Below are 55,221 nucleotides of genomic sequence, written 5' to 3' on the forward strand. Positions count from 1 at the left end.
TGACGGCGGCGCAATATCAAGCACTGACTCAGGCTGGCGAGGAGCGACGCCTGCCCGGCGTTGCTCCGGCAACCTTGTCGGCATGCACAAGCTGCCATGGCGTCGATGGTCGGGGGAGGGAGCAATCCGATATTCCGGTCCTGGCTGGGCAGAGCGCGTCCTATCTGTTCGCCAGCATGCGCCAGTATGTCTCGGGGAAGCGCAGCAGTGCGGTCATGCAGACGGCGCTGGCAACGACCGGGCGCGAGGACATGACGAGGCTCGCGAGCTATTTTTCCGCGATGCCCGGGCTCAAGAATAACGCGACCTCGCCCAGTTCTCCGCGACTGGATCGTTTTGGCCAGCCCCTCCCGGCCTGCAGCAATTGTCATGCGGCTGGCAAGGCGGCGCCCATTCTTGCCGGGCAGAAGCCAGGCTATCTCGCTGCGCGCCTGCGGCTTTGGCAGCAAGATGACAATGTCATCGACGCGCGCCTGCCGCCCGATACCATGGCGATGATAGCAAGACGTATCCCGGTCGATCAGATCGATGAACTGGCGCGGACGGTGGCGCAACCTGGGTCGGACTAAGGGGGCTATCGTCCGGTCAGGCGTGCATGTTGACCCAGATGAAAGCCAGGATGGCTGCAACGATGAATGCGAAGACGAGGTAGAGAGCAAGACGACTGGTGGCCTTGCGGGCAGGACGTTCCTTGTGATGGGGCATTTTGATCCTTTCGTGCTGATCTTGTCCCATCAACGCATAGCGGGCTCCATGGTGCCTGAAGCGGCTCATAGGTCCGGTAGGGCCTGCGCAGCGAAGCCCCAGCCTTTAAGCTTGCTTGCGCGCTCCCACAACATTTCGAAATCTCCAATGTCGAAGGGATGGGCGTCCTGCAAATCGTTCAATTCGTTCCAGTCGACCGGTATGGCTACGGGCGCGCCGGCGCGCGCGCGCGCTGAGTAGGGCAGGATGGCGGTGCTGCCGCGCTGATTGCGCAGCCAGTCGATGAATATGCGATCCTTGCGCTTGGCCTTGCTCATCGTGGCAACGAAGCGATCGGGTTCTGCCGCGCTCAAGGCCTGGGCGAACCGGGCGGCGAAATCCTTATGTGCGTCCCAGTCGTGGGTGGGGCTGAGGGGGACGACGACATGGACCCCCTTCCCCCCCGACAGCATGGCGAAGGAGATCAGACCGATTTCGCGTAGATGATCGCGAATATCCTTTGCTGCTTGACTAACCTGGGCAAAATCCATGCCCTCGTCGGGATCGAGATCGAAGATCATGCGATCAGGCTTCTCGACTGCATCGGCACGGCTCGCCCAGCCGTGAAATTCAATCGTGCCCATCTGTACGCAGGCGATCAGGCCATCGGTATCGTCGACATAGAGATAGTCTTCTGAGCCGCCGTTTTTCTCGCGGATCGCGACATGGCGGACATGGTCGCCAAAGGCGCCGCTGTCATGTTTCTGGAAAAAACACTTCTTCGCGCGGCCCTGTGGGCATCGAACAAGACTGATCGGCCGGTTGGCAGCAAAAGATAGCATCAGCGGGGCGATCCGGGCGTAATAATCGGCCAACTCCCCTTTGGTCTGCCCGCTCTCCGGGAAAATCACGCGCGCGCGATTGCTGATCTTGATGACCGTGGCCGAAGGAGGCGTCGGGGCCGCTTTTTCGGGCTTGACCGTCTTTGCTAACTTGTCGCTTCGTAGCCCCAGAAAGCTGCCATGTCGCACGCGCCCTTCACCGGTGAACTCGGCAAAACTGACTTCCGCAACGAGCCGGGGTTCGACCCATTGGACGTCGCGCGCTTCACGGGCGGAAATGATGACCTGCGGCGTGCCGGTCGAAATCGGACCCATCGCCTCGGCTAGGTCGGTCATTGTGGCAGCGTCGAACCCAGTGCCGACCTTTCCCTTATAGACCAGTTCACTGCCTTCATGCTGGCCCAGTAGCAGGGACGAGAAGGCACGCCCCTTCGCCTTGCTACGGGTCCAGCCGACGATCACGAATTCCTGGCGACGGGTGCATTTGACCTTCACCCAGGCGCGTGTCCGTCCGCTGCGATAGGGCGCATCGACGCGCTTTGCGATAATGCCTTCCTGCCCGGCCTGACAAAGCGATCGGTAGAGCTTCTCGCCCGAGCCGATCAGGTGATCGGCAACGTGGATCGGTTGTTCTGCATCCGCCAATAAGGCCTCGAGCCGCTCTTTTCGCTCGATTGCGGGGAGAGACTTCAAATCCATGCCATCAAGGGAAAGAAGATCAAAAGCGAAGAAATGGAACGGCGTGTCGGCTCGCTCCGCGCCATGGCCCCGTTTCAACACCGCCTGCAGCGCCGAAAAACTCGGATTGCCGTCAGCGTCAAAGGCGATGATCTCGCCGTCGATCAACGCAGGCGGGAGGTCGAGCGCTTTTATGGCACCGGCCAGAGGACTAAATTTGTCCGTCCAGTCCAAGCCGCTACGCGTATATATTTTTATCGCTTCGCCACTGACTGCAACGAGCGCGCGATATCCGTCATATTTGATCTCGTGCATCCATTCATTGCCAACCGGTACATTGTCGACCAATGTTGCAAGCTGCGGCTTGATGAAGCGCGGCATAGCCTCCGTTCTGGCTTTCGCCCTCCCCTTCGTCTTGCCGATCCTAGCATTATGCGCGTTGGCTGCCTGCATCCTGTCCGCGAATGTCTTGCCATTTGCACCTTTCAACGATTGCGTGCCGGCGATGTCCCCGGCGATTTGCGCCATGGAGCTGTCAGTCAGAACACTTGTCAGCGCGCGCTCGACCAGATCGCCATTCCGGCGGGCCTCGCCATCATCGATCTTGCGGAGCAACCAATTCTCGCGCTTTTCGCCCGCGCGCCCCTTCATCCGCACCAACAGCCATTCCCCCTTCATCCGTTCGCCATGCAGTATGAAATGGAGATGACCATCCTCTATATTTTTCGCGCTCTTTCCCGCGATCGGTTCCCACCAACCTCGGTCCCAGAGCATCACAGTGCCGCCCCCATATTCGCCCTTGGGGATATTACCTTCGAAACTACCATAGCTCAGAGGATGATCCTCGGTGCGGACAGCAAGCCGCTTGTCATCGGGATCCAGGCTCGGCCCCTTGGTGACGGCCCAGCTCTTGAGCACGCCATCGACTTCCAGCCTGAAGTCCCAGTGCAGTCTTGTGGCGGCATGTTTCTGGACAATGAAACTGTTGCCGCCTTTCTTTGCTATCTTGCCTGCAGGTTCGCTGGTGCGATTGAAATCCCGTTTGGCATTATAGGAGGCAAGGGGATTGTTCCGGCTCATTTGCCCTGTCGCTCCTCGGACGCGAACCAGCGCCGTTCCACGAATCCGAGCAGGCTGAGCATGAGGATCGCGACGAGAGTGGCACTGGCCACCAATGGCCAGAGAGCAGCGCCGCAAGCGATTCCGATCATCGACGCCAGCCATATATGGGCTGCCGTGGTCAGATTCTTGATTTCACCTTTGCTGAATATGATGAGACCAGTCGCTATGATGCCCGAAAATGCGGCCGAAGCTTCGAATACCCGCAAGGGATCGATATTCCCCTCGCCTTGCAACTGATTGTGCAGCGCAATTGCGCAGACAGTCATGAGAGCGCTGGTGAAGCAGATGAGCCCATGGGTGCGTAGCCCCGCTGCATGGCCGCGTATCTGTCGGTCGAGCCCCAAGAGCAGGCCGAGTAGAGCAGCAATGCTCAGGCGCAGCATGACCGGCCCGTCGATAAGGTGGAGGGGGGTATCCGGATTCAGCGTCATCATGCGCTTTTGCGCTTGGTTGCAGTCGCACGTCGGTTGCCAGCGTCCGTCGCCGAACCGCTTTTCGGGCTCTTCTTCTTCGCTGTGGTACGAGCCGTTTCCCCTGCTGATTTCTTGAGCGCCGCCATCAGATCGATGACATTGCCGCCCTTGCGTGCTGGCTCCTCGTCCACCTCTTCGATTATCCGCTTCCCCTTGGCCTTTTTCTTCTTTTCGATCAGGCGATGGAGCGCATCGACGTAGCGATCGTGAAACTCTTCCGGTTTGAAGGGCGCTGTTCGTTTGTCGATAATGCTGGTAGCAAGGTCGAGCATATCGTCATCCGCCGTATCGGCAGGCAAACCTCGGAAATATGTCTGGGCCTTAGTGACTTCGTCTGCATAGCGCAGAACTTCCATGACCAGCCCCCGCCCACAGGGTTTGATCGATACCAGCTGTTCCCGACCGCGGACCGACAATTGGCCAAGCCCGACCTTCTTTGCCTTTCGCAGCGCATCCCGCAGCACGGCATAGGCCTCTTCTGCGAGGTCATCGGCGGGTATGACGAAATAGGGTTTTTCATAATACAGTACGTCGATCGCATCTGCCTCGACGAACTGGACAAGGTCGAGGGTCTTGCGGCTCTCAATCTTGACCGCTTCGATTTCCTCCTGTTCGAGCAGCACGTAATTGCCTTTAGAAAGCTCGAACCCCTTGAGGATCTCATCTCGATCGACGGGCCCCACGCCGTTCACGACCTTTTCATAGCGGATGGGTTTGCCGGTGGGCTCGTGAATCTGACGAAAGCTGACCGCCGCGCCGGATTTGGTTGCGGGGTAGACTTCGACCGGGATGGACACCAATGCCAGCTTTAACTGGCCCTGCCAATATGCGCGTGCAGCCATGTGCGACCTCCGCGATGAGAGCGTGCAATCTGCGAGTTGGTTCCGTGATCGCCCCTCCATATGAAAGCCGACTGCCCAGCTTTGCCATTTCAATGGGTTGGCATGGCAGATCGCTCATCTCCATGGCGCTACCATCTGGTCCCCGCCCCTACCAGACTTGTCGCTGGCCTCCGCGCAGACGGAAGTATCACAAAACCGGCATCGCTCAGCCAATTCTCCTTTGAGCAAAAGAACCCATTACGCGTACAGGTGTTCTTTCCGCGAAGGACGGATGGGCGCGTTCTACAATTTCCAGAGCTGACCCTAGCCCCTTAAGGAGATAGAACTATGTCGCTCAAGGCCTTGGCGCTCAACTGCACGCTTAAGGCGGACGGTAGCGAGGAGAGCTCGACCGACGCGATGATCGCCGTGCTGGCGGAAGCCTTCAGTCAATATGATGTGACAGTCAGCAAGACGGTCCGGGTTGCAGCTCTCGACATTAAGCCAGGCGTCACCTCCAACGTAGGGGATGGCGATGCCTGGCCGGGTCTGCGCGAGAAGATCCTCGCGCACGACATTCTGATCTTTGGCGGACCGATCTGGATGGGGCAGATCAGCAGCATCGCCAAACGGGTGCTGGAGCGGATGGATGCCTTTCTCTCCGAGACCGATGATGAGGGCCGGATGCCAAGCTATGGCAAGGTTGTCGTCGCGGCGATCGTGGGCAATGAGGATGGCGCTCATTTTGCCAGCGCCCAATTGTTCCAGGCATTGAACGATGTGGGCTGGACCATCCCCGCTGTTGCCGCCTGCTATTGGGTCGGCGAAGCGATGGGGGCGGTCGATTTCAAGGATCTCGACGAGACGCCGGAGAAGGTAACGAAGACGGCGAAGATGGTCGCCGGCAATGCAGCGCATCTGGCCGGCCTGCTGCGCTCCAGCCCTTATCCCGGTTGAGCCCGATGGCCGATCTGCCGCGCAGGTTCCGCGAGAATATCGTCCTCTATGGCGCCCTCTTGGCCAATGTCGGGATCGCCATCGCCAAATTCGTGGCGGCGGCGATCAGCGGCTCTTCGTCCATGCTGACCGAGGGGGTCCACTCGCTGGTCGACAGCGGCAACCAGATCCTGCTGCTCTATGGCCAGGCAAAGGCCAGGCGCCCGGCCGACGCCACCCACCCCTTCGGCTATGGCCGCGAACTCTATTTCTGGGCTTTCGTCGTCGCCATCCTGATCTTTGCCGTCTGCGCCGGCGTCTCGATCTACGAGGGCTGGCTGCACATTGCCGAGCCTGAACCGCTGCGCGATCCCACGATCAATTATGTGGTGCTGGCGGTCGCGATACTGCTTGAAGGAACGAGCTGGGCCATTGCGGTGCGCGAGTTCAACGGTAAGAGGGGATCAAGCAGCTGGTGGCAATCGATCCGCCGATCCAAGGATCCGGCCGGTTTCATTGTCCTGTTCGAGGATAGCGCAGCACTGATCGGCCTTGGCATTGCGGGCATCGGAGTCTGGGCCAGCCATCATTATGCCGACCCACGGATCGACGGTTTCGCATCGATCGCCATCGGTCTCATCCTGGCCGGGGTTGCGATTTTGCTCGCGCGCGAAGCCAAGGGGCTGCTGATCGGCGAAAGCGCCGATCCGGCGATCATTTCGGCATTATGGGCCATTTTGAACAAGCGACCACAGATCAGCGCGGTCAATCATGCCCGCACGATCCACACCGCGCCCGATGCCGTGTTCGTGGCGATCAGTGCCGATTTCGTCGATGATCTGCCGATGGGAGACGCAGAGCGCCTGATCGAGGAGATTGAGCGCGAGATGAAGGCCTGCGTGCCCGATCTGACCTCCATCTACATCCGACCGGAAAAGCAGGCTGATGCCGTGCAGCAGAAGCCACCGGTCTAGTTCCGGTCCTCGCGTTCTATGGGCGGGATGAAGCTCACCTGAGCCAGCCGCCATGCTCTGTCCTCGCCCTCTGGCCAGTAATATCGCGGATGACGGCATTGCGCGGGGGGATGCGTGTCATGGACTTCGGCCCGGATGAGGCGACCGGTCTCACGCAGGCGGATCGTACCACCGGGAAACTCCGCCTTGAGCCGATCACAGAGATTTTGCGCATCGTCCGAAAGATCCGTGCTGGAAAGCGCCCTTGGCGCACCATCGACCAGTTCGGCCGTGGACGATCGCAGCGCCTTGATCCCGTCATTGAGGACGTCGAGCGAAATGATGGCGGCCGCCACAGAGTCGGCCCACCACCAGCCAAGCCCGAGACCGATGATGCCCGCGAGCCCGGCCGCCCCGGTCAACCAGTTCGCCTTGTTCATGAGCGCATCGGTATGCAGCAGCTTGTCGTTGAGCGCCTGCGCCAGCGGCAGTTCCTTCCGGCCGATAAAGAGTGGCGGGATCAGCGAATAGATCTGGGCGGCGATCATTAGCCAGCCTAGCCAGATATCCTGGCCCAGAATGGCGATCGAGCCGACGCTTGCATGTTCCGCTGCGCCAAGCGCCATCAGCGCATTGTAGAGCAGAAGCGCGCCAACTGCCGTCAGCGCAACCGCTGCGACGAAAAATCCTAGACCGTTGACGCGCTCGAACCCGAAGGGAAAACGGCGCGAGCGATGGGCGTGGCGTTCCATATGCGCGGCGATCAGGAACATGACAGGCGGGACGAGCCCCAGCGTGTCCTCGATCCATGCGGTCTTCATCGTCTGGCTTTGACCAAGCACCAGCCCCATCGTCACGATGATCGTGAGCGTCCAGAAGATGTTCCAATATTCCAGGCGCACAGCCCGGGCCATGGGCTCACGCAGTTCGTCGGGAAGGCTCGTGTCGCTCATTCTTCGCGCGCCTCCTGCGAAATGGCGCGGCTGGCGCGCTCGACTGTCATAATCCACCGGTTCTCGCCATTGCGCATCGCCGCCTTGAGCTCGAGTGGAGCCTCTTTCGTGCCTGTCGTCGAGAGAGGAGGACCGAACGCCACTTCCATTGCCCAGGGGCTCTCTGCCGTGAAACGCCCGATCACTAGGTCAAGCTTACCGTCGTCAAGTTGCTGGAATAGTGCCTCGCCCGCCCCTGGCCGCCATTGCGCCTTCGCGCTGGTCCGCCGCTCGATTTCATGAATCAGGGTCTGGACTTGTGAAGCTTCGTGAACAGTGGGATCAGCCAGCGCAACCGTGAAAGTTCGTTCCTCTGTAATCCGCTTCGATGTGCCGGCCGGATCGCGAGGCAACATATCGCAGGCGGCGAGGAGAGCAATGACAGCAATTATCGCGCGCTTCACGGTTCGCACCTACAATCAATGCTTATTTTGAGCCTGCAGTAATAAAATGCGGCACTAAAATGAAGATTGATTACAGATGGTTTCCGGCCTGTCGCTAACTGCGTTTCGCTATGTGGGACCGGAGCCTCGCGCATGTTCGTACCAGCCTCTCCAAATGGTTTTGCCGCTTGGAATGATCCATTCGGCCTGCTCGGCAAGAAGAATCCGACATCACATTGTTCGGAATAATTAAAGGCCGATAACGTCTGACAGTGGAAAAGAACCATCTCTCGAATGAGGCTTCGCGGATTGAGAGGTTCGGCACTAGGCGCCCCATTCAAGACGCATAGAGCCAGAGTACAACTGCTCAGGCGCAGACCTTTCATTTTTCGGCAGCTCGCGAGCAAATCGCGCCGTTCTAGCGCAACGTTGGCAATTCCGGACCAGCTCAGCAGGTCTCGCCCTGATCCAGCAGGTCGTCGTGCAGCTTGCGGTAGCCATAGACTTTGCCGCTGTCGTTCCAGGCTTGCCGGATCAACTCTGTCTGCCGAGCATCTTCCTGGGCCCGCGTGCTCAGTGGGCTCTTCTGCCAAGCATAGAAACCGCTGGGCTGGATGCGCAGACACCGACACATCGATCGAACCCCGAACTGGTCACGATGCTCGGCGACAAATGCGTATCTCACTTTGCATCCCTGGCGGAACGAAGTGACCGCAGGTCAAATACGCGGTGGCTTTCCTAAGAAACAGCTGTCTCGGGCTCCGACGGCAGTTCCTGGAGCGAGAAGCCGAAGGCCTTGGCGCGCTGTTGCAAATTGCCGATGACCCGGCTGCGATACCGCTCTTCGTACTGCGATGCGCCTGGATCGTGATAGGCCATGCCATACCGTAGACTATTGTAGAACAGCACAGCTATCTTGCGGGCCGTCGCCGTCTTCACCCGCTATCTGGGCGACGTGACGCCGCTCCGCCGCAGCGTCGAGATTGCGCGGGCCTGCCGCTTCGACCTTGGTCAGCTGACCTATACCTATCCCGACGAGATCGGGGAAAGCGGCCTTACCCCGCAGCAGGAGCTCGAGCGTCTGCGCTCCTAAACGCCCAGCCCATGGGCTTTTATGCGCCCGCCCAGATCGTGCGGGATGCGCGCCAGCATGGGGTCGAGGTCCGCCCGATCGACGTCAATCACAGCCGCTGGGAATGCACGCTCGAGCGAACCTGGGGCCGCTATCATGCGGTGCGGATCGGACTGCGCTATGTGCGCGAGCTCAAAAATGCAGATGGCGCCGCGATTGTCTTGGCACGGGGCAATGAACCCTATGCCAGTGTCGAGGAAATCCAGCGCCGCGCCGGCGTCAGCGGCCGCGCGCTCGACCGGATCGGCCATGCCGGTGGCTTTGGATCGCTGGCGCTCTCGCGCCGCGCCGGCCTCTGGGAAGTGAAGGGTCTTGGCGAAGAAGCCTTGCCGCTCTTTGCCGCTGCGGACGCGCGGGCCGGCAAGCTGCAGCCTGAAGCCATCGAGCCGGAGGTGGCGCTACCGCAAATGGGCGAAGGCGAGGAAGTGGTGGAGGATTATCGCGCGATCGGGCTCTCGCTGCGCGCCCATCCGCTCGCCTTCCTGCGCGACGAACTGGCGCGCCGGAAGATGGTGACCTGCGCCGCGCTCAAGGATATTCGCGACGGGCGATGGGTCAATCTCGCCGGCCTCGTTCTCCTGCGGCAGAAGCCCGGCTCCGCCAAGGGCACCATGTTCATCACGCTTGAGGATGAGACCGATGTCGCCAATCTCGTCGTCTGGCCCAATCTCTTCGAGAAGCATCGGCGCGTGGTGCTGGGCGCCTCGATGATGGGTGTGCGCGGTCAGGTCCAGAAGGAGGGCGATGTGATCCATCTCATCGCCCAGCGGCTCGACGACCTCTCGCCCCTCCTTGCCAGCGTAGGGCAGCGGGCGGATGTCGCCAGCATCTATCAGGTCAGCCGCGCCGATATCGTCAGAAGCGCCATGGCCCCCGATCCGCGCGATGCGGCGAACAGGCCGCTCGGGCGCGGCCCCCGCGATCTTTACGATCCCGACCTGCGCCTGGGCTCGGGCATCATTCCGGGCCAGCCGACAGAGGGCATCAAGGTCAAGACACGAGATTTTCGCTGAGAGGCGGCGCCTCCCCGATAATGCTCAGGTGGGTTCGATCCGCTCGACATCGAGCATGTCGAAATCAGACCTTGTCCCTACGACCCGGACTCGTCGACCAAGAAGATGGCGGCAGGATCTGGTGCAATCGAGCCGCCATTCCCCGCCATCGGCGACACGCAGCACGGGGTAAGGACCATCGCCAAGCAGCATGCCGACAAGTTCGTGCCGCGTGCCGCGTGGCATGTCATTTGCGCCTTGCAGGCTTGCGCGGGGATCGGGCCTCGACCCCGTTCTGGTCCTGAGAATTTTCGAACACCCAGTTGAGATAGACGGCGATACGGATGCCGCCGCGCTTCAGCCGATCATCAAGCTCGAGACGGTGCTGATAGGCATAGTCCCAGGACAGATTCGTGTCGGTGGGATAGATGGTCTTGCGCAGCGCGATGCTTTCGCGGATCCAGGTGCCCGGATCGCGATTATTCCAGGCTATGACCTGCTCGGGCGTGATCGCGCGCGCCAGCCAGTCGGCAAGTTCGGAATAGGATAAGGATCGCTGCTCGATCATAGCGCTGTCCCAGACCGAATGGAGATTGGTCGAGCGGCCGAACCAGCTCACCTTCATGTCGTTGCCGCCCCGGTCATTGCCGCCACCGGCATGAAGCGGCTGGTGAAGATCGCCGATGATATGGACGACGAAGCGCAGGGCAAGGCGCTTGTCGTCGATCGACGCCGCGGGATTGCGAAGGGTCACGAGGTACGCGAGCGGATGAGCGGCAATCTGTGCCGCTGCGGCGCGCATAATGGCATTGTTGACGCAATCCTGGAGACTTTTGCGGAGGTCGCCCAATGACCCCCTTTACCTATCATCGCGCCACCACGGCCGACGAGGCGCTTCGACAGGCCGGCGGCGGGGTCGCCAGTAATGTTGGGATTGCCAATGTCCGAACGGCAGACTTCGGCTCGTCGCCTAGGATGTTCTCAGTATTTCCAGCTTAGCGTTGTCTGGCGAACAAATCTTGAGGTGAGGCCTCGTAGGCTTCTGCCAGGATCGAGCGATCGGCGGCCGTCAGAGAGATGATCGACTGAACCGCCGACCAGGCAAAGCCCACATTGGTGCGATGGCTGGCGCGGTGGATCGGGTCGCTCGCATAGAGGCGTCTCGCCTGGAAGCGCTCCACCCAGTCTTGCGGATAGTCGACGATGTGGACCGAGCGAACCGCAGGCTTCAGGTCGACATGATGGACCAGGGCATAGTGCCGAAAGCCCATGGCCTTCGTGATTTCGGCCATCAGGTCAGACAAGGCCGTAGCGTCCTTGATCGCGCCAGCGACAGCGCAGAAATCCTGAACTTGCCCAAGCCCGATCATCATATGGCCGGCGAGATCAGAGCAGCGCTTCCATGTTGAGATGACCATCGCGAACCGCGCGCAGCACCAGCTGCGTGCGTCGTCGCACGCCATAACGCCTGCGGGCCGATTCAACATATTCGTGCACGGTGTCGCGGCTGAGGCCGAGGATCTGGCCGATCTCCCAGTCGCTTTTGCCTTGCGCGACGAGCGCGATGCATTCGACCTGGCGAGGGCTGAGAGGGACGCAGGCCAATGGCCCTGCCCTTTCGCCAAGCAGCTCGCGCGCCCGATCATAAGCGACCGAGCCGAGCAGACGGGCGGTCAGAACCTCCTCTGCGCTGAGCGGCTCGTCGCGCGATCGGGCGGCGGTAAAGATCGCCTCGGGTTCCCCCGGGGTCCGGATTGGCAAACTGTAGCCGGACGCAAGGTCATGGTCCCTGGCGCGGTCGAGGATGCTTCGCTGGCGCGGCGTGAGCTCCAGTACGTCGCCGATCCGGTCCCAGGCGAGCCCTGACGGGGTGCGAGCGCAGGCCGCATGGATCGGATCTTCGAGATAATGGCGTTCTTCGAGAACTTCCTCGAGCCAGGCCGATGGATAGGTTGTGAGGAACAGGCTTTGCTCGCCTCCGCGCCGAAGGTCGATATTGTGAAGCAGCGTGAACCAGCGGAAGCCAAGATCGCGCACGGCGGCATCGATCGTGCCATGTAAATCGCCAAGGGTTTCAGCACGCTGACAGTCCTCCGCAAAGCGCGTGAGATCATCAAGGCGGCCGCAGTCTTTTATCCTGTTCGCCATAGGCGACGGAAGCTCGTCCGCGAGGAGACGGCTCGTCCAGACCTAAGCGGCGAGCGCCATGATTATCAAAATGAGTTGAGAACGATTCGCAACAATCTACGATTAGAATGGATCGCCTATGACACTTTATCCGCCGGCAAAGTGTCATAGCTGACAACCCGTCTGCGGCCGCCGATTTGGGATTCACATTGATCCTGCTTTGTGCTTGATTCCATCATGTTATGTTTCATGCAGGCAAGCCTCTTGAACCCTCCATTGGCTGTGATGTCGCGGCCGTGCTCGAGACGCTGGCGACCGTATCGAGCCGGCCCCGTTATGCCTTCATGCTGCTCAACCTGATCGCCCAGGTGGCGGGGCCAGATGGAAGCGCCGGTCCCTGGGTCAGGCGGAACGATGGGCTCGTTTCCCTGCGCGATTGGCTATGCGACGCATTGACCCCGATGGCCCAGCGTGGTCCGCGCAGCATTACGCTGGCCGAGCGGGTCGAGAGCGACCTCGCTAGAAACGGACTGCTCCCCGGCGATCTGGAGAAAAGGCGCGGCGTGATCGCGGAGGAAATGCGGGCACGCATTCGCACAGCCGGCAAGAGTAATCTCAGTCGCGCCGTTTCCGAACTGGTGAATGCAGGCCTGCTCCGCCGACATTATCAGGGCTATCGCGTCGACCATCGGAACCGTGGCGGCCAGCGCCACGCCGTCTATACCTTGATCGGCGATGCTCTGCGTCTAGTGCCGGGCATCAGCTCCACACCGAATCTGCCCGTGCAAGGCGAACTTGCCCTCCCAAGATGATTGCGCAGTCGAACCGGGGTTGCTGCAGTAGTGTGCTGTGAGGTCGGGTAACGATGTCCGAATAATAAGGCCAGTCAGAACGTCAGCATTGACCTTGCCGGCAATTACATCAGCCATTCCCGTCAAAGGATCGCCATGGCCTTCTTCGACGCGAATGGATTGTCAGATTCGGAATGAAGCCGGGCACGCGAGCCATATAATCGCGGTAAACCTCGCCGAAGCTGGCTAGCGCCTCCTTTTCCTCATGCCGAGCCAGCCGAATATACATCACGACGAGCACCGGAAACATAGCAAGGGTCAAAAGGGTCGGCCATTGTAGCAAAAAGCCGAGCATGACGAGAATGAAGCCGACATATTGCGGGTGCCGGATCCGGGCATAAATCCCAGTAAGGGCCAATTGGTGTTTGCGCTGACTCAAGTGAAGGGCCGTCCATGCAACCGAGATCAGCCAGTAACCCACGCCGATCAGCACAAAGCTGGCGATGTGGAATGGACCGTAATGGGGATTAACTCGCCAGCCGAACATCATCTCCAGGAGATGTCCAGCATCGTGGCTCCACCAGTCGACAGCGGGGAAATACGACTGGAGCCACCCCGAAAGCACGAAGATCGTGAGCGGGAAGCCATACATTTCCGCGAAGAGCGCTATGATGAAAGCGCTGAACGCCCCCAAACTGCGCCAGTCTCGTTTAGTTGCCGGCTTGAAGAAGCTGAACGCAAAGAGGATGAAAACGGCGGCGTTAACCAGCGCGAGCCCCCACAGACCATAGCCATAGTCGGCGTGCGTCATCGCGACTCTCCTTCGATGCGGCCGTTGGGATTGGCCGGTAAGCCGGCGGGTGCCTGACCGGGCTCATGGCCATGCTGATGCCCACCATGGCCGCGGTGCATGAACAGGTGCATGAGCGGGCAGGCGAGCAGGATGAGATAGGGCAGCACACCCAGGAAGTGCGCGGTATACTCGGTGAGGAGGAAGAAGCTAGCGACGAGCAGGAAGCCGATCAGAACGATCTTGCCGCGCTTGCGCATGCGATGGTCATGTTCGCCCATATGCCGTCCTCTTCTGGTCAACGTCCGGGCAGCATAGGCTCGAGTCCAAGGAGCAAGGTATAAGTAGAGACCGAAGTCCCCCGGGCATCGCGCAGGCATGGGTAAGGCGATCGATGGGATCGGCCATCGGCGTTCGGGCGACGCAGCTGTCGGGGAGCAGCAGTCGTGCTGCGGATTTTGCGTATAGGCGTGCGGCGTCCGCGAACCAATGCTGCGCTCACGAACATAATCGTGAGAGGCAGGCCCGCGTCCATGCAAAAGAGAAAGAAACGGCACCATTCCCGCGTGACCATCTTCGAGCGTGAAGCAAGGATCGATCTGGCCAAGCGCCCGGCCGATGGTCTCGGCGTTGCCTTTCTCGGCGCATCGGGAACGGTCACAGGGTCGCGTTATCTGGTGGACGATGGTGAAACTCAGATCGTGGTCGATTCCGGCCTGTTTCAGGGACCCAGGGATCTGCGCCGCCTTAATTGGGTATCGATCCCACCCGAAGTCGCGGATGTCGGCCAGGTGCTGCTGACCCACGCCCATCTCGATCACTCGGGCGCACTACCGCGCATGGCGCGCCTGGGCTGGGACGGGACCGTCCTTGCCACGCGGGCGACCGCGGCCCTGTGCGAGCTCCTTCTTCCCGACAGCGGCCATCTGCAGGAAAAGGATGCGGAGTTCGCCAACCAGCACGGCTTCTCCAGGCACCAGCCGGCGCTGCCCCTCTACACCCAGGCCGACGCGCGTCTGGCATTGCAGCTCTTCCGCCCGATCGAGTTCGGAGCGTGGCATGCAGTCACGGACGGCATCAGGGTGCGCTACCATCGCGCCGGCCACATCCTCGGCGCGGCGTCGATCGAGATCGACTGGAAGGGGCGGACAATCCTCTTCTCAGGCGACATCGGCCGTTACGGCGATGCGGTTATGAAGGATCCCGAGCCGCCCGCGCGCGCCGACTATATCCTAGTGGAATCGACCTATGGCGATCGGCGCCACGAGCAGGTCGATCCGACAAAGACGCTTGGAGATCATGTCGAACGATGCGTCGAGAGAGGCGGGACGGTGGTGATTCCGGCCTTCGCCGTGGGACGGGTTCAGTCGCTTCTCTATCATTTCTCGCGTCTGCGCGCGCAGGGACGCCTCCGCGACATCCCGATCTTCCTCGACAGCCCGATGGCGATCAACGCGAGCGGGCTGATGTGCGATTTCATGGACGAGCATCGCCTGGCCCGCGCCGAGTGCGAAGCGGCGTGCAGCGTCGCGCACTATGTGCGCGAAGTGGAGGAATCCAAGGAACTCACCGCCAACCCCGCTCCCAAGGTCATCATCTCGGCCAGTGGAATGGCAACGGGCGGCCGCGTGCTCCACCATCTCAAGCGCTTCGCGCCGGATGGGAAGAACCTCATCCTCTTCTCAGGCTTCCAGGCGGCGGGCACCCGCGGCGCCGCCATGATCGGGGGCGCCCGGACGATCAAGATCCACGGCGAGTATATCCCGGTCGAAGCCGATGTCGCCAACCTGACGATGCTTTCGGCGCATGCCGACAGCGACGAGCTCATGCGCTGGCTCGGGTCGCTGCAAGAGCCCCCGCGCCATGTCTATGTCACGCATGGCGAGCCGACCGGCGCCCAGGTCCTGGCGAAGCGTGTCTCGGAGGATCTGGGCTGGGCATGCAGCGTACCGGCGCTGGGTAGCTGGGGCATGCTCGCGTGAAGCCCGGGATCATCGAGGACGCCGAAGTAGAGCCTGTCGCGACGACGCTGCGGGCACACCGCCTCGGCCTGTCGGCTGCCGGAGGTGATCTGATCGCGGTCATGCGCCAAGACTGTCCCGTCTGCCGCTCGGAAGGTCTCGCGTCGCGCGCGCAGGTCGCGCTGCACGCCGGCGGGCGGGAAATCGTCGTCTCGCTGCTGCACAGTTCCGCGGAGGCTCCAGCGCCCGGCGAGATCGGCCTGTCCGAATCCGCATGGCGGCGGCTCGGCGTCAGCGAGGGCGATCCGGTCGAGATCGCGCACGCCCAGCCTCTCGCCTCGCTCGCCGAAGTGCGTCGGCGCATCTATGGCAATCGTCTCAGTGAAGGGGCTTTTTCAGCGATCATGACCGACATCGCCGAGCGACGCTATAGCGATGTCCATCTCTCGGCGTTCATCACGGCATGCTCAGCGGTCCCGCTCGATACGGACGAAACGATCAGCCTGACCAGGGCGATGGTCGATGTCGGCGAGCGATTGCAGTGGTCCGGAGCGGTCATCGTCGACAAGCATAGCGTCGGTGGATTGCCGGGCAATCGCACCACGCCGATCATCGTCTCGATCATGGCCGCGGAGGGCCTGATCATGCCCAAGACATCGTCGCGGGCGATCACCTCGCCGGCCGGCACGGCGGACACGATGGAGGTGCTTGCACCTGTCGACCTCGACGTTTCCGCCATCCGCAAGGTGGTCGAGCGCGAAGGCGGCTGCATCGCCTGGGGCGGCGCCGTCAATCTCAGCCCGGCCGACGATGTGATCATCGGCGTTGAACGAGTGCTCGATATCGATGCCGTAGGGCAGATGGTCGCCTCGGTGCTGTCCAAGAAAATCGCGGCCGGTGCGACCCATCTGGTCATCGATATCCCGGTCGGGCCGACCGCCAAGGTACGCGGAACCGATGCCGCCGATACGCTGGAGCGCGCGCTGAGCTCGGTCGCCCAAGCCTTCGGGCTTCGCACGCGCGTGATGCGCGGCCCCGGCGCGGAGCCGATCGGACGGGGCATCGGCCCGGCGCTCGAGGCGCAGGATATCCTTGCCGTCCTCCAGGGGCAGCCGGGCGCCGAGGATCTCGCCCACCGGGCCTGCGAGCTGGCGGGAGGACTGCTTGAGCTCGCTGACGCGGCCCCGGCCGGCGAAGGCTATGCGCGTGCGCGGGCGTGTCTCGAAAGCGGCGGGGCCTGGGCCAAGTTCCAACGTATCTGCGAAGCGCAGGGCGGCATGCGGGCTCCACCGGTCGCCCGGTTGCAGCAGGATATGATCGCTCCCTATAGCGGCCGCCTGGTGAGTATCGACAATCGCAAGCTCGCGACGGTCGCGAAGCTCGCCGGCGCGCCGGTGGCCAAGGCCGCTGGCGTCGCACTGCAGTGTCGGCTGAACCAGATGGTGGATGCCGGGGCTCCCTTGTGTAGCATTCATGCCGAGAGCCCGGGCGAGCTCGACTATGCGGCGGCCTATGCCGTGAGCGACGGGCCGATCTTCGGGATTGAAGCGCTATGAACCGTCCCGTCCTGTTCGCGCTGCCTGGCAGCGAGGCCCTGGCACAGCCGCTATCCGCCGCGCTCGATGCAGAGGTCGGCACGATCGAGCATCGTCAATTTCCTGACGGGGAAACCTATCTCAGGGTCGGAAACGACGTCAGCGACCGCGAGGTCATCCTGCTGTCCAGTCTCGATCATCCGGACGCCAAGCTGTTGCCGCTGCTGTTCGCAGCCGACACCGCGCGCGATCTTGGCGCTCGCAGGATCGGGCTCGTCGCCCCTTACCTCGCTTACATGCGCCAGGACATACGCTTCCATGCCGGCGAGGCGGTGACGTCGCGAACCTTTGCTGCGATCCTGTCTCGCCATCTCGACTGGCTGGTGACGGTCGATCCGCATCTCCATCGCTACCATGAATTGTCGGAAATCTACCGCATCCCAACCCAGGTTGTTCATGCCGCGCCGTTTTTGGCCTCGTGGATCAAGCGCAATGTCGCTCGCCCGCTGATCATCGGTCCGGACCTGGAAAGCGAACAGTGGGTCTCGCAGGTGGCGGCCGATGCCGATGCTCCGTTTCTCGTGTGCGAGAAAATCCGATCCGGCGACCGTCACGTCACCATCTCGATTCCGAATGCCCCAGCGTTTCTCGATCGCCAGCCGGTGCTGGTCGACGATATCGCCTCATCCGGTCGGACCCTCACCGAGGCGGCGCGCCAACTGGTCGGCATGGGGTTCGCGCGACCGGATTGCGTGGTCGTGCATCCGCTTTTTGCCGGCGATGCAGCGCAGGTTCTGGGTGGGCTTGTCGAAAGGATCGTCAGCACGAACGCGGTTGCACATGCGTCGAATGATATAGACGTCATGCCAGCGATCGCGGAGGCCGTTCGCCACCGGATTGAATGGCGTGCTGCGCGTCAGTTCTAAGACGGAAATGAACGCCCGGCAAACGCTGTGCGCGTCCTCATCCATTGACCCTAAACGAGTCCGAACCAATCTCCTGAGATCTCCCTTTCGGAGAAAATCGCGGCAGGGAAGGAGGATATGTCGTGTCGCACACACGCTCGTTCATCGATCCCCTCGACGTTGCTGGGCACCTGAAGCTTGAGCCCGAAGTAAAGCGCGCCACCCTGCTATCCTGGGCGTCCGATCGCGCAGCCGTCAAGGGCCAACCCGCCCCCCTCGCCCGCCGGGCGCCAGTAACCCGCTGCCGGTCGACGATGTGATGGAAGCGTAGCGATGGCTCGATCGCGCCGAGGGCGGCGCGGGCAACTCGCATGCATCGTCCGGAGCAGAGACCCGGCAATGAGCCGCAGCGACCGCGGCATTGGTGTGAGCGGAGTAGCCGAACCCTCACAGTTTCGCTGTCCTTCGCCGTTTTGCCTCGCCAAATTTTTACTCTTGACCTGGGACCATAGTCCAACGTGCAGAGAAGTATCCCTTGAAGCGCTGCCCTCGCGGCACTGCGTATTGATCGATCTCGGGGGCTATGGGGAACAAGCGCGTCGTGCATATCGTCGATGACGAAGAGACAATACGAAAAGCACTAAGTTTCACGTTGCGGACCGCAGGGTTTGCCGTAGAAGCCTACGCTTCGGGGCCGGAGTTTCTGTTGAGCGCAGAGGACGCCGAGAAAGGCTGCGTGGTTCTCGACATGCACATGCCCGACATGGACGGCCTGCAGGTTCAGGCGGAGCTGACGCGACGCGGTATCGACATGCCCGTCGTGGTGCTGACGGGCAATGGCGATCCTACGCTCGCCGTACAGGCGATGAAGGCGGGCGCTGCCGACTTTCTCGCCAAACCGGTCGAGAAGGCCGCATTGCTCGGCGCGATCTACCGCGGCTTCAGCTGGCTTGAGAGTATAGCCCGTCGTGCCTCCGAACAGGCCGACGCTCTTTCGAAAGCCGCGAGACTGACGCAGCGCGAACGGGCCGTTCTGAGAGGAATTTCGCGAGGCTATCCAAATAGCCTTATCGCAGATGAACTCGGCGTCACGTCGCACACGGTCGAGCTGCATCGGGCCAGTCTGATGATCAAACTCAACGCGCAAAGCCTGCCCGACCTGTTGCGGATCGCTTTCGCCGTCGACCTGCACGAATCGACCGAAAACGGGCACCCCTAAAATTCTCGGCCGTGCGATGCCGGATGCTACGCGGATCGGGCCGCGGCCAGTTCGGCGATGATCGGACAATCCGGCCGCTCGTCGCCTTGGCAGCGCTCGGCCAGGTCGATTAGCGTGTCGCGCAGCGCCGTCAACGCCTCGGCTTTGCGCTGAAACTTATCGGCGCGGGCAAGGGCAAGCCGCTTCACCTCCGCGCTGGCACGGCCGGTATTGGCCCAAAGGCTGAGCAACGTGCGGATCTCCTCGATCGGGAAGCCGAGATCGCGGGCATTGGCGATAAACCGGAGGCGATGGAGGTCGCGCTCGCCATAGTCACGATAGCCAGCACCCCGACGCGCCGGCGCCGGGATGAGGCCGATCTTTTCATAATGGCGGATCATCCGCTCAGAGACGCCGCTCTGCCGTGACGTCTCGCCGATGTTCACAGTGCTTTCCGGTTGAGGCGCAGCGCGTTGGTGACCACGCTCACCGAAGAGAGCGCCATCGCCGCCGCCGCGATAATGGGCGAGAGCAGAATACCGAACAGCGGATAGAGCGCACCCGCCGCTACGGGCACGCCCGCGACATTGTAGATGAAGGCGAAGACGAGATTCTGGCGGATGTTCGACATGGTCGCTTGGCTGAGCCGCCGCGCCCGGACGATGCCAGTCAGGTCGCCCTTGAGCAGCGTGACGCCAGCGCTCTCGATCGCGACGTCGGTGCCGGAACCCATGGCGATGCCGACGTCGGCGGCGGCCAACGCGGGGGCGTCGTTGACACCGTCGCCGGCCATGGCGACGACCCGCCCCTCGCGCTTGAACCTGGCGACCACGGCGCTCTTCTGATCGGGCAGCACCTCGGCTTCGACCTCGTCGATGCCCAGGCGTCGGGCGACCGCTTCCGCGGTCGTGCGGTTGTCGCCGGTCAGCATGACCACGCGAATGCCCTCCGCCTTGAGCGCGGCGAGCGCTTCTGGTGTCGTGGCCTTCACCGGATCGGCGATCGCGAAGGCGCCGCCGACTGTGCCGTCGACCCCGATGAAGATCGCGGTGGCGCCATCCCGGCGCAGCGCGTCGGCCTGGCTGGCGAGCGCATCGGTCGCAACCCCTTTGTCGGCAAGGAACTGCGCATTGCCGAGGACGATGCGCCGCCCTTCGACCGTGCCGAGCGCACCGCGCCCGGTCGGCGAGTCGAAGTCGATGACGTCGCTCGTGACGATGCCGCGATCCTTCGCGGCCTCGACGATTGCCAACGCGAGCGGATGCTCGGACGCCCGCTCGACCGAGGCGGCAAGACGCAGCAGCTCGGCTTCGTCGAAGCCGGGCGCCGGCACGACCTGGGTGACGGCAGGCCGGCCTTCGGTCAGCGTACCTGTCTTGTCGACGACGAGAGTGTCGACCTTCTCCATATGCTCGAGTGCTTCGGCATTTTTGATGAGGACACCGAGCCCGGCGCCGCGGCCGACCCCGACCATGATCGACATCGGCGTTGCCAGCCCCAGTGCGCAGGGACAGGCGATGATCAGCACGGCGACCGCCGCCACCAGCCCATAGGCGAAGCGCGGCTCGGGACCCCAGATGCCCCAGGCGATGAACGCGACGGCCGCGACCGCGATGACCACGGGCACAAACCAGCCCGACACCTGATCGGCCATGCGCTGGATCGGCGCGCGCGAGCGCTGCGCCTCAGCGACCATCTGGACGATGCGTGCGAGCATGGTATCGCGGCCGACCTTGTCGGCGACGATCACCAGCGCACCGGTCTGGTTGAGCGTGCCGCCGATCACTGTGTCGGCCTTTGCCTTGGTGACGGGCATGGATTCGCCGGTGACCATCGACTCGTCGAGCGAGGAGCGGCCGTCCTCGACTACGCCGTCGACCGGCACCTTCTCGCCCGGCCGCACCCGCAGGCGGTCGCCCACCGCAACCAGATCAAGGCTGATTTCCTCTTCGTTCCCATCAGAACCGATCCGGCGCGCGGTCTTTGGTGCAAGGTTGAGCAGCGCCTTGATCGCGCCCGAGGTGCGTTCCCGCGCGCGCAGTTCGAGCATCTGGCCGAGCAGCACGAGGACGGTGATCACCGCGGCCGCCTCGAAATAGACGGCAACCATGCCGTCCTCGCCGCGGAAGGCCGGCGGGAACAGCTGAGGCGCGAGCGTCGCGATGACGCTGTAGATCCAGGCGACCCCGGTCCCCATCGCGATCAGGGTGAACATGTTGAAGTTGCGGGTCTTGAGCGAGGCCCAGCCACGCTCGAAGAACGGCCAGCCCGCCCACAGCACGACGGGTGTCGCCAGCACGAACTGGATCCATACCGAGATAGACATCGGCACGAGGCGATGGATCGCGGGAAAGACATGCGCGCCCATCTCGAGGATCAGCACCGGGAGAGCCAGCACGAGGCCGACCCAGAAGCGCCGCGTGAAATCGACTAGCTCGTGGCTGGGGCCGCTGTCGGCGGTCACGGTCGCGGGTTCGAGCGCCATGCCGCAGATCGGACAGGACCCGGGATGGTCCTGGCGGATCTCGGGATGCATCGGGCAGGTCCAGATCGTGCCTTCGGGCGCCGCGACCGGCGGCGTCGGCGGGCCGAGATAGCGCTCGGGATCGGCGATGAATTTGGTCCGGCAGCCCGCGCTGCAGAAATGATAGCTTTCACCGCTATGCTCGGCGTGATGCGCCGTGGTCGCCGGGTCGACGGTCATGCCGCAGACCGGGTCCTTGACGCCGGTCGCCGCTTTAGCGGTGCCGTGGCCGCCGCAGCAACCGCCGCCATGCGCCGCTCCATGTGTCTCGTTCATCGCCTCGCTCCTTTCGACGCCTGACGATCTAGGGTCTGACACCGTGTCAGGGTCAATACGTAATCGCCTAAGTGGCCAAATCGGCGGGCCCGTTCGCTTGGCCGCCATCAGGCCGGGGAGCACGCCGTCGGCATTGGGCTGGGTATCGTCGATGCCATCGAGCCCGCTGCACGGTCAGGCGGAAGGCGAGCCGCATGAGACCCGTGCTGGCGGCCATAATCGGCGATTACCAGGCGCCAATCCGGGCGCAGCATGGCAAGCATGGCGGCACGCCACCGCTTCTCCCGCGCCCACAGGCGGATCGCGCGATCATAGTCTTTCGTCGATCCAGTCCCGCGCGGCGGGGTGTACGATTGCATTGGCTTCTCCCAACGCGAGGCGTTCGAAACGATAAACTACATCGACATGGGTGGCGACAGTGTCCCCAGCCAGGCGACCAGCCCGAGAATGACGATCGCAAGACCGCCTTCGACGACGAGGCTCGCGCGCAGCAGCGCCTGCGCCCGTGGCGCGTCCTCTTCCTCGATCGCCTGCGCAAGTGCCGGGGTCAGGCGATAACGGTTGAGCGCGGCCAGGCCCAGCATGCCGGCGAAGAGCAGCAGCTTGGCGATGAGCAGCAGGCCGTAGGTCGACTGCCCGAGAGACGCGATGTTGCCCGGGCCGACCAGGAACCAGCCGTTCACCGTCCCGGTCAGGATCAGCAGGGCGACGATGATCGTGCCGACGAGGGAGAAGCCCCGCAGCGCTTCCTCGGCGAGCATGACCCGGTCCATGTCTTCAGTGGCGAGATCATCGGTTGCGAGCCTGGTAAGAACCAGCGCAAGGAATGCGGCAAGCGCGCCGACCCAGGCGCCCGCGGCGAGCAGATGGATGAGATCGGCCCCCAGTTGCAGCCAGCCCGCCTCGCCTTCGCCGGCCGCGCCATGCCCGCTCCAGGCGAGGGTCGCGAGTGCGACCGCGCCTGCCAGAGTGGAGGCGATGAAGGCAGGACGGGATTGCCGGCGATAGAAGGGGATGGAGAGCAGAAGAACGAGGAGCGCGACGAGGCGCGCCTTCAGCGCCGTTCCCATGGACGTGCCGTTGAACAGCTCTGCGACCATGGAAAGATCAGGCTGGGTGAGCGGCAGCCCGGTCATGGCCGCTGCCTGCAACGCGAACCCCAGCGCCGACAGCAGGAGGGCGAGACAGGCGAGACCGGCCACCATTGCTACCATCGGCAGATGCCGCTGTACCATCCGGCCGCCGCCGGGCGCATAGAGCGCGAACAGCGGCAGGCCGAACAACAGGCCGAGATCGACGTAGAGCGCCCAGCGGACGGCGACGAGTGCCACGTCGTTCATGGCGTCACTTGACGGTAAAGGCGAGATTGCCCTGGATGCGGTGCGTGTCGGTCGAGACGACGTGCCAGGCGACCTGATAGCTGCCCGCCATGAGCGGCTTGGCGAGCGTCAGCACGAGCGTCTTGTCGCCTTCGACGGACGTCTTGAAGCCGGTTACCGCCATGCGGTGGTTGGGCATGCCGGGCATGCCGGTCATCACGATCTCGGCGCCCGACAGCTTCGGCATCAGACCTTCACTGAAGGTGAGCGTGATACGCGAAGGCGCCGAGACGCTGGCGTTCGCGGCGGGCGTCGAGGACACAAGCTTGGGATGCGCGTAGGCCGGAGCAGAAACACTCAGGCCGACGGCGGCGATAACTGCGAGAGGCGAAAAGAAACGCATTGGAACATTCTCCTGTAGATCCCATGAGACAATACGCAGCCCGAGCCCCCACCCCTCGCAATTATTCTTTTCAATCTACAGCAAGGGTTCCTGGACCATCGTGCGTATTGAAGGATGAAGACGGAGAAGCGCCATGGATGAACTTGACCACCTGCTCTCGCGGTTGCGCGATGCGCCTCTCGATCCCAGGCTCGGCGGCCTGGAAAGCCGGGTCATGGCGGAAATAGCGCGCATCCGGGCCATACCAAGCCTTGGCGCTATGACGTTCGGCATCGCGGCCGCAACCGCGCTGTTCATCGGAATTGCCGGCTCGGCAGTTCCGACACGGTCTGCTGATGCCAAACCGCTATCGCCCTTCGATGCTCGGCTCGCGCTTGCGCCCTCGACGCTGCTGAGCTCGCAGTGATGCGCGACCGCCGCCGGCTCCTGCTCCTCGTCCTGGTGACCTTCGCCGCGGCGATCGCTGGCGTTGTCATTGGCCGCGTCTATGTGGTTCCAGTGCGCCCGGTCGAAAATGAGCTGCACGAGCTGCTCCATCGCGATCTGAAGCTGAATTCAGCGCAACACAGCCGACTCGAGACAATCGAGAAGAACTACGCGATCCGGCGTCAAGCGCTGGAGGCCGAATTGCGCGCCGACAATGCGCGTCTCGCGGAAGCGATCGAAGCGGAGCATGGCTATGGCCCGCAAGTCGCAACTGCGGTGGATCGCTCGCACCAGGCCATGGGCGCGCTGCAGAAAGAAACACTTGAGCATATCTTCGCGATGCGGGCCGTGCTGCGCCCGGATCAGACGGACAAATTCGACGACGCCGTGGTGAAAGCGCTGACGGCCAAATCCGAATGACCGCGTGCCTCCCCGACTGCTCGGACGGGGAGCTCGCGGCTCTGGCGCTTGGAGGCCGGCAAGCGGCCTATGGCGAGCTGGTCCGCCGGCATCAAGGTTGGGTTCACCGGCTCGTGCGCAGCCATGTCGGATCTATGGATGAGGCATTGGATGTCACCCAGGCGAGCTTCGTCGCGGCCTTTGCCGCACTCAACCGCTATGACGTAACCCGACCCTTCCAGGTCTGGATGTCCCGGATTGTCATCAACAAATGCCATGACTGGCGGCGTCGGCGAGCGGTTCGAAATTTCTTTGCCCTAGCCCTACCGCTCGGCGAGGCGGACGGCGTCGCCGACGACGCACCGCTGCCCGATCAGGCGATCGGGGCCGAACAGCAGCTCGCGCAAGCAATGAAAGCGATTGCTGCCCTGCCGTCTTCCCTCAAGGACACGCTTATTTTGCGTACGATCGACGAGAAATCGGAAGCTGAAACCGCCGAAATTCTCGGGATCAGCCAGAAGGCGGTCGAAACGCGCCTCTATCGAGCTAGGGCACGCCTTTCGGAAATATTAAAGAAAGTTTGAGGGGGATGAGGCCATGCTGCGTATTCCCAATAGGTACGCCCTCTTTCTTAAAGCTGAGACAACCGAATGATTTCTGCTCTCGACCGCCGCCAGTTCCTCCGCGGCGCGGCCCTCGCCGGCGGCGGCGCAGCATTGTCAGCCTGGCTGCCGGCCTGGGCGCAGACGATCTCGCCGGGGATGCGACCGACGCTGCCGACCGTGTCCGGCGAAGACATTACGCTCACCATCGCCCGGCAGTCGATGACCATCGACGGGCGCAAGTTCCGGGCAATCGGCCTCAACGGCACGGTCCCCGCCCCGCTGATCCGGCTGCGCGAGGGCCAGCGCGTGCGGCTCAACGTCATCAATCAGCTGGAGGAGGACAGCTCGATCCACTGGCACGGGCTGATCCTGCCGGCCAATATGGACGGTGTGCCGGGCGTGTCTTTTCCGGGCATCAAGCCGGGCTCGAACTACCTCTACCAGTTCTCCGTCGTGCAAAGCGGCACCTACTGGTACCACAGCCATTCAGGCCTGCAGGAACAGGAAGGCCATTACGGCCCGATCATCATCGATCCCGCCGGTGCCGATCCGGTCGCCTATGACCGCGAGCATGTCATCGTGCTCGCCGATCACAGCGCGCTCTCGCCGCAGGCGATCTTCCGGCGCCTCAAGGTCAACCCCGGCCATTTCAATTTCCAGCGCCAGACCCTGGCCGGGCTCCTGTCGGGCAAGGATCAGCCGCTCAAGGACCGGCTCGACTGGGGCCAGATGCGGATGGACCCGGCCGACATCTCCGATGTGACCGGATCCACCTACACCTATCTCGTCAACGGCCATGGTCCGATGGACAACTGGACCGCGCTCTTCACCCCGGGCGAACGGGTGCGGCTGCGGGTCATCAATGCGTCGGCGATGACCACCTTCAACGTCCGCATCCCCGGCCTGCCGCTGACCATCGTCCAGGCCGACGGGCAGAATGTGGTGCCGGTCACCGTCGACGAGTTCCAGGTTGGTGTTGCCGAGACCTACGACGTCGTTGTCAGCCCAGGCGATGACAAGGCCTACACCCTTGTCGGCGAGGCGATCGACCGCTCGGGCATGGCGCGTGCCACGCTCGCGCCGCGCGCCGGCATGGCCGGCGAGGTTCCCCCCTTACGCAAACGGCCGCTCGCCGACATGAAGGACATGGGCATGGACATGTCCTCGATGCCGGGCATGGAAGGCATGGACATGTCGGGCGGCGCTATGCGGGGCGTCGATCCGACGGCCGAGAAGAACGCGTCCGCGCGCCTCGCGACCGGCGCGGCGGCAGCGATGGCGACCATGGACAATAGCGCCATGGCAGGCATGGATCATTCGGGGATGGATCATTCCGCGATGAGCGGGATGGACCACGGCGCGATGGGCGCCGATGGCCAGATGGCGGGCATGGACCATGGCGGGCACGCGATGGGGTCGATGAAGATGCGAGACTTCTCGAACGCGCCGCAGGTGAAGCGCGACCCGAGCGTCCAGACCATCTCGCCGATGCCCGTCGACCGCACCGGCGAGCCCGGCCAGGGCCTCGCCGACGTCGGCCACAAGGTGCTTGTCTACAGGGACCTGATGGCGCTCGATCGCAATCCGGACGTGCGCGCGCCGAGCCGCAGCATCGACATTCACCTCACCGGCAACATGGAGCGGTTCATGTGGTCGTTCGACGGCGAAAAAATGTCGGACCATCACGAGCCGATCCCCTTCATCGAAGGCGAGCGGGTGCGCGTCAATCTCATCAACGACACGATGATGGGGCATCCGATCCATATTCACGGGCATTTTTTCGAGCTGGTGACGGGGCATGGCGATCATGCGCCACGCAAGCATACGGTAATCGTCCAGCCCGGCGGCAAGGTGACCTGGGACTTCACCGCCGACGCGGTCGGCGACTGGGCCTTCCACTGTCATCTCCTCTACCACATGCATGCCGGGATGATGCGGGTCGTGAGCGTCCGTCCGAAGGGAGACGCGTAATGACCCGCATCCTCACGCCGCTGGTGAGCGCGATCGCCCTTTTCGCTGCCGCGCCCGCCTTTGCCCAGGATCATTCAATGCACGGCATGCCCGGCATGGCGCCGCCGGGCGAGGTGCCGCCGGCGCAGGAGAAGAAGAAGGACAAGGCCGCCGCCAGGCCGCGCGCTCAGACACCAGCGCCAGACGCCACCTCGGCGATGGACCATTCGCAGCACCAGGCCAGTCCTGCGCCGCAGGGAGATGCGGCCGGTCAGCCGCAACCCGCGTCTCCCGCGATGCCGGACATGCCGGGCATGGACCACTCCCAGCATCAGGACGGCGCGATGCCGGACATGCCCGGGATGGACCATTCGCAGCATGGCCAGACCGCCATGCCCGGCATGCAAATGACCGGCACGGCGCTTCCGGCCGGCAATGCGCCCCCGCCGCCTCCCCCCAGCGACCACTTCGCCGATCGTGATTTTCCCGGCGCCGAGATGGCGCGCTCACGCGACATCATGATGAAGGACAGCGGCGGCAACAATTTCGGGCAGGTGCTGCTCAACCTGTTCGAGTATCAAGCGCATAGCGGTCGCGATGGCTATCGCTGGGATGGCGAAGGCTTTTACGGCGGCGATATCAACCGGCTCTGGCTCAAGAGCGAGGGCGAAGGCGAGTTCGGCCGCGGCATCGACAGCGCGGAGGTGCAGGTGCTCTATAGCCGGGCCATCGACCCCTATTTCAATCTTCAGGGCGGTATCCGCCAGGACTTCGGCCGCGGGCCCGACCGCACTTACGCGACGGTCGGCGTCGAGGGCCTGGCTCCCGGCATGTTCGAAGTCGAAGGCGCGCTGTTCCTCTCGACCAAGGGCGATGTTCTGGGCCGGGTCGAGGGCTATTACGACCAGCGCATTACCCAGCGCCTGATCTTGCAGCCGCGCGCCGAGGTCAATTTCGCCGCGCAGGATATTCCGGAGAACGACATCGGTTCGGGGCTGGTCAACATAGAGCTCGGCGCGCGCCTGCGCTATGAGTTCAGCCGCCAGTTCGCACCCTATATCGGCGTCTCTTATCTGCGCAAAGCCGGCGACACGGCGCGGCTGTCGAGGCTTGCCGGCGAGGACGTCCATGCGACCAGCTTCGTCGCCGGCGTTCGCTTCTGGTTTTAGCATCAGGACGGCTGATGGCGGGGGCGAACAGGAGAGCGGGGCGTTACACTCATACCAAGGTCGGCCGGCGCCGAGCGAAGGAGATACGCCATGGACCATTCGTCCCACATGAACACCCGGAAGATGGGCGCCTATTGGAGCCTTGCCGTTCAGACCGTCATCAGCGGCGTCATCATGTATCTGGTGATGTTCGTCATGATCGACGGGCTCGACAGCTTCTACAACAACCTCAACATGCTCTACATGACGCTGATGATGGTCGCGCCGATGGTGGTGCTGATGATCGTCGCCATGCGGCACATGTTCGCGTCGAAAGCCGCCAACATCGCGCTGATCGCCGCGTCGCTGGTCGCCTTCTTCGGCAGCTTTGCGCTCATCCGCACCCAGACCACGATCGGCGACACGGCCTTTCTGCGCTCGATGATCCCGCATCATTCCGGGGCGATCCTGATGTGCCAGGAAGCAAAGCTCAGCGATCCGGAAGTCATCCGGCTTTGCGAAGCGATCAAGCGCTCGCAGCGGCAGGAAATCGACGAGATGAAGGCCATACTCGCGCGGCGCTGAGTGGCACGGTCGGGCTACGCCCGGATCCGTGCGCCCGGCCAGGCCCGTGAGCCGGGACGATGGTCGACACGAGGCGCGGGCCGGACGAGATTGCCAGCGACGTAGCGCGGCTTGCGCCGCTGTTCCTGCGACAGGCTGGCGGCCACGTCCTGACGCTGCTCGATCCTGCCGGGATCGTGCTAAGCTATAATGAAGAAGGCGAGCGTGCCGAATGCTGGCCCCTCGATCGCGTCCTGGGACAGCCCCATGACCTGTTCTACCCGCCCGACGAGATTGCGGCCGGCCGCCCGTGCGCAGACCTGGCGGCCGCCCTTCACGAAGGCACGCTGGAGCGCGAAGCGTGGCGGGTCTGCGAGAACGGCGCGGAATATCTCGCGCGCCTGACGATCAGCGCCCTGTTCGAAGGCGACGCACATCGAGGCTTTGCCTGCATCAGTCGCGATGTCACCGACGAGGCGGCGGTCCGGGCGTCAATCGAGACCCGCGAGCAGCATCTCCAGTCGATCCTGGCGACCGTCCCCGATGCGATGATCATCATCGACGAGACCGGCGCCATCACGTCGTTCAGCGCGGCCGCCCAACGCCTGTTCGGCTATTCGGAAACCGAGCTCGTCGGCCGCAACGTCTCCTGCCTGATGCCCCAGCCCGATCGCGACCGGCACGACGAATATATCGCGCATTATCTCCAGACCGGCGAGCGCCGGATCATCGGCCTCGGCCGCGTCGTGGTCGGCCAGCGCCGCGACGGCTCGACCTTCCCGATGCAGCTGTCGGTTGGCGAGGCCGGTGAAGACGGGCAGCGGTTGTTCACCGGCTTCATCCGGGATCTCACCGCCAAGGAGCAGGATGAGCTCAGGCTCAAGGAACTGCAGGCAGAGCTGGTCCATGTCTCCCGGCTGAGCGCGATGGGCACGATGGCCTCGACCCTCGCGCATGAGCTCAACCAGCCGCTTGCCGCGGTCGCGCTCTATCTCGAGACGATCCGCGACATGCTCGACGAGCGGGACGACGAACCCTTCGTGTCGCTACGGTCGGTGATGGATGATGCGGCACAGGAAACGCTGCGGGCCGGCCACATCGTCCGGCGCCTGCGCGATTTCGTCGCCCGCGGCGAGGTCGACAAGAGCCTCCACGAGCTGCCGCGGGTCATCGCCGAGGCGAGCCAGCTCGCGCTGGTCGACGCCCGCGAGCGCGGCATCCGCAGCTTCTTTGCAGTCGATCCCGCCGCGACGCCGGTCCTCGTCGACAGGGTGCAGATCCAGCAGGTGCTGGTCAACCTGATGCGCAATGCCATCGAGGCGATGGCGGAGTGTCCGGTTCGCGACCTCAAGGTGGCGACCAGGTTGCGCCCTGACGGGCTGATCGAGGTGACCGTGGCGGATACCGGCCCCGGCATCGCCGACGAGGTCCGGGAGCAGCTCTTCACGGCGTTCAAGTCGACAAAGGCCGACGGCATGGGCCTCGGCCTTTCGATCTGCCGGACCATCATCGAAGCGCATGGGGGCCGTATCTGGATGGAGCGCCCCGTCCGCGGCGGCGCGCGCTTTCATTTTACCTTGATCCATGCGCGGGCGGAGGAGGAACATGGGGGATAGACGCGTCATCCATCTGGTCGACGACGAGGAGAGCATCCGCAAGGCGACGAGCTTTGCGCTCAAGACCGCGGGCTACGACGTCGTGACCTATGCCTCGGGCGTGGAGTTTCTCAAGGAGGCGAAGTCGGCGGCCGTCGGCTGCGTCATCCTCGACGTGCGCATGCCCGAGATGGACGGTCTCGAGGTTCAGGCCGCCATGGCAGCACGCGGGGTCAATATGCCGGTCATCGTCCTGACCGGCCATGGCGACGTGTCGGTTGCGGTGCAGGCCATGAAAGGCGGCGCGGTCGACTTTCTCGAGAAGCCCTTCGAGAAAGCCGCCCTGCTCGGCGCCGTCAGCCGCGCGTTCGCGCGTCTCGACGATGTCGACTTTCGCACTCTGGAAACCTCTGAAGCCGGCGTGCGGGTCGCTGCACTGACGCCCCGGGAGCGTGAAGTGCTGGAAGGGCTGGCGAACGGCCTGCCCAATAAGACGATCGCCTATGACCTGGGCTGTTCATCGCGAACGGTCGAGGTCCATCGCGCGAGCCTGATGGCCAAGCTCGAGGTCCGCAATTTGTCCGAAGCCCTGCGGATCGCCTTTGCCGCGGGCATGGGCCGCAAGCCGAAGTGACTGCGACCTCTACGTAGCGACGGGACGAGGCGCGATATGCGATCGATGGTGCAATCGTCACACGGGTGTCCGCTTCTCGCAATGCCATCGGTCCGTTCCACTCAGCATGATGGCAGATACACCATCCTCGTCTCCGACGACGATCCCGGCGTGCGGCGTGGCCTCCAGCTGCTGCTGAGATCGCGCGGCTATGCCGTGTGGGGATATACGACCGGCCACGCGCTGTTGGCCGACCCCCGCGCTAAGGAGGCAGACTGCGTCATCCTCGACTATCGCATGCCCGACATCGACGGATTCGCGATGCTGCGTCACCTTCGCGAGATCGGATGGTCGGGACGCGCCATCATGATCTCAGGCTTTCACGACACGCTGCTGGCCTGGCGGGCCGCCGAGGCGGGCTTCGATCACGTTCTCGCAAAGCCTTTGATCGGCAGGGCTTTGCTCGATGCGTTGGACCGGCACCGCGCCGAGGTTCTGCGAAAGCATTGAGTTATGGCGGCCGGCCCCCGGCAGCCTCAGCCCGACGCGATGTGGAAAGCCGATCTGCGCCGTCAAAGCCAGTGGCTACGTTTGAACCGGATGTAGAGCCCAATGCAGACCGCAGCGATGACGCCGAGGATGACGAAATATCCCCATTGCGTCTTCAGTTCGGGCATATTCTCGAAATTCATGCCGTAGATTCCGGCAATCGCGGTAGGCACCGCGAGGATCGCAGCCCGGGCGGCAAGCTAACGGGTGATCGCACCTTGGCGCTGCTGTTCGAGCAGGTGACTCGCCTCGAACACCGAGATCAGGATGTCGCGGATGCCGGTGATGGCGCTCTCAACCCTGAGCATGTGATCGTCGAGCTTCGAAATCTGGTGGCCGTTGTCGGCACCTTCCATGGCAAGCGGATGAAGGCCGTAATTCCCGGCGATGTCGGCAAGTTCTGTTTCGCTGGGCTGGGACATTTTGATCCACACGAAGTCATCCTTGCCGACGTGCTCGCACGCCGGATCGATCAGGGTCGCCGGCCGTAGCCGTTTGCCATTGTGACAAAGAACGGCGGCGGCGACCGGAAGCCGTGTGCCTCGCCTATTGAGACGCGCGCACAAACACTCGTCATTCTTCAAGCCCAATCGCAGGAAGAAGAAGGCGGCGCGCAGCAATTCGAGCGAGAGCTTATAGAAAATGCGGCGGAGCGTTGGGTTTCGCAGAAGGCCGCTCCCGTTCATGACGCGCGTGGCTGGGCGGCGCGCTGCCACATCAAGGGCACGCGACTGCGAAGGTCTGCGCACCCTTGATTGGCGACCGCGAGGGTTTTCCTCTCTTGCGATGGTACCAAGCGATTGCCCGTGTGGCGCCTCTGCAATCGTGTCGGATGACTATACCTAAGTATCGGATAACGGCGCTGACGACAGGGTTGCCGGGCCCCGGTGAGGCGCGTCGCACCGCGCGGAGACGAAAGCTGGAAGACGGAAAAGCTCAACTGTCGAAAGCGACCGAGCGCGCGAGCGCTTCCTGGGACTGCAGAAAGGCGAGCCGCGATTGCAGCGCCGCCTGGACAACGCCGAAAGCGTCACCCCCCAGAGTCACGCGCAGCGGCGGATGGTCGCTGGTTGCGACATCAACGATCGCTTGCGCGATCTTTTGCGGGTCGAGCGTGTAGAGCTCGTTTCCGGCGGTCTCGAACATCTTGCGGATATGGCCGGCGGGCGTATCGCGATACGCGGCGATCTCGCTGGCGAATTGCAGATTGTGGCTGAAGCTGGTGCGCGCCCCGCCCGGCTCGATCAGTGTCACGAACAGGTTGAAGGGTTCAAGCTCCTGGCGGAGGCATTCGCTGAAGCCCTCCAGGCCTCATTTGGCCACATGATAGAGACTGCTCGTCGGAAGCGAGCCCTGACCACTAGCGCTGGAGATCTGGATGATCCGGCCGCTCCCGCGCAGCCGCATGGCGGGGACAAAGGCGCGGGTGATGTGGATGGGCGCCATGAGATTGAGCGCGATCTGGCCTTCGACCTCGGCGTCCGACATCTCTTCGGTGGCGCCGATCACGCCGCCGCCGGCGTTGTTGACCAGAATATCGACGGGTCGACGCGCCTGCGCCCGGGCCACGACCGCAGCAATATCGTCCTTGACCGTGACGTCGAGCGCTTCGACGCGCAGCTGGCTCGGATATTTCGCCGCGAGATCATCGAGGCTTTCGGGCTTGCGGGCCGTCGCGGTAAGGTCGTCGCCAGCGGCCAGGATCAGTTCGGCCAGATGGCGGCCGATACCGCTGGACGCGCCCGTGAGAAACCAGTGATTGGACATATGTTACTCCATATATTACCAACTGGTAGGTAACTTGAAACCTGGAATGCGTCAATGCTTGGAGGTGTGATGAAGCAACGAACCCGGCGGAATGCCGCACAGAGCCGCGAGACGCTCCTGGCTGCAGCGACCGAGGAGTTCGCGTCCCATGGGCTGGCGGGCGCGCGGATCGACCGGATTGCGCAGGCGGCGGGTATCAGCAAGCCGATGCTCTACACCTATTTCGGGGACAAGGAGGCGCTCTTCGATGCCGCGCTGACGCAGGAAGTGATGGACGCGGCGCAGGCCGATCGCTTCGATCCCAATGATCTTGAGGGTTATGCGGGGCGCACCTATGACTTGCTGGTCGAACGCCCGCGCCTGTGGAGGCTGCTGACCTGGCATCATTTGGAGCGTGGCCAGGATGTTCTGATGCTCCCGGCCGGCGAGGTCCTTCTCGGGGAGAAGCTGGACGGGATCGCAGCGGCGCAGGCCGAGGGGCGGATCGTCGCCGACTTCACGCCCCTGGATGTCGTCCGGCTTGTCGCCGCCCTCACCCAGCTCTGGTGCATGACCGGAGCTGCACGCGACGCTGCCGAGCACGCGGCGCGCCGGGCGACGATCATGCGGGCGGTGGGGCGACTGCTGCGCGTGTGATCGTGCGAGGCGCGAGCTGCACGCCCGCGCGCCGACCGGGACACAGCAAGCATTTTTCGCAACCTGCCGTACTGCCCAGCGGCAAAATCAGGGCGGCTCATGCACAAGCCGGCCCGTCGGCTCCGCGGATGCGATCGACGTTCGAGGACTGCGCCGCCACTGCCGAACCGGATTGGATCATCGCCAAGTGACCCAGTGGCTGCGCGACGATCTCAGGTCGCCGGACTCGTCGCACGACGTTTCGTCAGGAGTCGTTTCATCTGCCTCAAAAGGCGAACCTGCGGCTCAATCCGGAAGAAGGCGCGACACATCCAGGAAACGAGGATCAAATGCGGTCCGCATCGGTATTACTTTCCCTGGCGCGTGCAAGCTCAGCAAAGGACTAATGTTCCCGGAGCATCTCTAGCGCTATACCTAGGTATATCACGCCGACACCAATAACATGTGATCATGCCGCTTCGCATTCTTGCCGGCCAAATGTCCCGATCATCAAATCGAAGCGTGCGAGGCTGTATTACGATATGATATTCTATCTCCTATCTCAGCAGCTTTGCAAATGAGCGCTCGCAAAAATATCTCTTCAGTCATGAGGGTTCGACGTCTGGCGTGCGTATTATAGTTATATCTATATCTAAATTTCACGAGAATAAGGTATTGGAAAAACAGGAAAAATACTGTTGACCTGTATATACAACTGATGTTGTCTGTGGCTGTTCTAAAACGTCAGGGGGATTGCACATGACCATCAGGATGGCCCTGCTCGGCAGCGCCGCCATCGTCGCGGGCTACGCCGCGCCGGCTCTCGCTCAGGCCGATCCGACACCGCAGCCAAAAGCACAAGTCCTGGGGGATGACAGCGACATCGTCGTTACCGGCTCACGAATCCGTCGGCAGGATCTGGCCGGGGTTGGACCGGCCACCGTGGTCACCGCCGAGCAGATCCAAAATACCGGCATCGTCAATATCGAAACCGCCTTGCAGCGTTTGCCGGCCAATGCCGGCTTCGCGGGCAACCAGACATCGGCCTACTGGACCAACAACGGTTATGGCACTGCTCAGGTCAATCTGCGCGGCCTCGGCATCAAGCGCACACTCGTGCTCCTCAACGGCCGACGCCTCGTCGCGGGCGGCACCGGCGCCAATTCCTCACCCGATCTCAACATGATCCCGGTCGTGGCGCTGGCACGCACCGATGTCCTCAAGGATGGCGCGTCCGCTATCTACGGGGCCGATGCCATGGCCGGCGTGGTCAACCTTGTCACGCGCACCGATTATGAAGGCCTGGGTCTCAGCGTCCGACAAGGCATTACCGAGCGCGGCGACGGCTCCGATCTCACCGCGGACCTACTTTGGGGCATTCGCAACGATCGTGGCGGGTTCATGGCAGCAGTCACCTACCAGAAGACCAGCGCCGTCAACATGGCCTCGCGTGCGCCCTGCTCGCTCGCTGAAACGACGCCGGGCTCGCTGAGCTGCGTCAACAGCGCCTCGACGATCGGCGGACGCGCGGTGCTGCCCAACGGCCAACAGATCAACTTCAACCAGGTACCCGGAGGGAACGGGAACTTCTACGAGCCTTACAGTCCCGCCAAGCACAACTTCAACTCGAACCCGTTTCTCAATGCGGTCAGCCCAGTCGAGCGCGTCAGCACGGCCTTCTTCGCGGACTATGCGCTGACCGACGGTATCCAGGCGTTCGGCGAGTTCCTCTATACGTTCCGCAAGTCGAATCAGATCGCGACACCCGGCACGCTGCGCAATCTCTCGATACCAGCCAGCAATCCGACCAATCCGACCGGCCAGAACCTGGTCCTGGCCCAGCGCCGCCTCGCCGAACCCGGCGCGCGCCACTTCTTCCAGGAGACCGATACCTGGCAAGGCACCTTCGGGCTGCGCGGCAAGCTGGCGAACGACTGGGCCTGGGAAGTCGCGGGCAGCTTCGGGCGTAACACGGCCGTCGACGGCTCGACCAACATCGCCAATCTCGAGCGCGTCGCGAACACGCTCGACAGGAGCAAATGCTCCAGCACGGCGGGCGCGGCCATCCCCTGCGGTGACTATCTTGGGTTCGGAGACCTGACACCTCAGGTTCTGGATTATATTCTGTTCACCTCGCGCGATCGCGGAGGCAACGAACTCGGCACGGTCACGGCTGACCTCAACGGCGATCTCTTCTCCCTTCCAGCCGGCGCGGTGTCCTTCGCCACCGGCGTGGTCTATCGGCGCGAAAAAGGCTGGCGCGATCCCGACCCGTTGACGGTGCTCGGCGTGGCGAACGTCAATCAGCAGGATCCTATTTCGGGCTCGAGCACCGCCAAGGAAGCCTATCTCGAGCTATCGGTGCCGGTGCTTGCCAACACAGCTTTCGCCAAGGCGCTCACGCTCGATGGCGCAGTCCGCTACTCAAACTATAATCTCTTCGGGAGCGACTGGAATTACAAGCTCAGTGCCGACTGGGTAGTCAATGACAGCATCCGTCTGCGCGGCACTTATGGGACGGGCTTTCGCATTCCCAACGTGCCGGAGCTTTTCGGCGGCGTCTCGGAAGGCAATCTGACCACGACCGATCCCTGCTCGCGCTACACCTCCAGCGGCAACGTGACCTTGATCGCCAATTGTCAGGCGTCCGGTGTGCCGGCCAACTATACGCAGCTCGGCACCACGATCCTCACCACAGTGGGCGGTAACCAGAGCCTTCGGCCCGAAAGCTCCACGACCTGGACCGTTGGTACGGTGATATCGCCGCGCGGCATCATCCCAGGGTTGTCGCTGACGGCAGACTGGTTCGACATCAAGATCAAGGACGCGATCCGGGCCATTCCCGGCTCGACCAAGCTCGCAGTCTGCTATGCGAGCCAGAACCTGTCGCACCCGTTCTGCAGCGACTTTACGCGCAGCGCGCTGACCGGCGAGGTCACTTACCTCTCCGCCCAGCCCATCAACACCGGCCGCGAGGAGATGAATGGTCTCGATCTGGGTCTGGTGTACAGTGGTGCGGTGGGCGAGGTGAAGATCTCCTTGGATCTCAACATGACCTATCTCAACAAATATGTCGTAAACCCCTTCCCCGGCGGCGCGCCGATCTATTTCGACGGGTTTATCGGGGGCGGCAATGGCGGCTATCCGAAATGGCGTGGTTATGGCGTGCTGACGGCGGAAAAGGACGGCATCAGCGCGACCTGGTCGACACAATGGATCGGCAAGGCGACCGACTTCAACGCATCGGCCGGCGACATCGGCTACCGCACGCCGAACGTCTTCTACCACAATCTTCAGCTTGCCTTCGCGATCGACGAGAAGACACGTTTCCAGATCGGGGCCGATAATCTGTTCGACCGCAAGGCGCCCTATATCCAGAGCTTCACCGATGCCAACACCGACACGATGACCTATGATCTGCTCGGACGGCGCTTCTACGCCGGCTTCCGAACCGCGTTCTGAAGGGCAGCACATGGCAATTCGCTGGCCTTTGGTCATCCGCCGGACGCACAAGTGGCTGGCCCTGATCGTCGGCGTCCAGGTTCTGCTCTGGACGCTGACCGGCTTCTATATGGTGGCCGTCCATATCGACATCATCCATGGCGACGATCTGGTCCGCCCACCGGTCGTCGCCCCCATCGAGCTTGCGAGCTTCGTCCCGCCGGCGCGGATTGTTCAATCGGCTCCCGACGCGTCCGAGATCCGCCTGCAACGGTTCATGGATCAGCCCGTCTGGCGCGCGCAAACCCCGGGTGGTCCAAGACTCTTCGATGCAGGTTCGGGACAGCCCATCCCCGATTTGAGCGAGGCACAAATCCGCGCCGCCGCTCGGCGCATCTACAGCGGCACCGGGGACATCGTCGCAGCCCGGCTGCTGACGACGGCGCCACTGGAAATGCAGGCGCGCAAGCCTCCCTATTGGCAGGTCGAATTCGATGCCTGGAACCGGCCAACCCTGTATCTCTCTCCGCAGACCGGTGAGCTGATCTCGCGCCGCCATGCGCTGTGGCGCGTGTTCGATTTCGCGTGGATGCTGCACATCATGGACTATGACGATCGCTCCGACGTCAACAATCCGCTGCTGCGCGTGGCGACCTGGAGTGCCCTTGCCATGGCGCTGGCCGGGGCTTGGCTGCTGCTTTGGTCGTTCCCGCGGCGCAGGAAGAAGAAGGCATGAAGAAAATCCGGTTCACCCCGCTCTTTTTTCGGCGCATCCACAAATGGGTCGGCCTGATCCTGGGCGTGCAGTTTCTCCTTTGGGCTCTGAGCGGCTCGATGATGGCCTTGCTCGATCAGGAGAAGGTCGGCGGACACAGTGCGCAGGCCAGCCATCAGCACGCCCTACCTGCCGGTGACTATATTGCGCCGGCAAAGCTCGCTCTTGATGGTCCCGTGCTCGGCATCGCCTTGCGGTCCCTTGCCACACGCCCCGTCTACGAGCTTCGATCCACCACGGGCACGCGGCTAATCGACGCGACGAGCGGCGCCCCGGTTCGGGTCGACGAGCAGGTCGCGCGCGACGTCGCGACGATGGTGAATGAAGCACCGATCCGCAAGGCAACGTTGCTCGCCGAACCGAATGTGGAAGCGCGCGAGCACGAAGGCACCATGTGGCGACTGGATTTCGCGGACGCAGAGAACAGCAGCGCCTACATCTCCGCCGACACCGGCCGATTCCTGGTCATGCGCGGCGACACATGGCGCACCTGGGATTTCTTCTGGATGCTCCACAATATGGACTATGTGAACCGCACCAGCTTCAATCACCCGCTGATCGTCTTCGTTGCGTTCGGTACTTTGTGGCTGTCGGGGACGGGCTTCTACCTGCTGTTTAAGAGCTTCAGTCGCGCCGACGTGCGATGGTTGCGGCGCAGGCGCAAATCGGCCGTCAAGTTGGGCGCGGGCTGATCGCTAGGTCCCAACAGAAAAAGCCGCCGATAGCTCGAACCGATTGCCCGGGTGCGTGAGCCAAGCGTGCGATACGAGACGTCCGCGACTCCAGGTTCTGCGCGTCATCATTAGCACTGGTTCTCCTTCAGCGAGGCCCAGCATTGTTCGCATGGCTGTATCCGGCATCGCCGCGCACACCCGGTGCTCTACTCGCTCGAGCGGGGCAACACGTGTCAGATATTCATTCGGCGTCGAGGCGCTGAAATCCCTCTCTCCGTAGCGTGGCGCAGCAGATGCCAGTACAAAGCGCTCCTCGACCTGAATTGGGAATTCGGTCTCGTGATGGACGATAAGCGAATGGAAGAGGCGCGTGCCCAAGCCGACTTCCAGCAGAGCTGCCCTTTCCGCATCAGCCCGTATCTCGATATTATAAATGACGCGCGCGCGATAGGCGTGGCCCCTGCCGCGCACCTCCTCCGCGATGTTGCGGATCTCGATCAGCTGCCCGATCGGCCGGGGCTCGGCGACAAAGCTGCCCCGCCCCGCCCGCCGTACCACGACACCGGCCGATTGCAGTTCCCGCAACGCCCGGTTTGCGGTCATGCGCGAGACTTTGAACGTCTCGACGAGCTCGGCCTCTGACGGCGTCTGGTCGCCGGGCTTCAGGCGACCTTCCCGGATGTCCTCGAAAATGCTGTCTTTGATCGCCACATAGCGAGGTTGCTTCTCCGCACCGGCAGCGTCGACCGCGGGTTCGCCCACAGAAGCAGCTTTCGTCCGGGGAGCGGATGCGCGGCTATGGGGGCGAGCGGGAGCATGCATCAAATGACTATACAGGTGGGGGCGAGCAAGTCCCAGTCATTCAAACAGGAAATCACCAGCGAGAGCCGAGGCGTGCGTGATCAATGCCGCGCGAAGACCTTCTGGCCCGAACTGCCGAACGACACCACCGCATAGGGTTGGCGGGCGGCGCCTGCCACTTCCATGCCCTCCGAGCCGATCGGCATCCCCGCCACCGCAATGCCTCTGACGCCTACGGGACGGGTTGCCAGCAGGCGCTTGATATCGGCGACCGGGACATGGCCCTCGATCAGATAGCCATCAACCATCGCGCTGTGGCAGGATGCCAGCGTGCCCGGCATGCCGGCCCTCCGCTGAAGCGCCCCGCGCGACGCATCGTCGCGCATGACGACCGTGCGGCCCAGCTTCGCGCGAAGCGCCTGGGCCCACTTCTCACAGCATCCACAACCCGGGTCCCGGTGGACGACGACATCATTCGCCGCAAGCGCTGCGCCGGGCAGGGCGAGGAACAGCAAGGCGGCAGAAAGACGGGTCTTCATGAACGGCTCCCGGAAGCATGCGATAGGGTTCCTAATGATCTATACGCATTGATGCCCCCTACCCCTCATCACGCTGAAGATTTCACGATGGCGCGCGGCCTCCAGGCGAGCGGCAAGGACACAAGCAGCGCCAGCGACAGACCACCAATCCCCCACAAGACTAAGTGCTGCGCCCCGGGAGCGACGACGGCGATCGCCAGCGGCGCGAGCGCCTGCCCGATGCTGGCGGCGGAATGCTGGAGACCGAGCTTCAGACCCGAAGGGGCTGCCGCACCGCTGATCCAGAAGCTGGTGACCAATCGAAGGGTTGCCGAGCTCCAGCCGGCAGCAACGATGATCCCACTGAGTTCGGCCATGCTCGCGGCGACAGGGAACAGGAAGAGCGCCGCAGCCAGCAGGCCGAGCGTCAGCCCCGCAAGCCGCCTCGGCATGGTCACCAGCCAATCGAGCCTCGCATGGAAGATCTGTGCTGCCAGCATGCCCAATCCGCAGAGACTGAGCATCCAGGCGATCTCTTCGCGGCTCAGCGAAATGACGCTCCGCGTCACCAGGAGATTGACATGCATCGCCGCCAGCCCGCCGCCCGCGACGATCGTGACGAAAAGCAGGATCAGCGTCGCGCCGAGCGTCGGCGCGGGCAGGTCTCCGCCATCGATGCAAGGTGCACACCAGCGCGGCAGACGCACGGCGCAAAGCGCCGCCCCGACGGCACCGATGCCGAAAGCGAGGATCATGAGGGGAGCGCGGGGCAGGATCGCGGCCGAGACCTCCGCCACCAGCGGACCGGCGAGATCGCCCAGAAACAAGAAGGCGGTCAGCCAGGTGAAGCGCCGCGCCTGGTCCGCGCGCTCGTTTGCGGCAAAGCTCGCGCAGAGCAAGCCCAACGGTATGATGGCGGCCGACGCCATCCCCGCCACCAGGCGCAATGCATAAAGCTCAGGCAGCCCGACGAGGCCGATCGGCGCGGTCACCAGGGCGAGGATGACCAGCGCTGCGCGCAACATCGCCCGATAGTCGACCCGGTCCGCGATCCAGCCCCAGAGCGGCGCCGCCAGCAAGGCTGCCAGGGGATGGACCGCGGTCAGGCTCGCGACATGAAAATCATGAGCGCTTGACGATAGCGCGCCACGAGCCGGGTCGACCAGTGCCGGAAGGAAGGCGAGAATGGCCGTCTGTCCCGCCGACGCCGCAGCCGCCGCGAGCAACAAGACGAAAAAGGAGGCCGGCCAGCGACCGTTGGCTTGCGATCCAGCCTTGTCACGCGGCGCGTTCGCGGTCGACCCCTCGAGTGGCCATCCGCGGATCACCACCAGGCGCGCAAGCCGATCACCAGCCTGTGTTCGGAAGGCCCTTCCCCGCGCAGGCGACGGAAATCGGCCGTGCCGTCAAATGCGCGCTCCCAGACGAAGCCGATATAGGGCGCGAACTTGCGCGACACCTCGTAGCGCAACCGTCCGCTCAGCTCGACATTGCTGAAGCCGCTGCCGAGCTGCCGATCGCTCGACCGCTTCGAATAGATATTGGTCTCCACCTGCGGCGTAAGGATCAACCGATTGGTGAACAAGACCTCATAGGACGCCTTGGCGCGCGCCGCGAGACGCCCATCGGTTCCTACATAGCCGGTGAGCTGGACGTCGAACCAATAGGGCGCCAGTCCCTCGACGCCGGCGGCCAGCCAGGTGGTCGCACCCTTGCCGAGATCCTGCCTGACCCCGAGCAGCGTGCCCCAGAACGGGTTCTTGCTGTGCCACCACAGCGCCTCGACGCTGCTCTCCGGATCGAGACGTTGGTCGCGGGAGTTCTTGAGCCCCTGGCTGCGCAGCCAGAGCTTGTCATTGTCCTGACCCTTGGTGACGAGCACGGTCCAGCCCACGCCCTGACCCTCGTTGCCGCTGGTGAACTCAAGCTCATCGACAAGTATCTTGGGGATTGAGAGCTTGTCGGCCATCTCATAGCCCGGCAGCGTCGAGTTGCGGTAGCCGTCGGCATAATCGTCCGAGTTGCGCGCGTCCGGCGGGGCCTGGCCGCCCTGCATCGAGCCCATGTCCATCGTGGCGCCGTTACCGGACGCCTTCGTGTCGGTCATATCCATGCCCGGCATGTCCATGCCCGCATGGTCCTGAGAGCCTTGCGCGGAAGGGGTGTGCTGAGCGGGAGTGGCCGTTTGGGCAGGGGTGGCGGCGGGCGACGGGGGCGAGGCATCCTGCGCGAGGGCGGGAGCCGTGATCGCCGGCGCCAGGAAGAGGGCAGCGCCAAGAGCGATGCCGCGCGAGGGGAAAATCCGGATCATGCGACCACCACCTCCCGGAACATGCCGGCCGCCATGTGATAGAGCAGATGGCAGTGGAAGGCCCATCGGCCCATGGCGTCGGCGGTGACGCGGAAGCTCACCCGCTGGGCGGGCTGGACCACGACCGTATGCTTGCGGACCTGGAAGGCGCCGTCCGGGCCTTCGACATCGCTCCACATGCCGTGCAGATGCATCGGATGCGCCATCATCGTGTCGTTGACGAAGGTGACGCGCAGCCGCTCGTTTGGCTTGAAATGAAGCGGCCTGGAATCGTTGAGCTTGATGCCGTCGAGCGACCAGATGAACCGTTCCATATTGCCCGTCAGATGCAGCTCGATGTCGCGCTCGGGCTCGCGCGGGTCGGGATCGCCGCCCGGCGTGCGCAGATCGGCCAGCGTCAGCACGCGCCAGCCGCGCCCGCGCAGCCCGGCGCCGGGATCGTCGAGATTGGTGCGCGGATAGTCGACGCGCATGTCGGTATTGGCGCCATATTCGGTGCGGGCGTGCCGTGCCCTGGCCGGCATCTCGGTCATGCCGTGCCCGGCATGCGCGTCGCCTCCCATTGCGCCCATCGTCGCCATCGCGCCCATCATGTCGACCGGCTCGAGCCAGGTCCGGGCATCGAGCGGCGGCACGGCTGCCGCCATGCCCGGGGCCGGTGCGATCGTGCCACGCGCATAGCCGCTCCGATCGATCGCCTGCGCGAAGATGGTGCGGGCGCCGCCCTCGGGCATGGTGAACTCGACGTCGTAGGTCTCGCCCGGGCCGATCCGGAATTCCTCGACCGTGACCGGCTCGACCGGCTGCCCGTCGGTCGATACGACCGTCAGCTCGACCCCGGGGATCCGCACGTCGAAGAACGTCGCCGTCCCCGCGCCGACGAAGCGCAGGCGCACGCGCTCGCCGGGCGCGGCGATACCGGTCCAGTTGCCGGCGGGCGGCGCGCCGTTCATCAGATAGGTGTAGGTCGCGGCAGAGACATCGCTGTAGTCGGTCGGGTTCATCCGCGAGCTGTTCCACATCCGCCGCCGCTCGAGCGCCTTGCCCAAGCCCATGGTGCCGACATCCTTGAGGAAATCGCCGGCGGTCGGCTGCGCAAAATTATAGTAGCTGCTCTGCTTCTTGAGATTGAGGAAGATCTGCAGCGGCGGCTCGTCCGACCAGTCGCTGAGCACGATGCAATAGTCGCGATCGGGCGCCCGCGCCGTCGGCACCTGTTTTGGCTCCACGATGATCGCTCCATAGAGTCCCGTCTGCTCGGCGAGCGTGTGAGCGTGATACCAGTAGGTTCCGCTCTGGCGGACCTCGAAGCGATAGGTGAAGGTCTCGCTCGGCGCGATGCCGGCAAAGCTGATGCCGGGCACGCCGTCCATCTCCGCCGGCACGATGATGCCGTGCCAATGGATGCTCGACATCTCCTTGAGGCCGTTGCGTACGCGCAGCGTGACCGTGTCGCCTTCGCGCAGGCGCAGGACCGGCGCGGGCACGCTGCCGTTCACGGCGGTCGCGATACGGCGTTTGCCGGTGAAGTTGACCGGCAGCTCGGCGATCTCGAGGTCGAACTCGGTCCCGCTCAGCTCAGCGGGCAAGGTTGGTGCGGATCGCGCGAGAAGCGCCGGGGCGAAACCGGCGACCGCGCCGCCGATCGCCAGCCCCTGGACGAAACGGCGCCGCGCGATCGGCCGGATATGTAAGGGAGACATGAACTGTACTTTCGCGAAGTCGGCTTCAGGCGAGGTCGAGGACGATCCGGCCCTCGATGTCGCCATGATGCATGCGGGAGAAGACGTCGTTGATGTTCTCCAGCTTGTCTGCATGGACCGTGGCCTTGACCTTGCCCTCGCCGGCGAACGCCAGTGCCTCGAGCAGATCGAGCCGCGTGCCGACGATCGAGCCGCGCACGGTAATGCCGTTCAGCACGGTGTCGAAGATCGACAACGGGAAGTCGCCCGGCGGCAGGCCGTTGAGCGCGACCGTGCCGCCGCGCCGGACCATGCCGAGCGCCTGCTGGAACGCCTTGGGCGAAACGGCGGTCACCAGCGCCCCGTGCGCGCCGCCAATGGCTTTCTTGAGCGCTGCCGAAGGGTCCTCGTTGCGCGCGTTGACCGTCAGTGTGGCGCCAAGGCGTGTAGCGAGGTCGAGCTTGCTATCGTCGATGTCGACCGCGGCCACATTGAGACCCATGGCTCGGGCATATTGCACCGCCATGTGGCCGAGCCCGCCAATGCCGGAGACGACCACCCACTCGCCGGGTCGGGCCTCGGTGGCCTTCAATCCCTTGTAGACGGTGACGCCCGCGCAGAGGATCGGCGCAATGTCGAGGAAGTCGACATTGTCGGGAAGGTGACCAACATAGTTGGGATCGGCGAGGACATATTCGGCAAAGCTGCCATTGACCGAATAGCCGGTGTTCTGCTGTTCGTGGCAAAGCGTCTCCCAGCCACCCAGGCAATGCACGCAGTGCCCGCAGGCGGTGTAGAGCCAGGGCACACCGACCCGGTCGCCTTCCTTCACATGGGTGACGCCGGCACCAACGGCGGCGACATGCCCGACGCCCTCATGGCCAGGAATGAAGGGCGGGTTGGGCTTGACCGGCCAGTCCCCTTCTGCCGCGTGCAGGTCGGTATGGCACACGCCGGTTGCCGCAATCTTGACCAGGACCTGCCCGGGGCCGACCGTCGGGATCGGCGCGTCCTCGATGACCAGGGGCTTGCCAAATTCGCGGACGACCGCCGCCTTCATGGTTTTCGCCATGTCCGTTTCTCCTTTTAAGCGGGGGGTCAGAATAGGCCGAGCGCGTGCTCGTCATAGGAGACGAGCAGATTCTTGGTCTGCTGATAATGATCGAGCATCATCCGGTGGTTTTCACGCCCGAAGCCCGATGCCTTGTATCCGCCGAAGGCGGCATGGGCGGGGTACTGATGATAGCAGTTGGTCCAGACCCGCCCGGCCTCGATCGCGCGGCCGAGCCGGTAGGCGGTGTTGCCGCTCCGGGTCCAGACGCCCGCGCCAAGACCGTAGGCGGTGTCATTGGCAAGTGCGATCGCCTCCTCGACCGTCTTGAACGTGGTGACCGACAGGACGGGACCGAAGATCTCCTCCTGGAAGATGCGCATGTGGTTCTGACCCACGAACACGGTCGGCTGCACGAAATAGCCCTGGTCGAGCGCACCGCCCGGCAGCGCCCTGGCGCCACCGACCAGACACTGCGCGCCCTCGGCCTTGCCGATATCGATATAGCCCAGGATCTTGTGGAGCTGGTCCTCCGACGCCTGCGCGCCGACCTGGACCGACGGGTCGAGCGGATCGCCCTGGCGGATCGCGGCGACGCGCGCCACGGCGCGCTCGATGAAGCGGTCGAAGATCGACTCATGGATCAGGGCGCGCGACGGGCAGGTACAGACCTCGCCCTTGTTGAAGGCGAACAAAGTAAAGCCTTCGAGCGCCTTGTCGAAGAAGGCATCGTCCTCGTCGAGCACGTCCGCCATGAAGATGTTGGGCGACTTGCCGCCAAGCTCCATCGTCTGGGGGATCAGATGGTCCGCCGCGGCGTGCATGATCTGCTTGCCGGTGACGGTCTCGCCGGTGAACGAGACCTTGGCGATGCGCGGATTGGCGGCGATCGCCTGGCCAACGGTCCGTCCCGGGCCGGTAACGACATTGAGCACGCCGGGCGGCAGGATGTCGGCGGTGAGCTCGGCGAACATCAGCAAGGTGAGCGGCGTCTGGGATGCGGGTTTGATGACGGTGCAGTTGCCCGCCGCCAGCGCCGGGGCGATCTTCCACGCCGCCATCAGCAGCGGGAAGTTCCACGGGATGATCTGGCCGACGACGCCGAGCGGCTCGCGGAAATGATAGGCGATGGTGTCCGCATCGATCGTCGAGATGCCGCCTTCCTCCGCCCGGATGCAGCCGGCGAAGTAGCGGAAATGGTCGATCGCGAGCGGCACGTCGGCAGCGCGCGTCTCGCGGATCGGCTTGCCATTGTCGATCGTCTCGGCAAGTGCCAGCAACTCCAGATTGTCTTCGAGCCGGTCGGCGACGCGATTGAGAATCCTGGCGCGTTCGGCGGGCGCGATCCTTGCCCATTGATCCTTGGCGGCGTGCGCCGCATCGAGCGCGCGCTCGACATCTTCCGGCGTCGACAGCGCGAACTCTGCGATCTGGGCGCCATTGATCGGGCTCGTGTCGGCGAAATACTCGCCGCCCGCAGGAGCGCTCCAGCGGCCTCCGATGAAATTATCATAGCGGTGTCGGAAGGAGGCCGCCGCGTTAATGGTCCCGATCGCCTTCTCGAACATAACCTGACTCCATCTCTATCGATGGCCTGACGGAGTAATCTCTTTGCCCGGGCGGCCTATAAGTAAGTTCCGCAGAAGGTAGTTTGGTATCGGTGTCGCGGTCTTTGAGGGTCAGACACGCCAACGGAGCCGATGAGTATTCATCGACTCCCGAACCTATTCGCGCACGCATGATCGGAATTATGCCGAGACACGCTACTCGGCTGATTCTTCTTTTGGGGAGGGCGGCGCTTGGCATTCCAATTCTGGCGTTACGCCCGGACGCGCTTTAGGCTCACCCAATCGCCTTTCTGAAGCGTCCCGTCCCTCACGCGAAAATGAGCGTAATGGTCGTCGAAAATCTGGTCGACTTCGACATGACCGACAAGGCGGCGGTGTCGCGGCGTTGCGTGATAGACTTCGAGTATCTGCCCGATGTGCGCGCCATCGGCCTTGCCCAGGCAGGCCACTGTGCCGCCCGCATCCATACGGACGATCTTGCCGCGCATGAACAAGCTATGGCCGATACCCTGTGCGAGGAGCGGCGTGCTGCCAAAGAACAGAAAGCCAATAGCAGCACCGACGCCAAGATGATTTCGCATCGCTGTTTCCTCTGTCACGTCAGACGCTCGGACCCGGTTTTGAAGGCCGGGAGCACGGGCGACGCTGGGCATCGTCAAAGAACTGGCCCGCCGCGGGGGCGGCGGCGGGCCCTCAGCCCCGGGGGGTGTTTTATCGGGGCTGGAAACTTCACATGTCGCTCATCGGCTTGTCGGCCATGGGCTTGGCGGTCTTCTTCTTCGCGGCCGGCTTGGCCTTCTTCATCGGCATCTTGCAGCAGCCACTCTTCGCCTTACCGGCCATGCCCGAGCCGTTCGATGCAGGCGACCCGCCGGACATGCCGGCCATCCCCGACATGCCCTGTTGATCCTGCTGGGCCGGTTGCCCCTGCTGCTTCTGCGCGCCGGCCTGATGATCCTTCATCATCTGATCGTGCATCTGCTGCCCGCCATGATCCATGCCCTGCTGGTGGGCATGGGCCGGCGCAGTCTGTGCGGGCGCGGGCGTCGACTGGGCGAGAGCGGTGCCGGCGGCGAAGGTTAGCGTCGCGAAGAGGCTGACGGTCGCCGCTAGAAGTGTCGTCTGTCGCATTGAGGGTCTCCGAGTGTTCGTCCTGTTGCCCGATCGACGTTCCGATCCCGGCAATTCCGAAGCTTCAATGCTGCTAGCGAGACGCAGTCTGTATACGTAACTTACGAATCCGCTTTGGATCGCGACTAGCATGCGCGGGATCGTGCGGGGTGGACCATGGTCCAAGGTCAAGCGAATTCATGATCCCGCTTGATGGCGGCCGACAGCGAAGTGCAAAAACCAATTGGCCCGCCGTGGGAGAACGGCGGGCCAAAGCTGCAGTTGAACCAGGCCACGGTCGTTGGCCACCCCGCCTCGTGATCGGAGCTGGCTTAAGTGCAGGGTCAGCAACCGCCCCGCGACCTACGCAACATGCGGGAGGCTCCGTCCTGGGTTCCCATCTCCCGCATAGCGATCCGATGGTCCTGCATCATCTCACCGTGCATCCGCACTTCGCGGTGTCGCATTCCTTGCATCTGGGCCGTCTCGGACCGAGCCGGCGCCGGCTTCGCCTTGAGCGTCTGCTCAAGGTCCGGCATGCCCGGCGGCATCCCATCGGCGAGAACTGGCCCGGCGCCGACGGCAAGGACGCCAAAGGCTGCGAGCGACGCGATAATCGCTGCTTTCTTGCGCAAATATGATTCCTTCAAGTCTGAGTTTCAGTTCGACCGGACACATGCCCGGTCGATTCTCGCTCCCCAGGGAGCTTGCCGTTGAGATGGTGTCGGCCTGGAGGCGGCAGTATACGTAATTTGCGAAGCTGGCGGTCAGCCTGCAATGTCCGCTTTAGTTCGGCTGCTAGCAAAAGCTGGGCGCGGATGACCGAAGACGGCGGCCATCAAAGCCTCCGCCTAGCCCGAGCACTGGAAAGCGACGCCGCCTGCTGCAGTGGCGAACAGCGAAACGTAAATCGCACGCCGCTTTTGCTTCGGCGCGATCGTGGCAAGGCCCACCGCCGAACCAGCCACTCGGACTGGCCCAGGCTAAATTGTCGGAATAGACGCTCGCTCGGATCGGTGCCGCAGTGATTGAACGCTCGCCTGGCTGATGATTGATCAACTGGCGAGGGCCGCGACCAGCTTAGAAGGGCAATTTTGTCTTCCCAGAGGGGGCGGGCACAAAAGCGATCGGTTCGGGTATTACGGATATTGCCCTCCCGCGCGCCCTTTAAGGGAAGAGCGGCGCTTCGCCTCGGTGGATCTCATCGGGATCGAGAAAAGCGCGCTTGCGTCAGTTTCACGATTGCTCAGGAGGGGCTTCGAAATGACTTTTCTGAATCGGCGAACTCTCTTGGCGGGCGGAGGCCTCCTGCTGGGCGCGGCATGCACGCGCAGATTTGCGACGCCGGACCAAGCAGGCACGCTGCCCATTCCTCGCCTGTTAGATGCACGCGACCATGGGCAGAGAATTGGACTGAGGGCGCAGGAAGGGGAAACCACTTTCTTCCCAGGGCGGCGGAGCGCCACCATGGGATACAACGGCAGCTATCTCGGCCCGACTCTGCGGGTACATCGCGGGGACGACGTGACGGTGACAGTCAGCAACAATCTGTCTGCTGATACCACGGTTCACTGGCACGGGCTGCTCGTACCGGGAGAGCTGGACGGCAGCCCCCACCAGACCATTAGTCCAGGCGAGACTTGGCGTCCGACGCTGCCGATCCGTCAGCCGGCGGCCACTCTCTTTTATCATTCGCATGCACATGGCCAAACGGCGGAGCAGGTCTATGCAGGCCTAGCGGGATTGCTCTTCGTCACCGACGAGGAAGAGCAAGGTCTCGGTTTGCCTTCGGATTATGGCGTCGACGATCTACCAATCTTGATCCAGGATCGGCAGTTCGTGGATGGCCGTCTGGTGTTACCGGCGGGCATGATGGTGGCGCTGGACGGGAGGCGGGGCAACGTTATTCTCGTAAACGGCGCGTACAACCCGCGAGCAGACGTTCCCAGAAGCTTAGTGCGGCTGCGGCTTGTAAATGGTTCGAATGCCCGGACTTACGATCTTTCGTTCAGCGACGGACGAGCCTTTTATTGGATCGGCACCGAGGGCGGCCTTTTGGAAAAGTCCGTTGAATTGCAGTCCCTCCCTCTGGCCTCCGGTCAGCGGGCTGAGATTTTGGTGGACTTCAGCGATGGCAGACCGGTCTCGTTGGTCTCGGCTCCAGACCAAAGCACCCTGAGGATGCATGGCATGAGCATGATGCATCGGCACGAGGCTAGCGAAAACAACGCAGGCAATGAAACTGTCCTCACATTCTCACCGCGCTTGGCATCGAGTAAGCGAGGTAGCACCACGCTTCCCCTCCTCCTGGCGTCCCGCGCGGTGCCAGATCCGGCTACGGTCGTCGCACGGCGACGTCTGGTGCTCAACATGAGGCTGGGAGGCATGATGGATAGCGACGAAGAGCCGCTAACGATCAACCACAGGCGATTCGATATGGATCGAATCGATGAGGAGGTCGAGCTTGGCGCCGTCGAGATATGGAAAGTCTCCGGGCAGAAAATGGCCCATCCCTTCCACATTCATGGAGTGCACTTCGACGTGCTAAGTCGCGATGGCGAGGAGCCAGATCTTCTTGATCAGGGGCCACGTGACACCATCGTCGTGGACGAACCGGTCGAATTATTAATCCGCTTCGACCAGCCTGCTTCAAAAGCGCCCTTCCTGTTCCATTGCCATATCCTGGAGCACGAGGACGAAGGCATGATGGGTCAGTTTTCCGTGACGTAGTGGGAACAACTCAAGAAGCGAAATCCGATCCTGCATCTGCCAATAAGGGGGCAATGCTCGACGTGTGACTTCGAACTCCACTCTCGTTTTTGTTCCCTTTTCGGGCTTGGGCCAGAACGTTTCGCACATCTCGATCGAAGGCATTCGATCATCCCGGACACTTGTGCATCACATGACGAACCCTGCGGTTAGTCACGGCCACCAGGCGCCGCGGGCCGCGCTCTATAATGACCATACGCTTGTCGGGCCGTCCCGCGGCCGCTGTCAGTACTCGCGGCAATGAGTAAAAGATGGTATCGCCGCGTTCATACCACTTTCCTCCGCCAAGCGGCGTCTGGTCAGGCAATCGGATTTCGCTGTAAGATCCGTTGCGATTAAGAACCCAGGCCATCCCCGACTTACAGCCGGATCGGCCATCAAATGACCAGACACCCGCGAGCTTGGTGGTCGAGGTATCTTCCCCTGCGGGAACGACCCTGGCCGGCGAAGGTAGCGTTGGCACAGTGAGCGCGGCGAAAATCGCCCAGATGGAACACGACCACCGTGTGAAAGTGAGCAGCCGGCATCGATATAACCCGTTAAGCGCGATCGTCATACTATTCCCTTCCGATCCACACTCACTCCGCTGAGAGCTTCGTTGGTTGCCCTTGGCAGACTATGCAGACCATCTGCCGGTGGTAATGCGTATTTGTCGCTAGACAGAAGGGACGCCTGCGATGGCATCTGATCGCAGATCGCCCAGGACAAGGCAGCCGGCGCAGAACTTGGGATGACGGTGATCGGCTCATGCGCAGTGCAAGCGAGCAACCACATGAGCGGTAACGGGGGCGACGAGTTCGCTTCCGGACGAGGAAAAGGTGGCCCTATGCCAACAAGCGAGCTGGCGTCGATGCCCTGGCGCGGGCGCTCGGCCACATGCCCAATGACCTGCCCTTTGCTCGTGCGCACCGGCCTATCGATCGCCATGGGCAAGGCGCCTGAGGAGATCCGTAGCGCAGCGCACTACATTTCAACCAGCGACGACAAAGATGGCATCGCCGATGCCATCGACGCATTTCTGCTGCCGCTTGTGGGAGGATCATCATGAAGCGACTGGCCGCTTTCGACCTCGATGGAACGCTCGCGCTCAACAAGCAGCCGCTCGACGATGAAATGGCGGATCTGCTTACCCGCCTGCTCGACGTGACGATGGTAGCGATCATCTCCGGAGGCGACTGGCCGCAATTCGAGAAACAGGTGGTGTCGCGCATGCCCGCCCGTGCGCGGCTCGACAATTTTATCATCCAGCCGACCACGGGCACCAAGCTATATCGTCACGCCGACGGCCAATGGACGCGTATCTATGCCGATCTGTTCACCGGCGACGAAAGCCAGCGCATCCGCGAAGCACTGACCAAGGCGGTCGAGCAGGCGGGCTATGCAAACGAGAACATCTGGGGCGAGCAGATCGAGGATCGCGGCAGCCAGATCACATTCTCCGCGCTCGGTCAGCAGGCGCCGCTCGAGGCCAAGGACACGTGGGATCCCGATCACGCCAAGCGCAAGAAATTGCAGGCCCTGCTCCAGCCGTTGCTGCCAGGCTTTGCCATCAATATCGGCGGGGCGACATCGATCGACATCACCCGCGAAGGGATAGACAAGGCCTATGGCCTTAAGCGCCTTTCCGAGCAGACCGGCGTCGCACTCGACGAGATGATCTTCTTCGGTGACGCGATCTTCCCGGGCGGAAATGATTATCCGGCCAAGCATCTCGGGCTGGATACCGTGCGAGTCCGCGACGTTGCCGAAACCAAGTCGGTGGTTGGCGCGATCGCTGCCTGGCTGGTCTAGAAGCGCTACCGCCGATCCTTAACCAGTCCCGCTTTCGCACCCATACGACCCAGCTTCGCAGCGGTCCCACATTGTAGAGCCGACGGATCGCTTCAATGGTGCTGGAGCTGCTTGACCTCACTACGCCTGGGCGCGTTCGAGGAAACTCAGCCCGCCATGTCCGCCATCATCCGACAGCTGGCGGCGCAGTCCTTGCAGGTAGCCGAGCAACGCTTCATCCGCTCGTCCACGACGTGGCTCAGGCATTCCCGCGCACATCGTTCGCAGGCGTCAGCGCAGGCGCGACACAGGATGGTATGGAGCGGGGATTCGCGCAGCATCGAGTTGGCGGTCGCCTGGCACAGTTCCGCACAGTCGTTCAGCATGGCGATCAGCGACGCCGTGGCTGACGCGCCGCCTTGCTTCGTCAGCCAGGCGGCGGTTTCCAGGCACATGCGGTGAGACGCCACGCAATCGTCGATGCAGTCCGTCATCGACATCGCCATCCCTTCCATTCGATGCTGCTGCGCCGCCGCCGGCGCAGCCAGCGTTCCGGCGGCGGCAAGGCCGGCGCCCGCCATCAGCAATTCGCGTCTCTCGATCATGATGCGCCTTCCATCTGCTATCGCTTGAGCGCTGTGCCGCATCCGGCGGCCTCAGCCGTAGCCGGCGACCCATCCGACGCCGCACGCGCCTTCTCCCGCGCCATCCGCGTTTCCTCCCAGGGCCAGTGGCCGTTGATCTCGACCCCGAGCGAGATGCTCAGGAAGGTCCGCACCAGCACAAGCCCGGCCAGCACGATGAGATCGTCGAGCGTCGGGTTGATCACCAGCGACTTGACGATGTCGCCGGCGACCAGAAATTCCAGGCCGAGCAGGATGCTGCGGCCGAGCGCCGATCGGAACGCGCTATAGGCCTCGGTTCGGTCGCCCGCCCTCGCCCGCCGCGCAAACAGAAAGGTTGCGAGCCCCGCGCCGACCAGGATGGTCAGCGTGCCCGCCAGTTCCAGGCCGATCACCGCGAGCCGGAAGAAGGCGCTCAGCCAGTCGGCCTCAATGGTGATCATACCAGCCTCGCTTGCGGATATTGTTGAAGCTGTCGGTAGCGTGACAGGCATAGCATTGGTCGACGCGCGCCTTCGACCCGGCTGCGCGCTGCGAGACCATGCTGAAATGCTCCATGAAGTGACTGGGCGGCGCCTTGTGGCACTCGGCGCACTGCGTCGAATTGACCGATGGATGGCGGTAATTGGCGATCTTCCAGCTGTCGGTCTTGTGACAGCTCGCGCAGTCGGTGCCGAACAGGCCCTGGTGCGGATCGCGGAACGCATGGCAGCTCGCGCAATTGAGCGCGGTCTCGGGGGTCAGGCTTCGAGTGTTTGTCGACATGCCCGCCAAAGGCTGCCGCCACTTTGCCATGTCGAGCAAGGCGGCGTGATCCATGCGGATGATGCCGCGCTCTCCCTCATGTTCGACGTGGCAGGAGGTGCACTGCGTCGCTTTCGCGTGGAACTGCGTCGACTGCTTCGTCCCGAAATCCGTGCCCGCATGGCAGGTGAGACAGGTCCGGGTTTCGACGCCCTTGCCCGGCGTGTGGCAGGCCGTGCATTGGCCGGCGAAGGACTGGTGGGCGCTCGAGAGCGGGCCGGGCGCTACGAGCTGCGCCACCAGGCCGGCATCCCTCGGCGCGTCCGATCGCATCCGGATCGCGACCGCGGCGACCATCACCAGCAGGGCCGCGATGAAGACGGCGTAGGAAAGACGCTGCCAGCTCATAGCCAGCGCAGCCCGTAATAGATCGCCGCGCCGACGTGGAGCGCGAGCAGCGCGAAGATGAGACAGCCCAGCAGGATGTGCAGGAACCGCCATCGCGCGAACAGGGTGTTGGTCGCCTCTTCGGCGCGGATCGCGAATTCGGTATCGGCCAGCGCCGCGGCGATCCCCGCCTTGTCCTGGGGGTGCTGGCCCGCGGGCGCATCCCCGGCGACGAACAGATAGCGCCTCCAGCCCGACAGCGGCGCGGCTGCGGTATCGGCCTGCGTCGGCGCGGCCGGCTCCTCGAGGAAGGCGGCGCGAAGCGAAGCCAGTTCCGACCTGCGTCCGCGCAGCGCCCGACCAAGCTGGGCAAGCAGGTAGCGGCCGATGAAGCCGGTGATGACCGTCATCAGCAGAAGGATGGTCAGAAGCAGTCCGACCGGGCTTTCGAGCTTGTGCGCGGCGTGGACCAGACCCAGGATCGGCGCCAGCACGCCGGCATAGATGTGGATGGCGAGCAGGGTCGGCTTGCTGACGAGCCGGGAGAGCGCCTTGTCGACCCAGGCGATATGCTTGGCCGCGACATAGGGAAGCGTCAGCAGCATCAGCACGAGCGCTGCGATCCCGATGATCCCGCCGGCCAGGCTGCCCGGAAAGCGCGGTGACACATGCACGAGGTAGCCGAACGGGAACAGCAGCAGGAACGCGACCAGCAGGCCGACGGCGATGTCGCTGCGTTCGCGCATCAGGCTTCGACCACGAGCGGCGTGCCCGTGCCCTTCGCCTGGCACGCGAGCACATAGCCCTGCGCCTTGTCGGCGGGCGCGAGGCCGGACTCGACCTCCATCGTCACCTCGCCTTGCAGCAGCTTGACGACGCAGGCGCCGCATGTGCCCGCACGGCAGGCATAGGGGATCTCGACGCCCGCG

57 protein-coding genes and 5 pseudogenes (1 of these 62 only partly in view) are annotated in these 55,221 nt (G+C 63.2%); 28 read left to right on the forward strand and 34 right to left on the reverse strand.

Annotation, left to right across the window (positions count from 1 at the left end):
• On the forward strand, nt 1-569 hold a 569-nt coding region (locus BRX37_RS18380; RefSeq protein ID WP_125988660.1), incomplete at its 5' end, for a c-type cytochrome.
• A gap of 201 nt (nt 570-770) precedes the next feature.
• Here BRX37_RS18380 and ligD read toward each other — a convergent pair.
• From ligD to ku, 3 genes are read right to left on the reverse strand one after another with little or no spacing between them, the layout of a single operon-like run.
• Nucleotides 771-3,284 (reverse strand): DNA ligase D, encoded by a 2,514-nt coding sequence (gene ligD / locus BRX37_RS18385; protein ID WP_125988662.1) that lies wholly within the window; start codon nt 3,282-3,284, stop codon nt 771-773.
• On the reverse strand, nt 3,281-3,757 hold the full coding sequence (locus BRX37_RS18390) for an MgtC/SapB family protein (protein ID WP_063976115.1): 477 nt from the start codon (nt 3,755-3,757) through the stop codon (nt 3,281-3,283). Before BRX37_RS18390 ends, ligD begins: the two co-directional genes overlap by 4 nt.
• Nucleotides 3,757-4,641: a non-homologous end joining protein Ku gene (gene ku, locus BRX37_RS18395; RefSeq protein WP_063976101.1), complete on the reverse strand. Its 885-nt coding sequence runs from the start codon at nt 4,639-4,641 to the stop codon at nt 3,757-3,759. Before ku ends, BRX37_RS18390 begins: the two co-directional genes overlap by 1 nt.
• A gap of 327 nt (nt 4,642-4,968) precedes the next feature.
• Here ku and BRX37_RS18400 point away from each other — a divergent pair, with 327 nt between their 5' ends.
• Nucleotides 4,969-5,577 (forward strand): flavodoxin family protein, encoded by a 609-nt coding sequence (locus BRX37_RS18400; protein WP_063976100.1) that lies wholly within the window; start codon nt 4,969-4,971, stop codon nt 5,575-5,577.
• A gap of 5 nt (nt 5,578-5,582) precedes the next feature.
• Nucleotides 5,583-6,530, forward strand: a complete 948-nt coding sequence (locus BRX37_RS18405) for a cation diffusion facilitator family transporter (protein WP_125988664.1) — start codon at nt 5,583-5,585, stop codon at nt 6,528-6,530.
• Here the strand turns inward: BRX37_RS18405 and BRX37_RS18410 are convergent.
• The 4 genes and pseudogenes from BRX37_RS18410 to BRX37_RS18425 all read right to left on the reverse strand — a co-directional run bounded on the left by BRX37_RS18410 (nt 6,527) and on the right by BRX37_RS18425 (nt 8,763).
• The gene (locus tag BRX37_RS18410; RefSeq protein ID WP_063976098.1) at nt 6,527-7,462 is read right to left on the reverse strand and encodes a cation efflux transmembrane domain-containing protein; all 936 of its coding nucleotides are present in this window, start codon (nt 7,460-7,462) and stop codon (nt 6,527-6,529) included. The two genes, BRX37_RS18405 and BRX37_RS18410, sit on opposite strands and share 4 nt — an antisense overlap.
• Complete coding sequence (locus BRX37_RS18415) at nt 7,459-7,905, reverse strand: type 2 periplasmic-binding domain-containing protein (RefSeq protein ID WP_063976114.1); 447 nt, start codon at nt 7,903-7,905, stop codon at nt 7,459-7,461. Before BRX37_RS18415 ends, BRX37_RS18410 begins: the two co-directional genes overlap by 4 nt.
• Nucleotides 7,906-8,338: 433 nt before the next feature.
• Nucleotides 8,339-8,584: pseudogene (locus tag BRX37_RS18420) on the reverse strand (IS3 family transposase); the annotation flags it as partial.
• Nucleotides 8,585-8,622: 38 nt separating this feature from the next.
• A complete protein-coding gene (locus BRX37_RS18425; RefSeq protein WP_202907004.1) occupies nt 8,623-8,763 on the reverse strand; it encodes a hypothetical protein in 141 nt (46 codons plus the stop codon).
• 37 nt (nt 8,764-8,800) lie between these two features.
• Here BRX37_RS18425 and BRX37_RS26805 point away from each other — a divergent pair, with 37 nt between their 5' ends.
• Together BRX37_RS26805 and BRX37_RS18430 are read left to right on the forward strand one after the other, a co-directional pair.
• Nucleotides 8,801-8,977, forward strand: coding sequence for a hypothetical protein (locus BRX37_RS26805; RefSeq protein ID WP_164522485.1), 177 nt, complete (start codon nt 8,801-8,803; stop codon nt 8,975-8,977).
• Nucleotides 8,965-10,029, forward strand: a pseudogene (locus tag BRX37_RS18430) (helix-hairpin-helix domain-containing protein); the annotation flags it as partial. The gene BRX37_RS26805 and the pseudogene BRX37_RS18430, both read left to right, overlap by 13 nt.
• A gap of 24 nt (nt 10,030-10,053) precedes the next feature.
• Here the strand turns inward: BRX37_RS18430 and BRX37_RS18435 are convergent.
• Together BRX37_RS18435 and BRX37_RS18440 are read right to left on the reverse strand one after the other, a co-directional pair.
• On the reverse strand, nt 10,054-10,254 hold the full coding sequence (locus BRX37_RS18435) for a DUF5818 domain-containing protein (protein WP_080727313.1): 201 nt from the start codon (nt 10,252-10,254) through the stop codon (nt 10,054-10,056).
• A 1-nt stretch (nt 10,255) separates the two neighbouring features.
• Nucleotides 10,256-10,768: pseudogene (locus BRX37_RS18440) on the reverse strand (S1/P1 nuclease); the annotation flags it as partial.
• Between BRX37_RS18440 and BRX37_RS18445 the strand changes: the two are divergent.
• Nucleotides 10,763-10,861: pseudogene (locus tag BRX37_RS18445) on the forward strand (2Fe-2S iron-sulfur cluster-binding protein); the annotation flags it as partial. The pseudogenes BRX37_RS18440 and BRX37_RS18445 overlap by 6 nt on opposite strands.
• 142 nt (nt 10,862-11,003) lie before the next feature.
• On the opposite strand, the gene BRX37_RS18450 reads toward BRX37_RS18445, so the two are convergent.
• Together BRX37_RS18450 and BRX37_RS18455 are read right to left on the reverse strand one after the other, a co-directional pair.
• Nucleotides 11,004-11,381, reverse strand: a complete 378-nt coding sequence (locus BRX37_RS18450; RefSeq protein ID WP_230588645.1) for an autoinducer binding domain-containing protein — start codon at nt 11,379-11,381, stop codon at nt 11,004-11,006.
• A 13-nt stretch (nt 11,382-11,394) separates the two neighbouring features.
• Nucleotides 11,395-12,156 carry a helix-turn-helix transcriptional regulator gene (locus tag BRX37_RS18455; RefSeq protein ID WP_063976096.1) on the reverse strand — a complete coding sequence of 254 codons (762 nt, stop codon included), beginning with the start codon at nt 12,154-12,156 and terminating at the stop codon, nt 11,395-11,397.
• Between the two features lie 221 nt (nt 12,157-12,377).
• Here BRX37_RS18455 and BRX37_RS18460 point away from each other — a divergent pair, with 221 nt between their 5' ends.
• Nucleotides 12,378-12,947, forward strand: coding sequence for a hypothetical protein (locus tag BRX37_RS18460; RefSeq protein ID WP_004212754.1), 570 nt, complete (start codon nt 12,378-12,380; stop codon nt 12,945-12,947).
• A gap of 109 nt (nt 12,948-13,056) precedes the next feature.
• On the opposite strand, the gene BRX37_RS18465 is transcribed toward BRX37_RS18460, so the two are convergent.
• Nucleotides 13,057-13,737, reverse strand: a complete 681-nt coding sequence (locus tag BRX37_RS18465; protein ID WP_004212753.1) for a methyltransferase family protein — start codon at nt 13,735-13,737, stop codon at nt 13,057-13,059.
• Entirely contained in the window at nt 13,734-13,997 is a 264-nt protein-coding gene (locus BRX37_RS18470) for a DUF2933 domain-containing protein (RefSeq protein ID WP_004212752.1), read from the reverse strand. Before BRX37_RS18470 ends, BRX37_RS18465 begins: the two co-directional genes overlap by 4 nt.
• Nucleotides 13,998-14,249: 252 nt before the next feature.
• Between BRX37_RS18470 and BRX37_RS18475 the strand changes: the two genes are divergently transcribed.
• The 4 genes from BRX37_RS18475 to BRX37_RS18495 all read left to right on the forward strand — a co-directional run bounded on the left by BRX37_RS18475 (nt 14,250) and on the right by BRX37_RS18495 (nt 19,336).
• Entirely contained in the window at nt 14,250-15,698 is a 1,449-nt protein-coding gene (locus tag BRX37_RS18475) for an MBL fold metallo-hydrolase (protein WP_206434181.1), read from the forward strand.
• Nucleotides 15,695-17,233 carry a thymidine phosphorylase family protein gene (locus tag BRX37_RS18480; RefSeq protein WP_125988666.1) on the forward strand — a complete coding sequence of 513 codons (1,539 nt, stop codon included), beginning with the start codon at nt 15,695-15,697 and terminating at the stop codon, nt 17,231-17,233. The genes BRX37_RS18475 and BRX37_RS18480 overlap by 4 nt, the downstream gene beginning before the upstream one ends.
• Entirely contained in the window at nt 17,230-18,138 is a 909-nt protein-coding gene (locus BRX37_RS18485; protein WP_004212748.1) for a ribose-phosphate pyrophosphokinase, read from the forward strand. The genes BRX37_RS18480 and BRX37_RS18485 overlap by 4 nt, the downstream gene beginning before the upstream one ends.
• Before the next feature lie 562 nt (nt 18,139-18,700).
• A complete protein-coding gene (locus BRX37_RS18495; protein ID WP_125988668.1) occupies nt 18,701-19,336 on the forward strand; it encodes a response regulator transcription factor in 636 nt (211 codons plus the stop codon).
• 26 nt (nt 19,337-19,362) lie between these two features.
• On the opposite strand, the gene cueR is transcribed toward BRX37_RS18495, so the two are convergent.
• The 4 genes from cueR to copC form a co-directional block, all read right to left on the reverse strand.
• Complete coding sequence (gene cueR, locus BRX37_RS18500; protein WP_125988670.1) at nt 19,363-19,761, reverse strand: Cu(I)-responsive transcriptional regulator; 399 nt, start codon at nt 19,759-19,761, stop codon at nt 19,363-19,365.
• On the reverse strand, nt 19,758-22,115 hold the full coding sequence (locus tag BRX37_RS18505) for a heavy metal translocating P-type ATPase (RefSeq protein WP_125988685.1): 2,358 nt from the start codon (nt 22,113-22,115) through the stop codon (nt 19,758-19,760). Before BRX37_RS18505 ends, cueR begins: the two co-directional genes overlap by 4 nt.
• A 395-nt stretch (nt 22,116-22,510) precedes the next feature.
• Entirely contained in the window at nt 22,511-23,455 is a 945-nt protein-coding gene (gene copD, locus BRX37_RS18515; protein ID WP_020820523.1) for a copper homeostasis membrane protein CopD, read from the reverse strand.
• 4 nt (nt 23,456-23,459) lie between these two features.
• Nucleotides 23,460-23,837, reverse strand: coding sequence for a copper homeostasis periplasmic binding protein CopC (gene copC / locus BRX37_RS18520; protein ID WP_007683372.1), 378 nt, complete (start codon nt 23,835-23,837; stop codon nt 23,460-23,462).
• Nucleotides 23,838-23,970: 133 nt separating this feature from the next.
• Between copC and BRX37_RS18525 the strand changes: the two genes are divergently transcribed.
• The 9 genes from BRX37_RS18525 (at nt 23,971) to BRX37_RS18565 (ending at nt 31,647) form a co-directional block, all read left to right on the forward strand.
• Nucleotides 23,971-24,243, forward strand: a complete 273-nt coding sequence (locus BRX37_RS18525; RefSeq protein ID WP_004212738.1) for a hypothetical protein — start codon at nt 23,971-23,973, stop codon at nt 24,241-24,243.
• A complete protein-coding gene (locus tag BRX37_RS18530; RefSeq protein ID WP_007683368.1) occupies nt 24,243-24,683 on the forward strand; it encodes a periplasmic heavy metal sensor in 441 nt (146 codons plus the stop codon). Before BRX37_RS18525 ends, BRX37_RS18530 begins: the two co-directional genes overlap by 1 nt.
• Nucleotides 24,680-25,246, forward strand: coding sequence for an RNA polymerase sigma factor (locus BRX37_RS18535; protein WP_007683367.1), 567 nt, complete (start codon nt 24,680-24,682; stop codon nt 25,244-25,246). The genes BRX37_RS18530 and BRX37_RS18535 overlap by 4 nt, the downstream gene beginning before the upstream one ends.
• A gap of 66 nt (nt 25,247-25,312) precedes the next feature.
• On the forward strand, nt 25,313-27,238 hold the full coding sequence (locus BRX37_RS18540) for a copper resistance system multicopper oxidase (RefSeq protein WP_007683365.1): 1,926 nt from the start codon (nt 25,313-25,315) through the stop codon (nt 27,236-27,238).
• Complete coding sequence (locus BRX37_RS18545; RefSeq protein WP_020820521.1) at nt 27,238-28,386, forward strand: copper resistance protein B; 1,149 nt, start codon at nt 27,238-27,240, stop codon at nt 28,384-28,386. Before BRX37_RS18540 ends, BRX37_RS18545 begins: the two co-directional genes overlap by 1 nt.
• Nucleotides 28,387-28,476: 90 nt before the next feature.
• On the forward strand, nt 28,477-28,950 hold the full coding sequence (locus tag BRX37_RS18550; protein WP_004212732.1) for a DUF305 domain-containing protein: 474 nt from the start codon (nt 28,477-28,479) through the stop codon (nt 28,948-28,950).
• Nucleotides 28,951-29,009: 59 nt separating this feature from the next.
• Nucleotides 29,010-30,545, forward strand: a complete 1,536-nt coding sequence (locus BRX37_RS18555) for a PAS domain-containing sensor histidine kinase (protein WP_037512054.1) — start codon at nt 29,010-29,012, stop codon at nt 30,543-30,545.
• On the forward strand, nt 30,535-31,158 hold the full coding sequence (locus tag BRX37_RS18560) for a response regulator transcription factor (RefSeq protein ID WP_069339021.1): 624 nt from the start codon (nt 30,535-30,537) through the stop codon (nt 31,156-31,158). The genes BRX37_RS18555 and BRX37_RS18560 overlap by 11 nt, the downstream gene beginning before the upstream one ends.
• 81 nt (nt 31,159-31,239) lie before the next feature.
• Nucleotides 31,240-31,647 (forward strand): response regulator, encoded by a 408-nt coding sequence (locus tag BRX37_RS18565; protein WP_007683354.1) that lies wholly within the window; start codon nt 31,240-31,242, stop codon nt 31,645-31,647.
• A gap of 62 nt (nt 31,648-31,709) precedes the next feature.
• On the opposite strand, the pseudogene BRX37_RS27650 reads toward BRX37_RS18565, so the two are convergent.
• The 3 genes and pseudogenes from BRX37_RS27650 to BRX37_RS27375 all read right to left on the reverse strand — a co-directional run.
• Nucleotides 31,710-32,012 (reverse strand): annotated as a pseudogene (locus BRX37_RS27650) (CorA family divalent cation transporter); the annotation flags it as partial.
• 610 nt (nt 32,013-32,622) lie between these two features.
• Complete coding sequence (locus tag BRX37_RS27370; protein WP_234792544.1) at nt 32,623-32,940, reverse strand: Rossmann-fold NAD(P)-binding domain-containing protein; 318 nt, start codon at nt 32,938-32,940, stop codon at nt 32,623-32,625.
• Between the two features lie 57 nt (nt 32,941-32,997).
• A complete protein-coding gene (locus BRX37_RS27375; RefSeq protein ID WP_234792545.1) occupies nt 32,998-33,453 on the reverse strand; it encodes an SDR family NAD(P)-dependent oxidoreductase in 456 nt (151 codons plus the stop codon).
• Nucleotides 33,454-33,522: 69 nt separating this feature from the next.
• Between BRX37_RS27375 and BRX37_RS18580 the strand changes: the two genes are divergently transcribed.
• The 4 genes from BRX37_RS18580 to BRX37_RS18595 all read left to right on the forward strand — a co-directional run bounded on the left by BRX37_RS18580 (nt 33,523) and on the right by BRX37_RS18595 (nt 38,976).
• Nucleotides 33,523-34,089, forward strand: coding sequence for a TetR/AcrR family transcriptional regulator (locus BRX37_RS18580; protein ID WP_015449258.1), 567 nt, complete (start codon nt 33,523-33,525; stop codon nt 34,087-34,089).
• A gap of 738 nt (nt 34,090-34,827) precedes the next feature.
• Nucleotides 34,828-37,530 (forward strand): TonB-dependent receptor domain-containing protein, encoded by a 2,703-nt coding sequence (locus BRX37_RS18585; RefSeq protein WP_004213139.1) that lies wholly within the window; start codon nt 34,828-34,830, stop codon nt 37,528-37,530.
• Nucleotides 37,531-37,540: 10 nt separating this feature from the next.
• Nucleotides 37,541-38,245, forward strand: coding sequence for a PepSY domain-containing protein (locus tag BRX37_RS18590; RefSeq protein ID WP_048938663.1), 705 nt, complete (start codon nt 37,541-37,543; stop codon nt 38,243-38,245).
• Nucleotides 38,242-38,976, forward strand: a complete 735-nt coding sequence (locus tag BRX37_RS18595) for a PepSY domain-containing protein (RefSeq protein WP_004213137.1) — start codon at nt 38,242-38,244, stop codon at nt 38,974-38,976. The genes BRX37_RS18590 and BRX37_RS18595 overlap by 4 nt, the downstream gene beginning before the upstream one ends.
• Before the next feature lie 3 nt (nt 38,977-38,979).
• On the opposite strand, the gene hutC is transcribed toward BRX37_RS18595, so the two are convergent.
• The 9 genes from hutC to BRX37_RS27110 all read right to left on the reverse strand — a co-directional run bounded on the left by hutC (nt 38,980) and on the right by BRX37_RS27110 (nt 48,020).
• On the reverse strand, nt 38,980-39,720 hold the full coding sequence (gene hutC / locus BRX37_RS18600) for a histidine utilization transcriptional repressor HutC (RefSeq protein WP_004213136.1): 741 nt from the start codon (nt 39,718-39,720) through the stop codon (nt 38,980-38,982).
• Between the two features lie 140 nt (nt 39,721-39,860).
• Entirely contained in the window at nt 39,861-40,298 is a 438-nt protein-coding gene (locus tag BRX37_RS18605; protein WP_004213035.1) for a DUF411 domain-containing protein, read from the reverse strand.
• A gap of 68 nt (nt 40,299-40,366) precedes the next feature.
• The gene (locus tag BRX37_RS18610; RefSeq protein ID WP_015449261.1) at nt 40,367-41,608 is read right to left on the reverse strand and encodes an MFS transporter; all 1,242 of its coding nucleotides are present in this window, start codon (nt 41,606-41,608) and stop codon (nt 40,367-40,369) included.
• Nucleotides 41,602-42,588 (reverse strand): copper resistance protein B, encoded by a 987-nt coding sequence (locus tag BRX37_RS18615; RefSeq protein WP_015449262.1) that lies wholly within the window; start codon nt 42,586-42,588, stop codon nt 41,602-41,604. The genes BRX37_RS18610 and BRX37_RS18615 overlap by 7 nt, the downstream gene beginning before the upstream one ends.
• Nucleotides 42,585-44,291 carry a copper resistance system multicopper oxidase gene (locus BRX37_RS18620; RefSeq protein ID WP_125988672.1) on the reverse strand — a complete coding sequence of 569 codons (1,707 nt, stop codon included), beginning with the start codon at nt 44,289-44,291 and terminating at the stop codon, nt 42,585-42,587. Before BRX37_RS18620 ends, BRX37_RS18615 begins: the two co-directional genes overlap by 4 nt.
• A gap of 25 nt (nt 44,292-44,316) precedes the next feature.
• Nucleotides 44,317-45,342 (reverse strand): alcohol dehydrogenase AdhP, encoded by a 1,026-nt coding sequence (adhP, locus tag BRX37_RS18625; protein WP_004212676.1) that lies wholly within the window; start codon nt 45,340-45,342, stop codon nt 44,317-44,319.
• 26 nt (nt 45,343-45,368) lie between these two features.
• Complete coding sequence (locus BRX37_RS18630; RefSeq protein WP_015449264.1) at nt 45,369-46,889, reverse strand: aldehyde dehydrogenase family protein; 1,521 nt, start codon at nt 46,887-46,889, stop codon at nt 45,369-45,371.
• A gap of 251 nt (nt 46,890-47,140) precedes the next feature.
• The gene (locus BRX37_RS18635; protein ID WP_017501290.1) at nt 47,141-47,470 is read right to left on the reverse strand and encodes a hypothetical protein; all 330 of its coding nucleotides are present in this window, start codon (nt 47,468-47,470) and stop codon (nt 47,141-47,143) included.
• Nucleotides 47,471-47,618: 148 nt separating this feature from the next.
• Complete coding sequence (locus tag BRX37_RS27110) at nt 47,619-48,020, reverse strand: hypothetical protein (RefSeq protein ID WP_017501289.1); 402 nt, start codon at nt 48,018-48,020, stop codon at nt 47,619-47,621.
• A gap of 398 nt (nt 48,021-48,418) precedes the next feature.
• On the opposite strand from BRX37_RS27110, the gene BRX37_RS27115 reads away from it, so the two are divergent.
• The 4 genes from BRX37_RS27115 to BRX37_RS18660 all read left to right on the forward strand — a co-directional run bounded on the left by BRX37_RS27115 (nt 48,419) and on the right by BRX37_RS18660 (nt 52,559).
• Nucleotides 48,419-48,640 (forward strand): hypothetical protein, encoded by a 222-nt coding sequence (locus BRX37_RS27115; protein WP_169863481.1) that lies wholly within the window; start codon nt 48,419-48,421, stop codon nt 48,638-48,640.
• A 406-nt stretch (nt 48,641-49,046) separates the two neighbouring features.
• Nucleotides 49,047-50,729: a multicopper oxidase family protein gene (locus BRX37_RS18650; protein WP_234831873.1), complete on the forward strand. Its 1,683-nt coding sequence runs from the start codon at nt 49,047-49,049 to the stop codon at nt 50,727-50,729.
• A 940-nt stretch (nt 50,730-51,669) separates the two neighbouring features.
• Nucleotides 51,670-51,816 (forward strand): HAD hydrolase family protein, encoded by a 147-nt coding sequence (locus BRX37_RS26810; RefSeq protein WP_231729621.1) that lies wholly within the window; start codon nt 51,670-51,672, stop codon nt 51,814-51,816.
• Nucleotides 51,813-52,559 (forward strand): HAD-IIB family hydrolase, encoded by a 747-nt coding sequence (locus BRX37_RS18660; RefSeq protein WP_004213020.1) that lies wholly within the window; start codon nt 51,813-51,815, stop codon nt 52,557-52,559. Before BRX37_RS26810 ends, BRX37_RS18660 begins: the two co-directional genes overlap by 4 nt.
• Nucleotides 52,560-52,705: 146 nt before the next feature.
• Here BRX37_RS18660 and BRX37_RS18665 read toward each other — a convergent pair whose 3' ends face one another.
• The 5 genes in view from BRX37_RS18665 to BRX37_RS18685 are tightly spaced (at most 14 nt apart) and all read right to left on the reverse strand, a layout consistent with a single transcriptional unit that may run on beyond the window.
• Complete coding sequence (locus BRX37_RS18665) at nt 52,706-53,146, reverse strand: four-helix bundle copper-binding protein (protein WP_206434182.1); 441 nt, start codon at nt 53,144-53,146, stop codon at nt 52,706-52,708.
• 14 nt (nt 53,147-53,160) lie between these two features.
• A complete protein-coding gene (locus tag BRX37_RS18670) occupies nt 53,161-53,604 on the reverse strand; it encodes a DUF1622 domain-containing protein (protein ID WP_004212663.1) in 444 nt (147 codons plus the stop codon).
• A complete protein-coding gene (locus BRX37_RS18675) occupies nt 53,591-54,313 on the reverse strand; it encodes a hypothetical protein (protein WP_004212662.1) in 723 nt (240 codons plus the stop codon). Before BRX37_RS18675 ends, BRX37_RS18670 begins: the two co-directional genes overlap by 14 nt.
• Nucleotides 54,310-55,038 carry a hypothetical protein gene (locus BRX37_RS18680; protein WP_017503491.1) on the reverse strand — a complete coding sequence of 243 codons (729 nt, stop codon included), beginning with the start codon at nt 55,036-55,038 and terminating at the stop codon, nt 54,310-54,312. Before BRX37_RS18680 ends, BRX37_RS18675 begins: the two co-directional genes overlap by 4 nt.
• On the reverse strand, nt 55,038-55,221 hold the 3' end of the coding sequence (locus tag BRX37_RS18685) for a 2Fe-2S iron-sulfur cluster-binding protein (RefSeq protein WP_004213019.1). Its footprint extends 1,727 nt past the window's final position; the window shows 184 of its 1,911 coding nt (coding positions 1,728-1,911); its start codon lies off the right edge, out of view — the gene reads right to left on this strand; its stop codon occupies nt 55,038-55,040. Before BRX37_RS18685 ends, BRX37_RS18680 begins: the two co-directional genes overlap by 1 nt.

Source organism: Sphingomonas sp. S-NIH.Pt3_0716 (assembly GCF_003950715.1).
GTDB lineage: Bacteria > Pseudomonadota > Alphaproteobacteria > Sphingomonadales > Sphingomonadaceae > Sphingobium > Sphingobium yanoikuyae_A.

Coding starts and splice junctions, on each gene's coding strand:
- ligD (WP_125988662.1), bottom strand. CDS start 3,284: ATGAGCCGGAACAATCCCCTTGCCTCCTATAATGCCAAACGGGATTTC.
- BRX37_RS18390 (WP_063976115.1), bottom strand. CDS start 3,757: ATGACGCTGAATCCGGATACCCCCCTCCACCTTATCGACGGGCCGGTC.
- ku (WP_063976101.1), bottom strand. CDS start 4,641: ATGGCTGCACGCGCATATTGGCAGGGCCAGTTAAAGCTGGCATTGGTG.
- BRX37_RS18400 (WP_063976100.1), top strand. CDS start 4,969: ATGTCGCTCAAGGCCTTGGCGCTCAACTGCACGCTTAAGGCGGACGGT.
- BRX37_RS18405 (WP_125988664.1), top strand. CDS start 5,583: ATGGCCGATCTGCCGCGCAGGTTCCGCGAGAATATCGTCCTCTATGGC.
- BRX37_RS18410 (WP_063976098.1), bottom strand. CDS start 7,462: ATGAGCGACACGAGCCTTCCCGACGAACTGCGTGAGCCCATGGCCCGG.
- BRX37_RS18425 (WP_202907004.1), bottom strand. CDS start 8,763: ATGGCCTATCACGATCCAGGCGCATCGCAGTACGAAGAGCGGTATCGC.
- BRX37_RS18435 (WP_080727313.1), bottom strand. CDS start 10,254: ATGCCACGCGGCACGCGGCACGAACTTGTCGGCATGCTGCTTGGCGAT.
- BRX37_RS18450 (WP_230588645.1), bottom strand. CDS start 11,381: ATGATGATCGGGCTTGGGCAAGTTCAGGATTTCTGCGCTGTCGCTGGC.
- BRX37_RS18455 (WP_063976096.1), bottom strand. CDS start 12,156: ATGGCGAACAGGATAAAAGACTGCGGCCGCCTTGATGATCTCACGCGC.
- BRX37_RS18460 (WP_004212754.1), top strand. CDS start 12,378: ATGTTTCATGCAGGCAAGCCTCTTGAACCCTCCATTGGCTGTGATGTC.
- BRX37_RS18465 (WP_004212753.1), bottom strand. CDS start 13,737: ATGACGCACGCCGACTATGGCTATGGTCTGTGGGGGCTCGCGCTGGTT.
- BRX37_RS18470 (WP_004212752.1), bottom strand. CDS start 13,997: ATGGGCGAACATGACCATCGCATGCGCAAGCGCGGCAAGATCGTTCTG.
- BRX37_RS18475 (WP_206434181.1), top strand. CDS start 14,250: ATGCAAAAGAGAAAGAAACGGCACCATTCCCGCGTGACCATCTTCGAG.
- BRX37_RS18485 (WP_004212748.1), top strand. CDS start 17,230: ATGAACCGTCCCGTCCTGTTCGCGCTGCCTGGCAGCGAGGCCCTGGCA.
- BRX37_RS18495 (WP_125988668.1), top strand. CDS start 18,701: ATGGGGAACAAGCGCGTCGTGCATATCGTCGATGACGAAGAGACAATA.
- BRX37_RS18505 (WP_125988685.1), bottom strand. CDS start 22,115: ATGAACGAGACACATGGAGCGGCGCATGGCGGCGGTTGCTGCGGCGGC.
- copD (WP_020820523.1), bottom strand. CDS start 23,455: ATGAACGACGTGGCACTCGTCGCCGTCCGCTGGGCGCTCTACGTCGAT.
- copC (WP_007683372.1), bottom strand. CDS start 23,837: ATGCGTTTCTTTTCGCCTCTCGCAGTTATCGCCGCCGTCGGCCTGAGT.
- BRX37_RS18525 (WP_004212738.1), top strand. CDS start 23,971: ATGGATGAACTTGACCACCTGCTCTCGCGGTTGCGCGATGCGCCTCTC.
- BRX37_RS18530 (WP_007683368.1), top strand. CDS start 24,243: ATGCGCGACCGCCGCCGGCTCCTGCTCCTCGTCCTGGTGACCTTCGCC.
- BRX37_RS18535 (WP_007683367.1), top strand. CDS start 24,680: ATGACCGCGTGCCTCCCCGACTGCTCGGACGGGGAGCTCGCGGCTCTG.
- BRX37_RS18540 (WP_007683365.1), top strand. CDS start 25,313: ATGATTTCTGCTCTCGACCGCCGCCAGTTCCTCCGCGGCGCGGCCCTC.
- BRX37_RS18545 (WP_020820521.1), top strand. CDS start 27,238: ATGACCCGCATCCTCACGCCGCTGGTGAGCGCGATCGCCCTTTTCGCT.
- BRX37_RS18550 (WP_004212732.1), top strand. CDS start 28,477: ATGGACCATTCGTCCCACATGAACACCCGGAAGATGGGCGCCTATTGG.
- BRX37_RS18555 (WP_037512054.1), top strand. CDS start 29,010: ATGGTCGACACGAGGCGCGGGCCGGACGAGATTGCCAGCGACGTAGCG.
- BRX37_RS18560 (WP_069339021.1), top strand. CDS start 30,535: ATGGGGGATAGACGCGTCATCCATCTGGTCGACGACGAGGAGAGCATC.
- BRX37_RS18565 (WP_007683354.1), top strand. CDS start 31,240: ATGCCATCGGTCCGTTCCACTCAGCATGATGGCAGATACACCATCCTC.
- BRX37_RS27375 (WP_234792545.1), bottom strand. CDS start 33,453: ATGTCCAATCACTGGTTTCTCACGGGCGCGTCCAGCGGTATCGGCCGC.
- BRX37_RS18580 (WP_015449258.1), top strand. CDS start 33,523: ATGAAGCAACGAACCCGGCGGAATGCCGCACAGAGCCGCGAGACGCTC.
- BRX37_RS18585 (WP_004213139.1), top strand. CDS start 34,828: ATGACCATCAGGATGGCCCTGCTCGGCAGCGCCGCCATCGTCGCGGGC.
- BRX37_RS18590 (WP_048938663.1), top strand. CDS start 37,541: ATGGCAATTCGCTGGCCTTTGGTCATCCGCCGGACGCACAAGTGGCTG.
- BRX37_RS18595 (WP_004213137.1), top strand. CDS start 38,242: ATGAAGAAAATCCGGTTCACCCCGCTCTTTTTTCGGCGCATCCACAAA.
- BRX37_RS18605 (WP_004213035.1), bottom strand. CDS start 40,298: ATGAAGACCCGTCTTTCTGCCGCCTTGCTGTTCCTCGCCCTGCCCGGC.
- BRX37_RS18615 (WP_015449262.1), bottom strand. CDS start 42,588: ATGATCCGGATTTTCCCCTCGCGCGGCATCGCTCTTGGCGCTGCCCTC.
- BRX37_RS18620 (WP_125988672.1), bottom strand. CDS start 44,291: ATGTCTCCCTTACATATCCGGCCGATCGCGCGGCGCCGTTTCGTCCAG.
- adhP (WP_004212676.1), bottom strand. CDS start 45,342: ATGGCGAAAACCATGAAGGCGGCGGTCGTCCGCGAATTTGGCAAGCCC.
- BRX37_RS18630 (WP_015449264.1), bottom strand. CDS start 46,889: ATGTTCGAGAAGGCGATCGGGACCATTAACGCGGCGGCCTCCTTCCGA.
- BRX37_RS18635 (WP_017501290.1), bottom strand. CDS start 47,470: ATGCGAAATCATCTTGGCGTCGGTGCTGCTATTGGCTTTCTGTTCTTT.
- BRX37_RS27110 (WP_017501289.1), bottom strand. CDS start 48,020: ATGCGACAGACGACACTTCTAGCGGCGACCGTCAGCCTCTTCGCGACG.
- BRX37_RS27115 (WP_169863481.1), top strand. CDS start 48,419: ATGGTCCTGCATCATCTCACCGTGCATCCGCACTTCGCGGTGTCGCAT.
- BRX37_RS18650 (WP_234831873.1), top strand. CDS start 49,047: ATGATTGATCAACTGGCGAGGGCCGCGACCAGCTTAGAAGGGCAATTT.
- BRX37_RS18660 (WP_004213020.1), top strand. CDS start 51,813: ATGAAGCGACTGGCCGCTTTCGACCTCGATGGAACGCTCGCGCTCAAC.
- BRX37_RS18670 (WP_004212663.1), bottom strand. CDS start 53,604: ATGATCACCATTGAGGCCGACTGGCTGAGCGCCTTCTTCCGGCTCGCG.
- BRX37_RS18675 (WP_004212662.1), bottom strand. CDS start 54,313: ATGAGCTGGCAGCGTCTTTCCTACGCCGTCTTCATCGCGGCCCTGCTG.
- BRX37_RS18680 (WP_017503491.1), bottom strand. CDS start 55,038: ATGCGCGAACGCAGCGACATCGCCGTCGGCCTGCTGGTCGCGTTCCTG.